Genomic DNA, 57,671 nt, shown 5'->3' with positions numbered 1-57,671 from the left:
GACAGAGTCGAGACGGTCGAAGCGCTCGCGGTTATCCGCCACAGCCAGCTTGACGGAGGAATCGTTCATGATGCGCTGTGCCTGGGAAGCGGAATCAGTGTCGTAAATCGGCACGCTCACGGCGCCGACTGCCGCCAGCGCGAAGTCCAAAATGCCCCATTCGAGGCGGGTGGAGGAGAAGATGGTGACCGCATCGCCCTTGCCGATGCCCAGAGCGATCAGGCCCTTGGCAGCGGAAATGACGCTTTTCTGGAATTCGCCGGTGGTCACGTTCTGCCAACGGCCCGGGCCGAGCTTCTTGGCTGCGATAACCGTATCTTCGCCAGTGCGCAGAATACGGTTGGTAAGCAGCGAGTAGATGGTCTGATCATCGCGTAATTCGATGGATGATCCTGGAGTGGTGTATTCGGTGAGCATAGGTGCCTGTCTATTCCTTCGTGCTGCTGGCCGCGATTGACGATTCCGGCCATTCTGTTAGCTGAGGTTACGCGTGCGTAGCATGATGCGCGTTGTGCAGGGCGAAAAAGTCGTGACAGTGCTTTTGTGGATTGCCTACAAGTGCTTGAAAATTGACGGTTTGACAACATTCTGACTGCAGATTGGCGGCTGTTCTGCGGCAGTTGGCAGCGGCTTGGCGGTGAATCGGCACTGCTGCTGCGCTGGTTTGATAACAGTTTGGCAACGTATCGATAACGGTTTTACAACGATTTGCTCCAGAGGGGCCTTTTCCGCATATTTCAAGGTAAACAAGCATTACCATTTTCCTTTGGTCGCAAGTGCTGTTAGCGCAAACAGTCATCGATTGCGGCCATAAGAGAGCGAAAGAAATAAGAAACAGAGGGTACTGCAGTGAGTCAAGCAGCATCAGCAACCGCGCCAATCCAGCCGGTTTCAGAAGACGACGAACATCAGCGTCGCGGATCAGGCCGCTACATCGTAGGCCTTGCATTGAGCGCCGGCCTTGCCGGTCTGCTCTATGGTTACGACACCGTGTCCATCTCCGGTGCCATCGATTTCCTGCAGAACAAGTATTCGTTGAGCCCGGCACTGCAGGGCCTCGTCATCAGCTCCATCATGATCGGTGGTGTGATTGGTGCAGGTTTCTCCGGCTTCCTGTCTGATAAATACGGCCGCCGCAAGATTCTCATGTTCGGCGGAGCGTTCTTCTTCGTGGCTGCTCTGTGGAGCGCCTTCACGTTCAGCCCGTTCACGCTGATTCTGGCCCGCATCATCGGTGGCGTGGGCATCGGCTTGGCTGCAGCACTCGCCGTGACCTACATCACCGAGTCCGCACCGACCAACATTCGTGGCGCCCTGACTTCCGCCTACCAGTTGCTGACCATCTCCGGCATCTTCCTGACCAACGTCATCAACTACTTCATCGCATCCTCTGGTGATCACAACTGGGGCATCAACATCGGCTGGCGCTGGATGCTTGGCATCGGCGCAATCCCTGCTGCCATCTTCGTCGTGGCACTCTGGTTCTCGCCGGAATCCCCGCGCTTCCTCGTGCAGGCCGGCCGCGTTGAGGAAGGCTATAAGGTTCTCGAACGCATCAACGGTTCGGACAAGGCCCGCCGCGATGTGGAAGAAATCCAAATGCAAATCAAGGCTGAGCAGGAAGCCAACGCTCAGTTCTCCGACCTGTTCAAGCCGGGCTTGCGCAAGGCTCTGCTCATCGGCATCTTCCTGGCCATCTTCAACCAGGCCATCGGCATGAACGCTATTTCCTACTATGGCCCGGTAATGTTCTCCCACATGGGCTTCGGCGGCAACACCGAGTTTCTGGCCTCCTCCCTGGTGGGTGGCATCGAGCTGGTGTTCACCGTGGTGGGTATGTACCTGATCGATTCCGCCGGCCGTAAGAAGCTGATGGCCGTGGGCTCCGGCCTGATGGTGCTGTTCGCGCTGGGCATTTCCTTCTCCTACGCCAACAACTATCAGCTGCTGATGCTCATCTTCGTGATGTGCTTCACCTCCTGCTTCGCCTTCTCCATGGGCCCGATTCCGTGGATTATGATTCCGGAACTCTTCCCGACCTACCTGCGTGGCCGCGCCACCGGTATCTGCACCGTGTTCCTGTGGGGCACCAACTGGGCTATCGGCCAGTTCACCCCGATGATGATTAGCTCTATTGGCGGCATGGGCACCTTCCTGGTGTTCGCATGCACCAACCTCATCTGCTTCCTCGGTGTGATCACCTTCGTGCCGGAAACCAAGGACAAGACGCTGGAAGAGATCGCCGAGCTGTGGAAGCCGAAGGGTGAGCAGTCCAATGCTCAACTTGAAGTGGTTCGCGCTACTGCTGATTTGAAGCAGGCCGAAGCCGACATTAAGGCTGCCGAGGCCGAGCTGGCCCGCGCTCGCCGTGCCAAGGAGCGTGCTATCGCTACCAAGGCCGCAGCCGAAGCACTAGTCAATGCACAAAAAGCTCGCTGATGTCTTTTTTTACGGCTCCCCTTGCCAGGGGAGCTGTCAGCGAAGCTGACTGAGGGGTAAGCAACTAGGCCAATTTATTGGCACCTCATAACTCGCTAATAACGCGCAGTAACCAATGCAAATAACGCTGCAATAAGACAGCGATTGCGGCAGAGCGCAGCCCATTCTAGGATGGACTGCGCTCTTGCATTAAAAGAGGATAAAGAAGAGGAACAAGAGGAATACTCAGATGAAGAACACTCGCACTTTCCGTGCCATTCGTACGGCGCTGACGGCCGCAACCGCCGCCGTGCTTGCGCTTTCCCTCGCCGCATGCTCCCAAACTGGCGGCTCAACCACGGCCGGTACCAGCGTTTCCGGCGATCAGACCACGTTCACATATGCCCGTTCTGCAGCCGTGACCTCGCTCAACCTGTGGACTGAAATCACCTCCAACAATGCGTTCGCCATCGATAAGATTTTCGAACCGCTCGTCAGCTTTGATAAGAACGGTAAGATCATCGACTGGCTGGCCAAGTCTCACCAGATTTCGGACGACGGCCTGACCTACACCTTCACCCTGCGTGACGGCCTGAAGTTCTCCAACGGCAAGAACGTCACCGCTGAAGACGCCGTCTTCTCCATCGAACAGCATCAGGCCGAGAAGGATGCCGCCCTGCCGCTCACCGCGGACATCGCATCCGTCACCGCTCCCGACGAGAAGACCGTGGAAATCAAGCTCAACAGCCCGTACACCCCGCTGCTCGCCGAGCTTGCCAACTTCTCCAACGGCATTGTGCCTAAGGACTTCGGCGGCAAGTCCGAAGACGACTTCTTCGCCAACCCGGTGGGCACCGGCCCGTTCGTGGTCTCTAAGTGGGATAAGTCCGGCGACCTGACCTTCACCAAGAACGAGAACTACTGGCAGAAGGGCAAGCCGGGCATCACCAAGCTCGTCTACAAGCTCGTGGAAGACGGCACTCAGGCCGTGAACCAGCTCAAGACCGGCCAGGTGGACGGCATCGAAGACCCGGCTCTCGAGAACCTTGACGAACTGGAGAACGGCAACGATACCAAGGTGGAAACCGCCGGCAGCTGGGTGACCCACACCTTCTTCTTCAACACCGCCGACGAGCACTTCTCCGACGTGCACGTTCGCCGCGCACTGGCCTACGCCCTGAACCGTTCCGATGTAACCAAGGCCGTCTCCTTCGGCCACGCCGACACCGCCAAGACCGTGCTACCGAAGGCCATCGAATACAGCACCCAGGATTCCATCAAGCCAGTGGACAACGATCTCGCCAAGGCCAAGGAAGAGCTCGCCCAGTCCAAGTACCCGAGCGGCTTCGACGCCAAGATCCTGCTCGCTTCCGGCAACAACGCTTACTCTCAGGCCGCTCAGCTGCTGCAGTCCGCTGCCGCCAAGATTGGCGTGAAGCTCGAGATCGAATCCGTGGATATCGCCACCTTCCGCTCCCGCTTCAAGGCATTCGACTACCAGATCATGATCAACTCCGCACAGGCCGACTACCCGGATGCCGACTCGATTATCGACTTCCAGGCCGACCCTGACGGCTTCAGCAAGTCCTACTGGACCAGCTACTCCAACCCTGAAGTCACTGAAGAGCTTAAGAAGGCCCAGGTGACCCCGGACGGTGACGAGCGCGCCGCCCTCTACGAGAAGATTCAGCAGACCCTGGCTGACGAAGTGCCGTACATTCCGCTGTACTCTCCGCAGATCGTCAAGGCCGTGCGTAAGAACGTGGCCGGTCTCGAGGTGCTGCCGAACAACTCTGTGCGCTTCCAGGACGTCAAGATCGGCTGATTGCTAGCCGTACAATAACCACTATGACCACATCACGACCTGCCGCCTTAGCCAAATGGCTGGGCGGCATTGTCGTTCATATGCTCCTTGTACTGGTTTTGGTCACTATCGGCGTATTCCTGATTGTGCGCCTCGTGCCTGGCGACCCCGCGCAAATGGTGCTTGGGCTCAAAGCCCGCCCTGAACAAATCGCGGATATGCATCATCGCCTCGGCCTCGACCAGTCCATTGGCAAGCAGTTCACATCATTCGTCGGCACACTGCTCACCACCGGCGACACCGGCCAATCCATCGCCTACAACGTGTCCTCGCGGGCGCTCGTACTCGACCGTCTTCCGGTCTCCTTATGGCTGATTTGCTGCTCCGCAGTACTGGTTGTGGCGATTTCACTGCCGCTCGCCATGACCGCGGCCCTTCACAAAGGCAGCTGGGTTGACCAACTGGTGCGCATTGTGCCTACCATCACCCTCGGTATGCCGGAATTCTGGGTGGGATTGGTGTTCGTGCTGCTCTTCGCGGTAACGCTGAAAATCTTCCCTGTCGGCGGCACACAACCCGGCATTGATGGCATGCTGTATTCAATGGCTTTGCCATCGTTGACCATCGCACTCGCGCAAACCCCGTTTATCGTGCGCTCATTGCGTACGCGGATTTTGGATGTGCTGCAATCTGATTTTGTGGTGACCCTGCGCGCGGCTCACCTACCTGAGCGCGTGATTCATCGGCATGTGCTCCGCAATGCGCTGCTGCCGGCACTGCAACTCTACGGTATGAAAATCTCGTTCCTTGTTGGCGGCACATTGGTGGTTGAACAAGTATTCGGTTTGAAAGGCGTGGGTTCGCTCTTGTTCAGCGCCATTACCGCCCGTGATTTTCCACTGATTCAAGCCATTGCTATTTACTGTGCGCTTGGTGTGGTGCTGATTTCCGTGATTGTCGAAATACTCGGCGGACTTATTGACTACCGTGTGCGCGGTGGGGCTGAGCAGACGATGGCTGGGGGAGTGACATGAAGCTATCGCATGACCGCTTGCCCCGCACGCTAGTTGCCGGCGTTGCGTTACTTATCGCCATCGTGCTGGCGGTGCTGATTATTCCGCTGGTTTCTCCATACGACCCCACTGCGGAAGATATCTCTTCCATGTTGCAGCCGCCGTCATTCACGCATCCGTTCGGTACCGATCAGCTTGGCCGTGATTTGTTGGTACGTGTGGCAGCTGCGGGCCGAGTCGACTTGGCATTGATGGTTGGTGTGGAACTGCTGCCATTCATTATCGGCACGGCTGCCGGCCTGATCGCTGGCTATTATGGCGGCTGGCCGAACCGCGTCATCACTTTGCTGTCCGATGCGCTGATTGCCTTCCCGTTCTACCTGCTGGTGGCAGTGGTGGCATTCGTCACCGGTACCGGCATTACCGGTATTTTCCTCACCTTCCTCATCATGGGCTGGATTATTTTCGCGCGCACGGTCAAAGGTGCCACAGCTTCACTGGCCGGCGCGGAATGGGTGGAAAGCGCTCGCGTGATGGGATTCTCCGATGCTTCGATTCTGGTCCATCAGATGTTGCCGAATGTACTTTCGCAAGCGGTGATTGTGCTGGTCAGCGACATGGTGGCACTGCTCGTGGCCATCGTAACGCTCGGCTATCTGGGCCTCGGCGTCACTCCGCCAACTCCGGATTGGGGCACGATGATTGCAGACGGCCAATCCTTCCTCTCCACCCGCTGGTGGGTGTCCACTCTGCCGGGTTGCGCGGTGGTGCTGGTCGGCATCGCGCTGGCCTTGATCGGCGACGGACTCAACGATGCAAGGCGGCAGGCATGAGCGCAGCCAACTCCAATATCGCCCCGATTATTCAGGTCAATAATCTCCATATTCATGCTTCGTCCGGTGGCCGTGCGCTCGTCAATGGCATCTCCTTTGACGTGAATCCCGGTGAAACCGTGGGACTGGTCGGCGAATCAGGATCCGGCAAAAGCCTCACTTTGCGCGCGATTATGGGACTGCTGCCCGAAGGCGTAGCCATTACGGATATGGAATCGATTACCGTAGCCGAGCAGAAGCGCCTCGCCATGATTTTCCAGGACCCGGTGTCCTCGCTCGACCCACTAACCGGAGTGGTCAAGCAAGTGGCCGAAGTGCTGCGATACAACCAGCACCTCAATCGACGAGAAGCAAAAACCCAAGCTGCCGATCTCTTAATCAGCCTTGGTCTACCGGAATCCTTGCGCACTGCCGACCGTTACCCAGGGCAGCTTTCCGGAGGCCAGTGCCAGCGCGTCGGCATCGCGCTCGCGCTCGCCACCAAACCAGACATCCTGCTCTGTGACGAGCCAACCACCGCATTGGATGTTACAGTCCAGTTGCAAATACTCGACCTACTTGCCAATTTGCGGCAGCGCCTCGGCCTTGCCATGCTGTTCGTCACCCATAATCTTGGCGTCGCCGCTCATCTATGCGACCGACTCGTCGTGATGCAGCATGGGCGCATTGTGGAAGCCGGGGCAACCGAGGATATCCTCAATAATCCGCAGCAGGAATACACGAAGCGCTTGGTCAGCGCGATTCTACCGATTCCGGGAGCGCAAGATCGATGACACAACATATATCACCAGCATTGTTCGAACTGCGCGATATCACGGTGGAATATGGCGATTTCACCGCAGTAGATCATGTATCGCTGAGCCTGCCGAGGGGTGAAGCCATTGGCATCGTGGGGGAGTCCGGCGCGGGCAAATCCACGCTCGCACGCGTGGCAGCCGGGTTGATCGCGCCGGCAACAGGTCAAGTGCTGCTTGATGGGGAGCCGCTGGCACCGATTCATCGCACACGCGAGCAACACCGTCGTATTCAAATGGTGTTCCAGAATCCCGATTCCTCACTGAATCCGAGTCACAGTATCTATCGCATTCTTTCCGAAGGCATGCTGCTGCATCGCACATTTGGAGCCAGTGGAGTGAGGCCTTCCCGCGCAGCTATTACCCAGCGATGCCTCAAGCTGCTGAACATGGTCGGGCTGTTAGATGCCGACATCCTTTCCCGCCGCCCACAAGCCTTCTCGGGCGGTCAACGCCAGCGTATCGCCATCGCCCGCGCACTCGCCGTGAATCCGGACGTGCTGATTGCCGACGAACCCACCAGTGCCTTGGACGTCTCCGTACAGCACGAGATTTTGGACCTGCTGGCAGCGTTGCGCCAAACCCAAGGCTTGAGTCTCATGCTCATCACCCATGATTTAGGCGTGGCCAACGCACTATGCGATGGCATTATGGTCATGCGCGGCGGCACAAGCGTAGTCCACAAATCAACAGAAGAGTTTTTCGCCGATCCAGGCCCTCAATACGCGCAAGATCTTCTTGCCGCAGCCCGCAGCGTCAGCATCACGCCCCAATCGGTGTGACCTATTTCGCTACGGGCAAGGCTGGCGTGTGCAGGGCTTTTCCATTACGGTGAAAAAGACTGGTGACGCACATTGAGGGGAAGCATGTTCGATAAGCGACTATTTCAACTGACGCCGGGGCTTGGAAAGCTCGTGGCCGGCAAAGTGGCTTTGATGTGGGTAGGATTACTCGCCAATATCGGCTTCGTACTCTCGTTGGTCATGCTGCTGAGCAATGCGCTGACGGCGGTCGATCCGCCGCTTTACCAATGTGATGACACATCACCTGACGCGTGGCCGTGCCCCACGCCGCTGCAAGAAGTAGCCGGTAGCAGCGTGCTTCCAATGGCCGGCGACATCATGTTTTACGTATTGCTCGCGCTCCTATGCGCCGCAGTGCGATACACCACTACCACGCACGCCACGCGACTCGGCACTGAAGCCGCCGAACGCGTGAAACTGGCCTTGCGCTCCAAACTGTACCGTAAGATGCTGGCGCTTGGACCCTCCTATGCCAGCCGGGTCAAAACCTCGGATGTGGTGCAGTCCGCTGGCGAGGGCGTGGAGCAGATTCAAAGTTTCTTCGAACTGTTCCTGCCGCAACTGTTTTATGCGATTCTCGCACCGCTTACCCTGTTCGTGGCGATTGCTCCGATTGATATGTCCTCCGCGTTGACGATGCTGCTCTGCGCGCCTCTGATCATCATCGTGACCGGCATGGTTTCGATGACCGCCGCCCGCGCCTTCAAGAAATACTGGGGTCGCTACACTGACATGGGTGCGGCTTTCCTCGACAATCTTCAAGGCCTTGAAACCCTGAAGAACTTCGACACGGACGACCGTGCCGCGGCTGAAATGGATAAGAAGGCCGAAAACTTCCGTGTAATGACCATGCGTGTGTTGCAAATCCAGTTGCGCTCCTTGACCGCTATGGACGTGGTGGCTTATGGCGGTGCAGCGGCCGGCATTGGCGTGGCGCTTTGGCGCTATGCACATGCCCGCGTATTTGATTCCGGCTTGTCGATGGCATTCCTTGCCAGCGAACTGCCCAATCCGTTGAAGTATGTTGCCTATGGTTTGCAGTACCTACTGCCCTTCGGCATCGGATTCCCTCTGACCTTGACCGGTCTGCTGTTCATTGTGCTGCTATCCGCCGAATTCTTTATCCCGATGCGCCAGCTCGGCTCGTTCTTCCATGTGGCCATGAATGGTATGACCTCCACCAAGCGCATTTTCGCACTGCTTGATGCTCCTGAACCGGCACATGGTACCGCTGTACTGCCGGCTGCATCAGCGGTTGACGGCATTACCGTGGCGTTCAATCATGTCAGTTATTCGTATGATTCAGCATCTGCGGCGCAGAATGCCGCAAAGCAGCACAGCGAACGCGCAATTCCGGCGCTTACTGACGTGTCCTTTATCGCATATCCCGGCAAGCTCACTGCCGTTGTGGGCGTCTCTGGTTCCGGCAAATCCACTGCCGCAGCATTGCTTGCCGGCACATTGACCAGATACCAAGGTTCGCTGACACTCAGTGGCTGCGAAGCCCGTGAACTCACCGGTGAAACGCTTGCGCGCAATGTTACGTTGATTGGCGCCAGTAGCCATCTGTTCGCAGGTACGTTACGCGACAATCTGATGATGGCACTGCCTGATAATGCAGAACGTTCCGATTTTGCGGTGAATAACCGACTGTGGCAAGCTCTCGGGCAGGCTCGCATTGCTGACTTTGTGCGCAGTCAGCCGAATGGTCTTGACATGGTGATTGAGCCGGATGCTGCCAACCTGTCTGGCGGCCAGCGCCAGCGTATCGCCATTGCTCGCGCGTTGCTGCATGATTCACCGGTGTTTGTATTCGATGAAGCCACCAGCAGTGTGGATGTGGAATCTGAGGAGTTGATTCTCGCCACTATTCGCGAATTGGCGGAATCTCGCGGCAAAACAGTCATTATGATTACGCATCGCATGGCTAATGCCGAGCATGCCGATCAGATTGTGGTGTTTGACCATGCTCATGCCGTGGAAACCGGCACCCATGCTTCGCTTATGGCTGCGAACGGTCGCTACGCTGAACTCTTCACCACCCAAGCCAACATTGAACACTTCGCCGACGCGCATACGACAGTCTCTGATGAGGGGGCTCCCGGTCACAGACCGGGTGGGGAAGAGACTTCCCACGATAAGGATGCACAACCCGCAGCGCACACCGTCTCGCTCACCACATTCCAAACAGTCAAGCGCTTGCTCAACGTGGCCGCACCGCTAACCCGCCTGATGGTTGCCGCCACCATCTCCGGCTCCATCGGCCACTTGGCCGCAACATTCCTCCCGGTATTCGGCATTGTGGCGGCATTCGCTATTGCCGGCCATCCGGTGTGGGGCATGGGAGCAGCTCCTGCCATCATCGGCATGATCATTTGCGCGCTTCTCAGAGGCATCACTCGATACGTCGAGCAATATCTCAACCATAATGTGGCTTTCCACTTGCTCGCGCTCTTCCGCTCCAAAGCGTTCGCAGCTCTTCGCCGCCTGGCTCCGGCCAAGCTCACCGGCAAAGGCAAGGGCAATCTCATCGCAATGCTCACCACTGATGTGGAACTGCTGGAAATCTTCTTCGCGCACACCATCAGCCCGGTAGCCATCGCCGTAACCACCACCATCGTGTATGCGATTATCGCCGCAACCTTGAACCCGTATATGGCACTTGTGCTGATTATCGCGCATCTGGTTATCGGTGTAATCATTCCAAAATTCTTCGCCACCGGTGTGCACAATCTTGGCCCGGCCATCCGTGGAGCCGCAGGCCAGCTCGATGATGTGATGCTCGACGATATGCGCGGCATCGATGAAATCATCCGCTTCGGCCGTGGTGAAGATCGAGCCCGCGCTATAGAAGATCGCACTCGTGCGCTCTGGCGTGAACATGCCAAACTCAGCCGAGTCAATGGTCGTTTTGCCGGCATTGGAGGCCTGCTGGTCTTCCTGCTCAATACTGCGGCCATTGCCATAGTGCTTAAGCTTGCCACGGCCGAACCCATCAGCATTCCAGCATTGGTCACTGCCTTTGTGCTGTTCACCAGCTCGTTCGGTCCCACTCTGGCATTGAGCGCGTTGCCGGCAAACCTCACCCAGACGTTCGCTGCAGCTCGCCGACTCTTCGGCATCATGGACGAATCCCCGGCCGTTACCGAAACCGGTACCGCCGCTCCTCAATACGAGGGCATGCAGCTCAACCGTGTCACCTTCACCTACCCCAATGCTGGTACCGAACAATCGGCCACGGCACTGCCAATTTTGAAGGACTTTAGCCTTGATATTCCACGCCACGGCATTCTCGGCGTGCAAGGACCGTCCGGCCGCGGCAAATCCACCATGCTGAAACTGCTGATGCGCTACTGGGATCCGCAATCCGGCCAGGTCCTGTTCTCCAGCACACCGCTGCCTGAAATCAACGCCCATTACCGTCGTCATGTGCAAACCATGATGAGTCAGGATACACATCTGTTCGACGGTACGATTCGCGATAATCTGCTGATCGCATTGCCGGAATCAGAAATCGATGCGGTTTCTGACGCTCATCTGCGAGACGCGCTCGCCAAAGCCTCGGTATTGGAACTGATTGATTCCTTGCCGAATGGTCTCGATACCGAAGTGGGCGAGCTTGGCGATCGCCTTTCGGAAGGCGAACGCCAGCGCATCGGATTGGCTCGCGTATTCCTTCGCAATGCTGATCTCATCCTCTTTGATGAGCCCACCAGCCGTCTTGACGCGTTGAACGAGGCGATAATTCTGCGATCGATTCAGGAAGCTGCTGTAAGCCGGAATACGGCCGTGGTACTTGTCTCTCATCGAGAATCCGCCATGCGTATTGCGGACGCGACTCTCAGTCTCTAAGCGCTGAATTAAGCCTTGATCAGCGCATCCAGTGAGTCAAGCGCCCGATTGATCGCCTTAGTTTCGCGTGCGTCTTCGGCTGCATCATAGGCCGGAGACGTGGGATCAGACAGAATCACGCCTTGTGCAAGCTCGTTGTCATGAGCTCTTTCCAATGCGGAAATCGAAACATTGCCGCTAGTAGCTGAGACTGAATCGCCTGCATTCACAACCTTCGGAGGCTCGGGCACTGTGCCCTGATCAGGCAGCGGCATAGGAACCGGCTGAGTCATCGTACTTGCGTTTGCTGCAGCATGTGCAGCGGCGAACGCAGTCGCATCATCAATATTGATTGATTCATCAACGATGGCATGATTCTCTGCGGCAATGGCATTGGCGTTGCCGGCAGCATAATCAACTGGATGATTGATGGTTGTGACCGCGGCCGAGACGATAGCGGAATGAGCGGCTGCAAACGTATTGCCATGCGCGCGAGTCACGTTCTGATCCAGCGTGTGACGCAATTGCTCAGCTCTTAGCTGTTCCGCCGCATCATGCTGCGCGGTTTCGCGGCGTACTGCCGCAGCGCGTTGCTGGGCTTCCAATGCGAACACTTTTTGCTGTGCGGTAACGCGCGCTCGTTCAGCAGAAGCCATAATGCCCAATGCCTGCAATCGCTCGTTTTCCACGCGTCGCAGTGTCGCCTCAGCATGGCGAATATTCGCATCAGCGGAACTTAGCGCATACTTTGCGGCCGCCATCTCGGTTTTTGGCTGCCACAAATGGTCGATTTCCTCCAACGTGCGGCCCATAGTCTCCGGTACGAGCGTGATAATGCCAAGCAGGCAAATGAGATTCAGAATGCTGAAAATCGCGAAGGAGATGCCGCCACCCCAGCCGTCAATCATCATCGGCGAGAACTGTGCGATCAGCCAATTGGCGGACAGCAGGCACATCACGCACAAGCCGGTTGCACGCCCGCGCAAATACGTGGGAAACAGTTCGGGAATTACAATCCACGGAATCGGTCCCATCGAGAAAGCGAAAGACACGGTGAACGCCATCACGAATATGAGCGTTAACAGCGGGCTGCCGATAGCATAGGAAATCGCGATACATAATGCGAACGCGCACATCATGCCGGCGCCGACCTCCATAAGACGCTTACGGCCGAACGTGTCAATCAAATACAATCCCACAACCGTGGAGACCAGTTCCACACCGCCAACGCAAGCGGCCGTCAGGAATTCCTTATCACCGCCGAAGCCCAAATCCGCGAACATTACCGGGCCGTAATAGGAAATAGCGTTCATGCCGACCAGCTGGTTGAACACGGCCAGGAAAATGCCGATGCCCAATGCCTTGCGCAAGCCCGGGCGGAAAAGATCATGGAATTCGTTGGACATCTCGTTTTCCAAGCGCACCGAAGCGTTGATGTCATCCACGCGCAGACGTGCCCGCTCGGTGCCGAGAATATGCTCGAGCACGGTGAAGCCTTCATCGGTTTTACCTACCTGAATCAGGAATCGTGGGCTTTCCGGGGCGCGCAGCATAGCGAGCAGAAAAGCGGCGGCTGGAATGGCGCCCAAGCCCAGCATCCAACGCCAGCCGGTAGTCACATCCCAAAAATCCGTGCCATACGAGGCGATGATGTAGTTGATTACATTGGTAAGGAATACGCCGCAGACAGCGAGCATTTGGTAAGAGAACGAGAGCAAGCCTCGAATATGAGTAGGTGCCGACTCCGTAATATACGTGACCGCTAGTGCCGCGGTAAGGCCAATGCCGTAGCCGCCGATGACGCGAGACGCAATCAGATCGATGGGGCCCACCGTGAGTGAGCTCCAAATGGCGGCAACGAAGAAGAACAGTCCGCCGATGATAAGAATGCGTCGTCTGCCGAATTTGTCGGAAAGGAAGCCTGACGCCGCAGCGCCCACTATGGCGCCAATCATGATTGAGGAGATAACGAATCCTTGCATGACGGTACTGAGTCCGTAACGGATGCGAAGGAATTCAATGGCGCCGGAAATAGACACAGTGTCATAGCCGTACAGAAGACCAGCGAGACCAGCGCTCAGAGCCAAGCCGAAGGTGTATTTACCGGAACCTTGCGTGCGAATGGCTGTTCCCAGAGGGTTGGTCTGTTTAGTGGCATCCTGAAATAGACCCGCCATGTGCTCTTCCTCTCAATACAACGTGGGGGGACTCAGATAATAGTAGCCGCAGCACGTAGTTTCGGCTTGGAAATATCATAAAAATTGATAATTATTTGAGCTTAGTCAAGTGCAGTGCGGTGGTTGATATGGCGCAGGATGAAACATGCCTCCATTGACTACGTAGTTCAGCTGATCGTGGATTGCCGGTGGTGGTGCTTCGCTCTTGTGATACGAGCCGGAAAAGCTGGAAGAACCGTTGAACTCTTCTCGGCAGGCGGGGAAGCCGTGTACAGTGGCGTGTAGTTAGCCGCAATCAAGGAGCATCGTCATGACCAATGGGCACATCAATCCCGCCAACGTACCAGACATCGCGTTGAAAGACGGACATTCGATTCCGCAGGTAGGCCTCGGCGTGCTGCGCATCGACGACGATGGCGTGACCCCGGTGGTCGAATCCGCGCTCGCCGCCGGCTACCGCCATATCGATGGAGCGGCAGGTTACAACAATGAAGCGGGTGTGGGCCGTGCGCTCGCCGCCACCGGCTACAACAAGGGTGCTGCTCGTGAGACTCTGTGGGTCACCACCAAGTTGCGCGACTCCCAGCAGGGCTATGATTCCGCGCTCAAGGCGTTCGATGATTCCCTGAACAAGCTGCAGCTCGACTATGTGGACATGTACATGATTCACTGGCCAACCCCGTTCGATTGGCGCAGCGCCGACACCTGGAAGGCGTTCGTGAAGCTGCGCGAGGAAGGCCGTGCCCGCACGCTGGGCGTGTGCAACTTCATGCCCGCCGATTTGAAGCGACTCTATGATGAAACCGGTTCCTGGCCTGCCGTGAACCAGATCGAGCTGCACCCCACTTGGCAGCAGCGCGAAGTGGTGGCCTACTGCAAGGAGCACGGCATTGCTGTGGAAGCCTACTCGCCGATGGCTCGCGGTGCTGATCTCAATGCTGGCAACGGTACGATTGAGCGTATTGCCGAAGTGCATCAGGTGAGCCCGGCTCAGGTGATTCTGCGCTGGCATATCGAAAACGGCACAATCATTATTCCGAAGTCCGTGCATGCTGAGCGTCAGAAGGAGAACCTGGATTTGTTCGGCTTTGCACTGACAGCCGAGGAGCATGCGGCCATCGACGCTCTGGACGGCCCGACCCGCGCCGGCCACGACCCCGCCACCTTCACCTACGCCTGATTTATGCCACGCCGCTCTCGTGCACGTTCCGCGCATTTCCGCCGCGGATTCAACGCATCGAACCCCTTGGAACGCATCCTGATTCTGCTCGTGATTGCCGCCATCGTCGGTGTTACGGCAGGATTACTGCTGCCGGAAGTGAGTCCCACTGCGGCCAAAATCACCGGCAACTACACTGCCACCGGTTCGGCTGCGGACACTCTGAACCAGCTCACCGTGGACGATAACCAAAGCTCATCCGGCTACGACCGCGACTCCTTCGGCTTCCGCGAAACCGACACCGACGGCAACGGATGCGACGCCCGCGAAGACGTGCTCGCCCGCGATCTGACCGACGTGCAATACAAATACGCCGGCTCCTGCCAAGTGGCATCCGGCACCTTGCAGGACCCATACACCGGCCAGACCATCCACTTCGTGCGTGGCCGAACCACCAGCGCCAAAGTACAGATCGACCACGTAGTGGCCCTCGAGAACGCGTGGCAATCCGGTGCACGCGACTGGTCCACCGCCGAACGCCACCAATTCGGCAATGACCCCTACAATCTACTCGCCGTGGATGGCCCCGCCAATCAGGAGAAAGGCTCAGCCTCCGCCGCCTACTGGCTGCCCACCAATGCCGATTACCGCTGTGATTACGTGGCTCGCCAAATCGGCGTCAAAGACAAATACAAGCTCACCGTGACCACGCAGGAAAAAGATGCGATGCTCGCCGTGCTCCACACCTGCCCTGGGCAGGCGGTCCCGGCTGATGAATAGTCATTGAATAATCATCGAGAATAATCATCGATTGTTCCGGCGTATTGACTCAGAAACATGGTGACGCTATAACAGGGGCCGGTACATGAGAGAGGCATGAACGAACACATGAGCGTCAACGATCAGCACACGCCACGAACCAACGATCCCACCATTGCCAACGGCAGCACACACGGCCGCGGCTATGGCCGCATGCATACCATTGATAAACGCCGCACCCTCCACCCTGAGCAGGAGCGACTCACCGCCAAACATCCCGAACTCAACATTGTGGATGCCGAAACCGCAGCCAGCATTGAACGCGGCGACACCGAAATCGACAAAGAGCGCGCAGCTGCCCGTGCACAAGAACGCGGTGGCAAGTCGGCGGCCCACCACGGACATGCGCTCGCCGGCATTCTGGGCCCGGCATTTGTGGCCGCGGTGGCTTACGTGGATCCAGGTAACGTGGCCGCCAACATCACGTCCGGCGCGCGCTACGGCTACCTGCTGGTCTGGGTGCTGGTGCTCGCCAACGCTATGAGCGTGCTGATTCAATACCAATCCGCCAAGCTGGGCATTGTGACCGGCAAATCTTTGCCGGAACTGCTGGGCGAACGCATGCATGATGCAGGCCGGTTCATGTTCTTCATGCAAGCTGAGGTCATCGCCATCGCCACCGATTTGGCTGAGCTTATCGGCGGTGCCATCGCATTGAACCTGCTGTTCGGTCTGCCGCTGTTCGTGGGCGGCGTGGTGATTGGCGCGGTTTCCACCGTGCTGCTGTTGTTTGAGGGTGGCAAAACCCATCGCCTGTTTGAGAAAATGGTCATCGCCCTACTGCTGGTGATTACGTTCGGCTTCATCGCCGGCCTGTTTATTGCGCCGCCGAACCCAGCCGATGTGGCGTCTGGTCTGATTCCGCACTTCACCACCACGGATTCCGTGTTGATGGCATCCTCCATGCTGGGTGCCACTGTGATGCCGCACGCGATTTACTTGCATTCCACGCTGGTGAACGATCATTACGCGGGCGGGCAGGAGAAACCGTCCATCAAGCGTTTGCTCGACGGCTCCAAGGTTGACGTGTTCTGGGCGTTGCTACTTGCCGGCACCGTGAATCTGAGCCTGCTGATTTTGGCCGCCAACTCTCTGTATGGCATGAAGGGCACCGATTCGATTGAAGGTGCCCAGCATGCGATTGTGGCCGTGCTCGGCCCGGTGATCGGCACGATTTTCTCCATCGGGTTGTTGGCTTCTTCGCTGAGCTCCACCTCGGTGGGCACGTATGCCGGCTCCGAGATTATGCATGGATTGCTGCGCATCAAGGCTCCAATGTGGGCTTGCCGTGTGGTGACTTTGGTACCGGGACTGATTGTGCTGTGGTTTGCGCCGAACCCCACCGAAGCGTTGGTGATTGGCCAGGTGATTCTTTCCGTGGGTATTCCGTTCGCCATTATTCCGCTGATGCGCTACACGCATGACAAGCAGCTCATGGGCAAATGGGTGGACGGCCCAATCAAGCACGCCATCTTCATTGCCGTGGCCGTGCTGATTATTGCGTTGAACGTGCTCCTCATAGTCCTCACCCTCCTCGGCAAGGCATGAGCACGTTCCTCGTCCCTCGCGGTTGAGGATTTCTCCTCGGTCAAACCGACTCATCTGGCCAACAATTAATTAGCCGACTCGGCTGATTTGTTTGGCCTGCCTGAGTTGCCCGACCCGGATAATCTGTATGACCCGGCTAGCCTGTCTGTCCCAGCTGGCCTGTATGACCCGGCTAGCTTGTCTGACCCGGCTAGCTTGTCTGACCCGGCTAGCTTGTCTGACCCGGCTAGCTTGTCTGCCCCAGCTAGCCTGTCTGCCCCAGCTAGCCTGTCTGACCTGGCTAACCTGTCTGCCCCAGCCAATTTGGCCGAATTGGCGGTACTGTCCGACTGAAAAACTATTTGACTGTAGGATTTCCAACACTGACTGTAGGTTTTTGAACATTGACTGTAGGACTCTGAACACTGACTGTAGGTTTCTGAACGAATTTCGTTGGAAATCCTACAGTCAGTGTCAAAAAACCTACAGTGATTGTTCAAAGTCCTACAGTCAACGTAGAAAAACCTACAGTCCAGTAGTGGTTTTAGCCAGTTGTAGGGTTATTAAGGCACTGGACGCTGGGTCACAAGGCCACTAAGGCCAATAAGACACTGATCTATTTAGATCTTTAGACCTTTAGGCCACTAGGCCACTAGGAAACAACCGTTTGGCCGCCTCGTCTAAAAGTTCCCGCCAAAGATTAACTACCACAATATTTATTGTGGATAACTCGAAATTATCCACAAGAGTTTTTACCCCGTCATAGTATCCACAATTGTCGGTTGAGCTTGCTGAATACTATTGCCGGTTCCTAGCGTTGATATATGGATACATATACAACAGTGATGAATAAATTAGATGCCGCAAAACGAGCTAAGCGGTGCATGCGAGCATCTGAAGACGCAGAGTACATGCTGCTGAGGCGGTTACGGGCAAAAGGGGAAATCATTTGCCCATACCCCAACATGTACATGGATCGCGGATATTGGAATAGCCTCAGTCCACCAGATCAGATGCTGCATATTATGCGCACGTTGTCGGTAGGACATCCGGATATGGTCTTTGCTGGCATTTCAGCGGCCTGTGCATGGGGATTAGACCATTCGTTTTATTTGCATGCTCAAGATAACCGAATCATGATAGCGGCCAGTAGTGGAACGCCGACTAATGAGTATTGCAGTCAGGTACGCAGATTTTATGTACCGCAGCATGAAATCGAACAAGCTCTATACGTTGGCGGAGTCAAGGTCACGACTATTCAACGTACGCTATTTGATTGCGGTCGTATCTATGAACCTCGAATCGCGCTGTCGTTTTATGACTCCGCCATACGGCAGCGGATCATTGCTCGTGAAGACTTAGTCGCATATTGCAATGAGAAGCATCGTTGCCGAAACCAGTATCAAGCTCGTGCGCTCGCAACTTTTGCCAATGGGCTTAGTGAGAATGGTGGCGAGTCATTTTGCTATGGAACTATGGCAGAAGACGGCGTGATGCTACCGGAGCAGCAGGTTGAGTTCGTTGATACGAATAATCCAAATACTGTGTATCGAGTTGATTATTTATGGAGATTGCCTGATGGGACAATGATTGCTGGCGAGTTCGATGGGCAAAGGAAGTATGTGGATCCGTCGATGACTAACGGCCAGAATGTCGGTGGCATAGTTAAACGCGAACGCAGCAGACAAAACGTGCTTACTGAGCTTGGCGTTAGTCGTACTGTGCGCTGGTTTTTCGAAGATGCGTATCATCGATTGCCAATGAAAAAGGCTTTGGCTGCAGCGGGAGTACCAATTGGTGAGCCTACTGCTCCGTGGATTCGGTGACTATGTATGTTCGGCGGCGAGATGCGGCCAGTTGCCACTTGCGACATCTGGGTTGGGAGTTTGTCGGCAACGATCTGACCGTCTGCTACTTGTGATGGGTTGATTGGTTGATATCTGCGAGAGTTTGTACGAGATAAGGGTGCCGAATCCTATACTCACCGTAGTTGACTACGGTCGGTTGTTTCCGACGGCAATTGACTGTAGGTTTTTGAACGCTGACTGTAGGATTTCCAACACTTTTTAATACCGTGTGTATGTTGACTGTAGGATTTTGGACATTGACTGTAGGATTTCCAACGAAATTTGTTCAAAAACCTACAGTCAACGTTAAAAACCCGACAGTCAGTGTTCGGAAACCTACAGTGCTTGTTTAAAAACCTACAGTCAGTCGGATAGTTGCTGGACTGGGGGATGGACAGGGCGGCAACTATCCGACGCTTAACGTCAGTTAGCGGCCCGACGCACGCTTCAAACGCTGGCACTCGGCGAATCGGGAAAGGACACCCTAGCTCAGGAAGTTCCTACTACGCGCGCTTCAACCGTTGGCGCAGCACGCGCAGGGACACGGCATCGCGCATGTGGCCGGCACCATCTCCGCGCACCCCGAATGCCACCATGAGCACCATCACAAAGCAGATGCCTGCGGAGATACGCAGCGCCCATTGAATGCCGAAAATGGAAGCGGCAACTGCGGAAGCCCCGTTACTGTGCTGCCATGCGGCAAACGTCTCCATCAGGATCACAAGCACCGGCGCACCCACGGCACCAGCAATCTGACGCGCGGTGTTGGTCACCGAGGAGCCGGCCGAAACCTCATCCGGCCCGTTCAGGCAGTTCAAGGACCATGTGGTGATGGGCATGAGCAGGAATCCCATACCGATCTGGCGCACGAACTGGCAGATGGACACCCACCAAATCCACGTATCCATAGACACCAAAGACATGCCGATGGTGCCCACGGTAAGCACGATGGAACCGAACAACGCCACAGGCCGCGCCCCGAAGCGGTCCATTGCACGCCCGCCAAAGAACTGGGAAACGCATTGACCGATGGCGCCTGGCAGCATGATCAGGCCGCTCATCGTGGCTGAAAAACCACGGTCGGTCTGAATATAAAGCGGCATGATCACCAGAATCGAGCTAAAGGCAAAGAACGCCAATGAAGCGGTGATGGTACCCACGGTGAAGGATCGGTTCTTCAGCACTCGCAAGTCGAGCAGCGCCGGCTGGGGGAGCGGCTCGACGCCCGAAGCCTTGGCCTCACTATAGCGTCGTCCGTGACGCAGGTTCCGCAGCACGAACCACACGATGCCCACCAGGCCAACAATCATTGGCCCCCATACCGCAGGAGCCGCAAACCCGTAGGTCTCCGAGTTGGTGAAGCCGAACATCAGCCCGCCAAAACCAATTACGGACAACGACACTGAGAAGAAGTCAGCGCGTGCGGATGGGTCGTGTGAGCCGAAGTTATGCAGCCAGAACATGGCGGCGAGCAATGAGAGCACGCCGATAATCGTCATGGTCAGGAAGATGGATCGCCAGCCGTTGGCGTCGGTCTGCCAGCCGCCCAGCGTCGGTCCGATGGCCGGAGCCACACTCATGGCCATGCCTACGGTACCCATTGCGAATCCGCGTCGAGACAGGGGGTAGATGGAGAACACGGTGATCTGCAGCACTGGCCACATCACGCCCGTGCCCGCCGCCTCCAGCACGCGGCCGAGCAACACCCATATGAAGTTCGGCCCGAGCCATGCCATTACTGAGCCAAGTGTGAACACCGCCATTGAGCAGATCACGATTTGTCGTGTGGAGAAGCGACGGGTCAGGAACGCGGTGAGCGGCACCATAACGCCCATCACCAACTGGAATACGGAGGTGAGCCATTGGCCGGTGGTTACGGAAATGCCGAATTCGGAAACGATGATCGGCAGTGCCGAGCTCAGCTGCAACTGGGTGAAATTACCAACGAATGTGATGAATGTAAGAATGGCGATGGAAACGAATGCGGCTCGGCTCAGTTTGCCGTCCACATAGGATTCCTCTTGGCTCAGTACTCGCTGCAGTTCGATTGTACGATTCTTGATTCTGCTCTCTCCAGCCACACAAACTCCACTTCTGCGCTCGGCCGGAAAAGCTGACTGGCTATATGCGATGGGATTGGAGACTTTGCCTGGTCCAACCCAAATAGCAAACAACTGTTGCAGAGCCTATCTGCTGACCGTTGCCGATACGCTGTGTGCCGCCATATGCTTCTGTGCTTGGCCGGGCAGCCCCTTGGAAAGCACGAATATACACTACGCCTCAGGGTGGTCTGTCTTGTTGAAGCTCACCACACTGCAAAGCCATCCCCTCGTGCACCGAATCAAAGGGCGTATCTTCCACCCCTGTATGCAAATGGGGTCACATGCTGATTAATGCAGGCCCAATAAAGGTTTGGTAAAGCGTTTATTCGCCTAAATCACCCCGAAAAGCAACATTAAACCCCCTATTTGTGCCCCGTTCTTTGTAGGATGCTGTAATAGGCCCGTTTTCTGGAACGTGACTCGAAATGCGAATGAGAACAGCCGGTTGAGGCGTGTATGAGTTTCGAGAAAGCAGGGGCCGCAGACAGAGAGCAAGTAGTGAAGAAGAGGATGTCCGTAATGGCGTCAGCAGAACGTATGTCGCATTCTTTGAGTGGACAAAACACGCAAGAGGCGCGGACTGCTCAATTGGCTGATCAACGTCAAGAGCAGCTGTCTCGCGTATTGTATTGGCGTTTCTTTGTGAACCTGGCGTTGATGCTTATTGATGCAGCGATGTTCGTTGTGGCTGGGGCTACTGTGCTGAATTTGCGCAATGAAGCTTCGCCGTTCTATTCCGCTAGTTTCAATTTCACTATGAATTCAACGGTGTACCTTATTGTTGCTGCGATATTTTGGATTTATTCGCTGCATGCTATGGGTGTTTATCACCGTCATGTTATGGGTGATGGGTACCAGCTGAATGCACTCTTGTTTAAGAGCGTCATTATGTGCTGGGTTATTCAGTGCGCTTTTGATTACTTCTTCAAGTTTGATTTGACGATAACCTCGCTGAGTCTCATGGTGCTTGGCGGCTGGGTGTTGACTACTGTTGAGCGAGTATTTACGCGTTTGTTTATTACGCGCAGTCGTCGTAAGGGCGAGTATGCCTATGGCACGGTACTGGTGGGGTCGCCGTCTGGTATTGGCCGCACGCTGAAGTTTTTGAGCAAGTGTGAGCAGCTTAATTATCGGCCTGTGGCAGTGTGCCCGATTCGTATTAATCATGAGACTGATACCATTGAGCCGGATTATGACATTGATCAAATGCAGCGGGATATTGCCTTGAACTGGGGGACTTCGCTGCCGGTGTTGGAATATGCCGACCGTGAGCTTGCGGAAAAGATTGTTGGCATGGATGCGCAAACCGTTATGGTGACGGATGAGCTGCATCGTTATTCCGATAATTACAACATTTTCTCTGTGCGTATGGAATCTCTCGGCCTTGAGATTGCCATGGTTGCTTCTGCAGCTGATACTTCCAACCATGAGCTGTCGGTGCGTTCGATTCAGGGCACTACGATTATTACGCAGCGTCTCGCTCAGTATTCGCCGAGCCGTCGCATGGTGAAGCGCATACTTGATTTGGGTATTTCCACGCTGGCTATTGTGCTGTCGCTGATTATCACTATTCCGGTTGCTATTGCGATTAAGCTGACCGATGGTGGTCCGGTGTTCTATAAGCAGATTCGTGTTGGCTTGCGTGGTAAAACATTTGAGATGTTTAAATTCCGCTCCATGGTGACTAATGCCGATGAGCTGAAAAAGAAGCTTGCTGAGGAAACTGGCCAGACTGATCGTTTCATTTTCAAGATGAAGGATGATCCGCGTATTACTAAGGTCGGTCGTTTTATTCGTCGCTTCTCTATCGACGAGCTGCCGCAGTTCTTGAATGTGTTTATGGGTGATATGTCTGTGGTGGGTCCGCGGCCGCCGCTGCCTGAGGAATATGCGCGATATAACAAGCTGTATGCCACTCGTATGCTGGTAAAGCCTGGTATTACTGGCCCGTGGCAGGTTTCCGGCCGTTCTGATCTTTCTGCGGAAGAGAGTGAAGCACTGGATGTGGCTTATGTGCAGAATTGGTCTGTGCTGGGAGACATTGTGCTGATGTTCCGCACGGTTGGCGCTGTGCTGAGTCACAAGGGCGCTTACTGATCACTGATAGTGTACTAATAAAGCGCATTCTTGTGCTGATTTTGACTGAACAGTGCGAGAATGCGCATGCAGATTTGTTCGACGCTGCAAGGAATGAGATATGGCAGAAATGCCGAGTGATGCTGAAAAACTCAATGAGCCGCCTGAACCTCCTAGGCCGCCTGAATTAGCGTATATGACGGCTAATGATGATTCTTCTGCTGAATCCGTGGGGTCTGAAGGAGCGGAGCAGGATCAGCCGGAGCATCATTCTCGTAGACGCAGGCGTATGAGTGCTCGGCATATTCGCAAGATTCGTAGGCGTCGCAGGATCCGTCGCGCGTTGATTGCGCTTGGAATTGTTGTGCTATTCCTAGCTGGCTTGGCTGCTTGGTTTGGCTGGTCGGCCATGAAGGTCAAGAGCGAGGTTCAGCAGGCTGTTGCTGTGGCTTCCAGCATGCAGGAGTCGTTGAGCGATGGCGATACTGATGCGTTGAATTCTTCAATGAACCAGTTCACCACTCATACCCATGCTGCCTATGATCAGACAAGTTCTGTGCTGTGGAAGGTTGCTTCTCGCGTTCCGTATTACGGTGACGATATTAGTGCTGTGCGCACTGCGGTCACTGCTATGGAGAATATTGCTTCACAGGCGTTGCCTTCATTGAAGCAGGCGTCGGCTGCGTTGAATATGAGCGGTATCTCGGTGAATAATGGCAAGGTTGATGTTTCTGGCCTTACTCAGTATGCGGAACCGATGCAGCATGCTGATACTGCTGTTGATGCGGCCAATAAGGAGTTGATTGGAGCTCCTGAACCGCATATTGCACAGATTGCTGATGCCATGGAAAAAGCAAAAAATTATATGCATGAGCTTTCCGGCATGGTGCATGATGCGAATGTGGCAGTGCAAGTGGCTCCGAAGATGCTGGCCAATGATGGCTCTTCTCGCACGTATCTGATTTTGGCGCAAACTAATTCGGAGATTCGCCCGGGTGGTGGTTTGCCTGGGTCTTGGGGCGTGATGACGATCAATGGCGGCAACGTGGAGCTGCAGCCATTCGTTTCTGGTGGGCATATTCCGCGTTTCGATGAGCCTGTAGTGGATCTTACTGCTGAAGAGCGCACACTGTTTACCGACAAGCTTGGCCGCGTGGCTGTGGATGTGAACTTTACTCCAGACTTCCCGCGCACTGGCGAAATCGCTAAAGCAATGTGGAAATCGTATGCCGGGCAGGATGTGGACGGAGTAATTGCCATTGACCCGGTGTTCCTGCAAAACATGTTGAAGGTGAGCGGGGGAGTCACTCTGGAAGATGGTGTGACGCTTGATGGCACTAATGCTGCCCAGTATTTGCTGAATCAGGTGTATATCGACAAGCCTGAAGACCAGCAGGATGCGTATTTTGCTGCTGCCGCTGGTGCTTCGTTCAGTCATATCATGGCCAATGCTTCCGATGGCAAGGCATTCTTGAAGGCGGTGACTACTTCGGTGGCTCAAGGCCATATGAAGGTGTGGAGCGCTCATGAGGATGAGCAGGATTTGTTGGTCAATACGCCGATTTCCGGAGCGTTGAAGACTGATGCCTCTACGCCTGAGGTTGGAGTGTTCTTCTCTGATCTTTCTCAGGCCAAGATGGACTGGTATCTCAAACGCAGCGTAGATGTGAAGTTCGATAAGGTTGCTCCTGATGGTGCAAACCAGTATACGGTGAAAATTAAACTCACCAATATGTTGACGCAGGATGAGGTTGGACAGCTGCCGCATTACATTGTGGGGCCATTCTTGAATGATTTGCAGGCAGGCCAGATCGATACTGCAATATTCGTATATGCGCCAGCTGGCGGTCGCTTGGTAGATTGGAAAGCCACGGATGGCAGCAGCTATGATGGTGCGACTTTGCATAATACTTTGACTGTAGGTGTCAAGAAGCTGGTTTTGAGCCCTGGCGAATCCTATGAGGCCACGATTCACGTGGAAGTAGCCCCCAGTGTGAAGACTCCGCTCGACATCTACCAAACCCCACAAGTAGAAGGCCGCACCGACGAATAGCCTCAGCTTTCTTTTAGAACCTTTTAGATTATTTTAGATTTCAACAGCTTGAGCTTGTGTATGGGGGTGCTTTGCTTTTCTTTTGATTATAAAATCAAAAGAAAAGCAAATGACAAGCAAAAGAGAAATCCTTGGAATTCCGCCGTTTTGCTGTCGGTTGCCTTCTAAAAGTGGCTAATGAGTCAAATGAAAAGCGCGGAAAGGGCACAAAACTCATCAAAAGAGGCTCTTCTTTCGCGGTGGATTCGGATTTTCGTCGTTGAGAAATTCGGATTATAGTAGTTGTAAAGTTCGGATTTTCGTCGTTGAGAAATTCGGATTTCCGTTGTTATGCTGGATAGAGCGACTGGATGGGGGAGGATCAAGTGTCTGATATTGCTAATGCCGTAAGCCCTGATTCATATCGTCCGCGCATCGTGGACACCCAAATTGATCGTTATTTGCGAATCTTTGGCGCGGTAGAAATTGCAGGCACCAAATGGTGTGGAAAAACTTGGTCAGCTCGTGCTCATGCTGCCAGCATCACCTATGTGGATAGAGGTAATAATCTCAATGCGGCGAAAGCGGATCCATCTTTGATGCTTATAGGCGATCGACCTCATGTAGTCGATGAGTGGCAGTTTGCTCCATCGATTTGGGATGAGGTGCGTCATGCTGTGGATGACGATCCTTCGCGTAAGGGTCAATGGATTTTGACGGGTTCTTCCACACCGTCTAAACAAGATGTGCCCAAACATAGTGGAGCTGGGAGGATTGGTCGAATTAGGATGAATCCCATGACTCTTTTCGAGTCGGGACTTTCTAGTGGTGCGGTGAGCCTTGCAGGCTTGTTTGAGCATCAATTTTCAAGTACCAAGTCCGCTATTGGCACGCAAACACTGCTGGATGCCGTGTGTCGTGGAGGATGGCCGGAAGCTGTGGATATGGCAGTTTCTGATGCACAAATCCTCATTCGAGAGTATATCCGGCTTACACTGACCAACAGTGTTCCATCACAGGGCAAAGATTCTGAAGTGGCGCGACGTTTGCTCGATTCCTTGGCTCGCAATATTAGCCAAGCCGTAACATTGAAAACGCTGCGAAAAGATATGTATGGCATGGAGGGGAATCTCGACGATTTCATTTCGGAGCGTACGGTGTCTGAGTATGTGGCGATGTTTGAGGGCATGTTTGTTATTGATCCGGTGAAAGGATGGGTGCCTCCAGCTAGAGATCCGAAACGGCTTCAAGTAAAAGCTCGCCGTTATTTTGCGGATCCATCTATTGCTGCTGTGGTACTTGGCTTGAATCCTGCAGCACTGATTAATGACTGGCAGACTTTTGGATTCTTGTTCGAGAATATGTGCATTCGTGATTTGCTGGTGTATTCGCGTGCACTGCCCGATATAGGGATGGAACCTGTACGCTACTATCACGATGATTCCGGACTGGAATGTAATGCCATTATTGAACTTGCTGATGGGCGATGGGGCGCCATTGAAATCAAGGCAAGTGAGGACAAGGCGCCAGATGCGGCGGTGAATCTTATGCGTCTAAGGAACAAGCTGATGAAGAATCCGAGTGTACGCGCTAAGGAGCCAGAATTCATGGCTGTTCTTGTGGGCATAGGTGAATACGCCTATCAGCGAGATGATGGTATCTATGTGATTCCAGTTGGAACGCTAGGCAAATAATTACGGGGGCGAGTAAAGATGATTTCTTTACGAGCCAATGGGTGACGTCTCGTAAGACGTACCGTGAGTAGATGCGACGTGGCCTGTTTTTTGTTCCGTCATCTCCTATCAGTCGAGAGAAAATGCGGAATCGAAACGGGCAAGATTGGTTGAATCGCATCAAGCGATTTGATTTGAATCTGTTGTTTGCATCGAGGCACTTATTGATTGATTTTTTAGCGAAACGAGAGCGTTATCATTGGATTACGGGGGCGGAAGTACTACATGAGTTTATTGTGTGGTTGCTTGATAAGCGTCTGCTGCAAGATGCTGGACGATACTGTCTCGGGTAAATACCTCGCCAAAACCTACCTTGAAAAATAAGCAGTGTCCTAATATATCACCAAAGAAATAAGAGGAAGGCTCATAAACATGACGGAACGCCTACGAGCAATTGTTCAGAGAAAAAGAACCATTGCCATCGTATATCTGCTTATCTCACTGGCATTTTATGGCATGCTTATTCGCCCAGACTACGCAACGGATACATATGCCGAAGTCTATATAACAGTAAAGAAAATAATAACACACTACCTTTCTAATGGACGTCCTATTTCTGCTGTATTTTTGGCTATTTGCAAATTGCTTGACGTTAATGTAAAAGTCGTTTGCTTCATCAGTTTTACAATTGCGATTCTTGCTTTAACAATTGCGTTAATTGCTCTTGATGATATTTTTCTTAACTACATCAGTTCAAAGTGTCTACGGGTAATTATTACTGTTGTAACTATTATCAACCCATTTATTATTGAGCTTTTCCTTTTTTTAGAGAAAGGATTTATGGTTGCAAGCGTCACGTTCGCCATTCTGGCGGCATGGTTCATGCAACGATGGATGCTTGTCGGAAAAGGAAAGAGATATATCGCCTTTGCAGCGATATCGTCGATACTGTCAGCCTGCTGCTATCAAGGAGGACTTGGAGCGTTCGCGGTAGTTTCAATTGTTGTCGTTTTATTTGCATATGTTCCAAATGGTCAAAAATCTATTGAATTTAAGAAAAATGTGTTCGCGTTTATTGTGTGTTTGTTTGTTTATGGTATTGGTGCATTAACTAGTTTAATGATTGCTAAAATATCAGTTTTTATATTTAAACCACATGATAATCGTGTTACTGGAGTAATCAATTTACGTGAATCACTTAATAAAATTTATTATGGTTTTCGTTCCATGGTTCAGATGTTTAATCTCGTTGATTGGCATGCTGTAGTAATCGTAATTATTGCCACTATTGCTATTTCGGTTGTCGGACTTATTTACAAGAGGAAATATAATTTAATAGCTTGGTATGTTATTTCTGTATCATCAATATTAATAATTTGTTCAGCAGTTGCTGTTTTACCCCAAATGTTAGTGAATAGCAGCTCGATATGGTTTGTTCCTCGATCCACGTACCCTTATGGAATGTTGTTTGGACTCATACTAGTTATGAGTGTAAATTATTTCGATAGAGATATGATACGAATCGTGAAATATGGCATCATTATTTTCGGAACTGTATGGATTGTCTATTTACTTATAATGAACGCGATTATTATAAGTGATCACTATACGACAATTTATAACGATAGAATCCGTTCCTACGAAATTAATGAAAAAATAGAAGAATTATATCCAGGAAATGATCACGTAAAAATTATGATTGCAAAAGACTCATCGCCATATGACAAGGTATATGAGAAAGTATTTACATCTGGGGATATCAATATCTCAGCTTTTAGTACAACTTGGTCATATGTCAGTTCAATCAATTATTACAACGGGAAGAATTACCAATTCATAAGTTCCACCGATAGCAGCTTGATTGATTATTGTGCAGCAAAAGACTGGAATCATTTCAGTGTGGATCAGATACGGAAACTGGATAACGAGACTGTAGGAATCTGCGCATATGGGAGATATGGGGGATAATTGTTGATTGATTCAAAAGATCCTGATTGTTTTTATTGAGGATGCGAGTACTCAGATTCACCAATTTGTTGCCGTGGCTCTTGGGCAAAAGGAATGGCGTACCTAAAGGCGATATCGATCTGGATTGGTCGCAATGTTCTGGACGATTCTGTGAGGAACTTGGTACCGAAGGAGACTGACTGTGAGACTAATCCGTATCCATGCACGCTTAACAGACAATGTCTGTAAACCTGCCTCGAGCCATCTGCCAATCGCTTCTCGAGAAACGACGTCAACCGCGCAAAAGATATGTGCCGACCTTTCGCCAAGATCGCACACCTGCTTTGCGACACAGTTTTTGGATTCTTTTAGATTCTTTTAGATTCTTTTAGAATTTTTTGGGGGGCATGTTGAGCACAAGAACGAACCCTTTTAAACCGAGTGCTGGTCATCTTCCTCCGGTTTTGATTGGACGTGATCTGGTCCTTGATGATTTTCAAGAGGGATTGGATAACGGATCCGGAGCCCCTGGACGTTTGATGAGGATTACAGGGGCCAGAGTCATTGGCAAAACTGTAATGCTGACAGAGTTCAGACGCATAGCTAAACAGCGTGGCTGGCAGGCCATTAGCGAAACCGCTTCTGCTGGTATGGCTCTGCGATTGCTGTGCCAGTTGCAGCCCCAGAAAGAACTCTTCAGTTTTTCGTTTGAGCCTTCGGTGAGCGTTTTTAACGTTGGCGGCAGTTTAGGTGGAATGCGCTATGAGAGAGATTCCATGCCTTTAACGTTGCGTGAAGCCATGAGCGCTCGTCTGGATACGCTTGAAAAGCGTAGTGCTGGATTGTTGGTGACGATTGACGAAGCTCAAGCGGCGGATAGGGCGGATATGGTTGCTGTAGCAACCGCAGTGCAGCATCTTATCAGTGAGGATCGCAACTTGGCGTTGGTCTTTGCCGGGCTTCCTTCGATGTCTTCTAAAAGTGGCTAGCGAGTCAAATGGCAGGCAAATGGCAAGCGGATAACAGCTACGGTTCGAGATTAGCGAGCGGTTCTTTTGCGGCGGATTCGGATTTTCGTCGTTGAAAAGTTCGGATTTTGGTAGTTGAAGAATTCTGATTTTGGCTGGAGATCCAGATATGCCTGAAAGTTTGTACACGTGGCTCGGGTTGGGCCTGTAGGGTGTCGTATATGTCTGTCACTGAATAAGATGAACTGCGATTGGGTGCGAGGGCGAAAAACAGTTGAGTAACTTATTCATCAGAATTGGTAGGTAACGTATTTTTGTGTGTTTATAGATGTGCGATAGGCCGAGGGATAGGAGTTTCTATTGTGCCTTTATCGCTAATCTTTTTTGCTGGAATACCAGCCCATGTTGTATTGGCATCATCAATGTTTTTGATGACTAATGCCTTGGCTCCTATACGAACATCATTAGCGATATGTATGTTACCTAAAACAGCATCTATCATCAGTTCAACATTATCCCCAATTGTGGGACACATGTTATGGGCCTGTGCAATTACAACGCCACTAGATATGCTGCAATGTTTTCCAACTCTAGCATTAGGATTAACAATTATCCTCTGTGGATGCCAAATCACCAATCCTTCATCAAATACATTAATAGCGAATTCAGAACAAAACCTATCTTCTAGTCTTTTGAGCTGTATCTTGCGGCAATAATAAGCAACTTTATGATAGAAAGAGTAATTTGAAGAAAGATTGAAATGATATTCACATAGTCGTATTAAAGTTTTTATTCTATAAATAGGGTCAAAATGACGGAGTATAATGTTCTGGTGAGGTGGCTGAGCTTCCCTATCTGCAGAGAGGTATCTTTTGAGATCTTCCTTTGTGTGAATCATTTTTCCTTCTCTCTTTTTGAATGTATCATATACGTATGCCGTTTCTATTTTTTGTTGCATAGAGCGCAGCAATGAGATGATATAAGTTCATATGAATTAAAAGCCATCGAATACGAGCAGGAAAAGATAGATTGCTCATTTTTTTCAAATCTTTACGTACGCCGCTATTGGACAACGCGCGATATATATTCGTGAAAGATATGCCTTGTACCATGCATCCTCCAATAAAACGAAAAACAGATGCGACAAAAGAATCATAAGCGTAATGCTGATGATTCTTTTGTATGTTCTTTACCTTAATAATACGTTTCATTGCCGTTAGAACAACATGAATATCGGCAAAATAAGAAAGTGACGCTTTTGCGCAAACCCCATTAGGATTATTAATGTAATAATAGACTTTCTCTGATGACATATATACAGTCGAGACATGCTCAAGATACTTGAGTGCAAATTCAATATCCTCGCCCATAGAAAGCATTGTGTTAAATGTTAGACCATAAGCATCGATAATCGATTTCTTATAAATCTTATTCCACGGAGGGTTAACACGTTGTTGCAATACCATGTCGATATAATCGTCAAGAGGTATGAACCCCTTTTGAATGCCAAATAAACCATCAATGAAACCACTCTGATGTGTACCCTCAAACCAGTTCATTTGAATTAAATCTGCATCAGTATGCTCGCAAAGATAACAAACCCGTGCTACATATTCTGTAGATATGTCATCATCACTATCTACGAATAGTATGTAGTCTCCAGAAGCATGCTGTAATCCGAGGTTTCTAGCCGCGCTAACACCCTGGTTCTCTTGATGCAGAACAGTAAGACAATTATGTTTACTAGATAATACTTGACATATGGCGTAGGTATCATCTTGAGATCCGTCATCAACAACGATTATTTCCATGCGGCCATAATCTTGTTTAATAAATTTATTGATTAAACCGGAAACGAAACTCCCAGCATTATAAGCGGGAATTATGACACTGAATAAAGGCTTAGAAGTCATTTATTGTCCTCGTAATCACTAACAGAATTATGCATTATGTCGCCCATGATGAAAGATACGTGAGGTCAACTTTTCAAAAAATTCATCATGAATTACTTTTAGATACACCATTGAACCAGAAAGATATAGGAATCCACCTACTAGAATCTGGATAATTAACGTAATGATGGTATTGCCCATATAGGCGCCAATCCAATATACAACAGCAAACATTATCATTCCGATTGGGAACAAGAAAAGAATTGGCTGTAAATATTGCAACATGGGAAATGATCGACGAACAAGCATTAACTGTACAAAAAATACTGTAAATTCAGCAATAATTGTTCCAATCATTGCACCGATACTAGCGAATTTTGGAATAAGTATGATGTTTACTGCAAGGTTGGCAAGTGCACCAATAACTGAGGAAATTACATAAGGCTTATCTAATTTATTGGGAATTAAATACTGAGTACGAATGACATTTGCCCAAGTGACGAATATAAGACTAAAACCAAGGCCTGCGATTATCGGCGCACTGCCAACGAATTCGGAACCAAAATAGACTGGAGCAAGTACATTACATATTCCAGCTAATCCAAATGCAGCTCCAACTACTAGTAAGGTAAAATACCTGACTGAGATTTTATTTAAATAGGAAATGCGATGTTCATCACCGGTTCCCAACAAGACGGTAATGCGAGGCATCATCACAGTTCCAAACGCCGTAATGAGACTAGATGGTATATTGATGATTTTTTCTGCATTATCAAACAAGCCAACTTGCGACATAGAAGACATTGCACCAAGCATGACTTTATCTAGTAGCTTATAAATACTATAAGCGATTGCAGGGATGAAAAGCATCAGTATAGGTGTAATATTGGACTTAACCTGAGGCCATGAAGGTTTACAGAAATCAGCGTACTTGCGAATACGGAGCCAAAGATATATTTGACTAAATAGCATGCCGCATGACATGATCAGAGCATATATCCAAAGGTCTTCTCGAGATCTAACAAAAATAAAGATTGCCACTACAGTAGCAATCTTTATAATTGCATTTCTGGTGACTGTTACTGCAAATTGTTCTAATCCAAAGAAAAACCAAGTTATATCTAAGACATAAGATAAAACAATTATGCTTTCAATGTATGCAATTGTTTTATCTCCTGAAAACCAAAAATAGACAAAAAGAAAATAAAGAAGCAAAGCAATAACTGTGGTGCATAACTGGATAATATAGGTATTGCTGAAGGCTTCTGATACCTTTTTCCTATTATCCCGTACGAGAGCAACACTACGATTGCCGTGGTTTGCTATTCCCAGCATACCAAATAAGCCAAAATATGTAACAATGGAAAAAATATAGGAATAAGTTCCTAGTCCATTTGCCCCAAGTACTCGTGATACGTATGGAGCAGTGATTAGCGGTAAAATAATAACAAGAATTTGATAAGCAACATTGTATGCTAAATTTTTCTTCAAAGATGACATGAGCTAAACTTCCTGTTGCTTCGTGACGAATTGAACAATCATATCAATGATTTTTTGATCAATATTTGAATCAAATTTCCTAGCAAATAACATCCCTGAAGAGATAAGTGCTCCATAGTCTTCTTGTCTGAAAGTGTATGGATTGCCTCGTTGCCAATCGATGCAATAACGAATCGAATCATAACTATCGCAATAATTTGGTGTATATATCCTGTTCTCAAAATACGAGTTAGCAACTATGGTTTGCAGCATAAATTCATCTCCGCAACGTGTACGTTTGAATATATGCTCTATTTCCTTACGCTGAGACACGACGTATCGTGCGAGTTCATCAGTAATGCTGAACCAATTGGCACCTTTTTGATACTTGATTCCATAGCGGCGTCCACGGTCAACCCCTATTTGGAGCGCTAATATAAGACGGTATAATGTTTTTTCAATAATATTTTTATGACGTCCGGAAAAGAATGCATATTTTGATACGCGTTCATAGGTTGAGCGATCCAAGATATGTTTATCGAAATGAATGAATTCAGTACCTTGATGCTCATCAAAATAGTCATGTATGGCCTGTTGAGAAGCAAGAGGTAAATCGGAGCCAGATAATAGATGATAATAAGAGTAAGTCGATTCAGATGTTGCTGCTTCAAGAAGACGCAACTCACATTCGATTTGCGAAAAATCTCCCCAGCGAACATCTACACGATTGCGAAGAACTACTAACTTGGCATTCCTGACTTGCGTGCTTAATTGATGCTTAATTCCATCAAAATCTTTATATTTCGCATCAATATGCAAGAAAATGTCATTGTTCTTGTAGTCCAAACACCGCATCAGCATCCTCAATTGCTCAGGATGCTGATGCGCCATAATCAAATATGCGTGTTGAGACATCAGTTCAATGAATCCACTACAGATTGAAGATACTCGAACGAATGATTTCGAAGTGGCTCTAATTTATCAGGCAGCTGCGTGTAGTCTACCGGTTCAAACAAATCAAGAGCAGAAAGCTCAGCGATAGTACGGTATCGTGACATGAGACCAAGCTGTGTTAAGAATGAGCTCGCGCGATCATCGAGCGAGGACTCGCTATGCTTGCTGCGGATATACCAGAAGTTCTTTCGGTAAATCGTGCCAAAAGCAGTTCCGTGGAACGAACTTGTGACAAAGAGTTTTGCATGCTTGACCACATTCAGATAAACGTCAGGTCCATAAGAGCGTATGAGTCTAATGCCGTTACGCCAGCACATTTTTAGAGTCCACTCTTTTGCTTCCATGAAATACACAGGCATTCCTGTCTTCTTAGAAATGGACTTCAGGAAATGTTGGACTTCTTCGGTGATGCTGAAACAGTAGTAGAAGATATAATCTCCACTAATAACAGGTGTATCACCAACGTCGACAAGTTGTTCCCATTCGTTCTCATCAAGAAGCATGGTGGGATCTAGGCAGATAGGTACTTCGACGCCAGTTGCTTCCTTGATCCATTTCTGTGCATTCTTTTCTCGAACAGAAATTTTGTCAAAACGTTCAAGATAGTTCTCATAACGTTTTGTATCGCCTTCAAGAATAAAAGGATTGTTAGCGCCGAAACTCACAGCATAGGCGAATTTGGGCCGGTCCTTAACGAACGAGAGGTAGTATGCATCATCCGCATCAATGCACTTGATATTCCAAACTTGATCACTTCCGGTTATGAAGGCTTTATACTTATCGGCGATCGGCTTAAGTTCTTCAATTGAAGAATACGTATCAGAGGACATATGGAAGTATCGTTTTTCGAATGCTTCATAAGAATCGTACTGGCGCTTCATTTGATTCATATTGGTGGACCAAATCAGGCTTTTAATTGCTTGTTTCCAGTTTTTAGGCTTTGGAACCGGCGCGTACATATTACGCTGACCTTGGTTGGAAAAATCAATTAACTCAGTCTTTTGGTGGAAATGGTTTTCTAAAATGTGTTGAAGCGCCAAAGCCTGAAGCATAGAGCCATTATTGTGGGACGCATGGAAAGTCATCATACCGATGGTGTCTGCGTTCGTTGTCATATTGTCTCCTTAATTGATTTTGAAAAAATATTCGAATATTGATTATTGAAATATCCGCTAATAGCCACGAGAAGAATGAGAAGATAAACATAATTTTGCATGACTCCGGCCCAGAATAAAGTTGTTTCAAATAGGGCTGAGTATAGGCACATAATTGTTAATGAAATTGTATGCTTTCGCATTGCACGCAATTGAACATATCTTAATCCAATAAATAGGACTAATATCATTAGAATGTATAGAATAATTCCAATAAAACCGGTAGTAACAAGTACATAAACATAGCTGTTGTCAAGCCAATATGTTGGGTATGGGGTTAGATTCATACCATAAATTTCATTGGAAGCTAATCCGAGCCCTATCATCGTACGTGTGCTTGAGAAGAACGTTGGTAATGCTACCTCAAACAATGTTTCTCTGTTGGATTGATTCAACAAATCTGTTAATGGAATATTGGAAGCTCCAGCCACGAAGAAAACAAACAAGAAAAGTAATAGAAGACACTCAAGAAGTAATTTAAAATAACGTCTGTTGGGTGTTTCTTTCAGCGACATGAACCCATAGCAGATTGCGTACACGATCAAACTTGAAATCGCATTACGAGAGGCGCTTCCTAACAGCATGAGAACACTTACAAGAAGTACGATTATATTTAGGATTTTATGCTTAAAGGGAATGAGATGTCGAGCTTTGAGAATCATCCAAATGATAATATGGCATGCGCAAAATGCTCCTAGAGCATTGTAATGGCTAAAACCATAATCTGCTCTTACTCGACTAGAATCACTGAATACTGTCAAAGGATTAAGTAAACCGAGATCAGTTATATGAGTAGCAAACTGGAAAAATAAAATAAAAGAAAATGTATAAAATGCTGTAAGTAACATTTTATCGAATAGTCGATATGCTACTGTTACAGAGACCGTTGAAAACACGATCATAAGAAAGAGTGTTTGTCTGAGTAAGATACCGTTCGTGTATTGCGCTAACGGTGGATTAACAAATATAGCACCGAATAATATTATATAAATAATCAACAAGGCAGATAATGCTGTTGACCAATGCATAGTGCCGATTTTTTTAGTATTTATTTTTTTACTGACATAAAGACCTACCATAGATAAAGAATAAAAAATCTGTACCGCAGTAGTATTAAGAGGGATGTAATTGAATTCAGTGGTAATGGAGGCTCGGCTAAGTAATATAAATGCAAATAATATCATGCATAGCTTTTCTTGCGTGATATGGAATCTAGATATCGTTAACATGGTCACCTCCTATTTAAAGCATCAAGTTTTTTTATTCCTATTTAAAAGATTAGATTTTATGGCGTATTTTATAGGTCATAAATATGGCTTTATATAATGTTGCATTTATCAAAAATAAATGGAATTGAATACGTTTTGCTTTTGATATGTAGTTTGCCTGTGCAATGTACTGTTTTTGGTTTTGAATGATGGAAATACATTGCTTACGAAATGCTTCCGGACAAGGTACTTGATTCTTCAAGTATGAGTCATAAACGGTCAGCGCTGCAGATGCATATGCAGTATGTCCAATTACAGATAAGGACGGATAGTTTCGATCTATATAACGCATTTGCTCATAGGCGGCTTCAAGGAAATCATGATTGATTTTCTTGCTCTTAGTAATGCTGTTTGTCCGCTGGTAGTAGTTGTAGCAAGCGTCTGACACGAAGGCTACCTTTTGAGCGCGATCAAAGATTTTGAACATGATAAAGAAATCTTCGCTAAGTTTGCCAACGGGGAAGCGTATGCCATCGAAGAGCTCAGATTTGTAGAGCTTGCTCCATGCACCCATATCGAACAGTCGATAAGTGTTCATCTCTGTGATTGCATGGGGAAAGTCAAATACTTGATCAGGCTCGATATTTGCCTTTGGAATGACTGTACCGTTATCGAATACATAATTAATACCGCATACAGCAAGAGCGCAGTTATTCTTTTGGACTGCATTAAGCAATTTCTCATACATGAATGGCTCAATGAAGTCATCGCTATCCACGAAGCCTAGGTATTCACCATGCGCTGCATCAATACCGGTGTTGCGCGCTGCTGCAAGACCGCCATTCCTCTGATGAATTACCGTGATTCGTGGGTCTTTATTGGAGTAATCATCACAGATACGTTCAGATCCATCGGTTGACCCATCATCGACAACGATTATTTCGATGTTGGTGTATGTCTGCCGAATAATGCTATCCAAACATTTGGCAACGTAAGGCTTTACGTTATAGACAGGCACAATAACACTGATAAGGGGTAGTGCTGTACTGCTCATTGGTTTTCTCTTTTGTAGGTGTTGAGTGTCTGTCGGGTGATGGCGTCCCAGTCGTAGCGGCCGGTGACGTATGCGGCGGCGTCCTTTCCGAACGCGGCGACCGTGTCGGGGTGGTCGAGGAGCTCCCGGAGCCTTGCCGCGAGGTCGTCCACGTCGCCCCGGCGGAACGTCACGCCGTGCATGACGCCGTCCTCGCCCCTGAGCACGTCGGCGCATTCGGGGATGTCGCTGGTCAGGCAGCAGTTCCCGTAGCTCAGCGCCTCGAGCAGGCTCATCGGCATGCCCTCCAGGTCGCTGGGCAGCACGTACGCGTACGCGTTGGAATACAGTTCCGCCAGTTCCGCGCCCTGCGTGAACCCGGCCAGCACGATGCGGGGGTCCGATCCCGCGGCCTTCCTGACCGACTCGTAGTACTCCGCGGAATCCGAGGCGCCTCCCGCGATCACGAGCCGCTTGCCCGTGTCCAGGCGTTTGAACGCGTCGATGAGGTAATGCACGCCCTTCTCCGGCACGATGCGCCCCAGGAACAGCACGTAGGAGCCCTTCACCAGCCCCCACTTCTTCGCGATCAGGTCCGCGGCCACCGGCTCCACCGGCTCGATGCCGTTCGGGATCAGACGCGTGGACCGGCCGTACGTCCGCTGGAAGTACTCCTGAACGCCGCGGCTCAGCACGATCACCTCGTCCGCGCACCTGGCGGCCGTCCGCTCGCCCAGCTTCAGGTACATGGAAGCGAACCTGCCCCACTTGGCGCGCTGCCAGTCAAGCCCGTGGATCGTCGCGACCGTGCGGATGCCGGCCCAATGCGCCAGACGCAACGGCACGCACGGGCCCTCCGCGTGGTAGTGGATCACGTCGGGACGGGCCATGATGGCCTTCAACGTGGCGAAGAACGAGGACGACAACGCGGCCAGCCCCTTGGCCTCGATGGTCGGGACGGGCACGACCCGCACGCCCTCGTACCAATAGGGAGCGTCCGACGCGCTCGACTCGTTGTCGAACTCCGAGCCCGCGACGTTGTGCCCCCTGCGGCTGTACGCCACGACCTGCTCGCCCAACGCGGCCATGCGCGTGGCCAGCTCGCCCACCACGATCTCCACCCCGCCCTCACGAGACGGAATCCTCTTATGCCCGATAAACGCGATCCTCATGCCAACACCCCGGAGAAAATCACGCCACCCAAAAACTGACATAACGGGCGTTATCGGCTCAGGCATTGTGTGAAGGGTGCTCGTAGACGCAAATTGAATTTCAAATGTTCAAAGGTGCGGCTTTCGCATATGAAGTATGTCGAGTTGATACCACATCGCGTTGTTGATGATTAATTCCGACATAGCTGGCCAATAGACGGCACTGCTATTGCCTATATCTCAGTCATCAACTCAGTCACTCACTATCTCAGTCATGACTGAGATGCATATGATGGTTCCTCTATAAGGACAGGGATAGGCATCGAAAAAGACCTAAAAAGAAAGCGTTACTGCGCATTTTCAGTGCTTTTCTATATTGCGAAGAGCTTGTGCGCATCTCTTATCTCAGTCATATGACTGAGATAATGACTGAGATAATGACTGAGATAATGACTGAGATAATGACTGAGATGGGTGATCAGCGTTGATAAGCTCCGATGATGAAACTCTGGATATCGCAAGCGCAATACGTCGATTACGCCAAGAAGGCACCGATGACGCATTCTATGAAGCAAAGGCATGCGATATGCGGCTAAGCGCTGACGTATGGGAGTCGGTGAGTGCGTTCGCTAACACGTCTGGCGGCGTTCTGCTGCTTGGTTTGGATGAACGCAGTGGTTTCCAACCTGCTGGACATTTTGATATCGATAAGGTACGCGATCAGTTCATTGAAGGTATCGGAGATGGCGGAGTCAGCGGTGCTCGATTAGGAAATCCTCCTCGATATGTGATGAACAGAGCCTATGTCGATGGCAAGCAGATCCTAGCAATCGTTATCAAAGAAAACGAAATCGGGGAAAAGCCCTGTTATATCAAGGCTAAGGGCATTGAATCTGGCAGTTATAAGCGCATTGACGACAAAGACGTGCGCCTGTCCACCATGGAAATATATGAGTATCGCAATGCTCTAGTTCCCAGCAAAGCGGATAACACGATTGTTCCGGAAACCGATATTGACGACCTTGATCCGCAACTGGTAAATGCACTTATAGAACGCAGAGGTCAGTCTAAAGCATTATTGGGTGCCTCTACGAGGGAAGAACAGCTTGAGCGCCTCAATGTGATTGATAAGCAAGGAGCTGTAAAGCTTGCCGGTTTACTGGTGGTGGGCAAGTATCCTCAGCAGTTTGAGCCCAAATTACTCATTGATGTTGCTGCACATCCAGGAACGGAGAAATCCGAACCGGGCATGCCTCGTTTCTTGGATCGTGTTCTTTGCGACGGGTCCCTTCCGGGTGCTATCGACGACGCATTACATGCCGTAGTCAAGAACCTCAGGACTATTTCACATGTTCGAGGAGTGGGTCGCGTAGATGAGTGCGAAATTCCGGAGGCTGCAATCAGGGAAGCGATAGCTAACGCAGTGATTCACCGGGAATATCATCCATATTTCACGGGGCAATCGGTTTCGGTAGATATCTTCCGTGATCGTGTGGTGGTAACCAATCCAGGCGGTTTGTGGGGCGGCAAGACGCTTGAAAACATTGCCGATGGTTCATCGAGATGTAGGAACGTTATTCTGATGCAACTCATGGAAGAAGTTCCTGTGTCTAGCAGCATTGGCTCGACGGTGGAAGGTCAAGGTTCTGGAATCGCCATGATGGTTCGGCTGATGCACGACCGAGGGCTTCCGGAGCCGGAGTTCAAGGCGACTGCCGACCAATTCACTGTGGTGTTCCGCCGTCCTGATGTTGCCGATATTGTTGCTCGTCCAGTCGGCGAAAAAGATGCCGACGGCAAGCAAAAACGTGTAGAGCCGACCAAGCGAATGGCGGAATTCCTTACACTGCTTGGTGACGATAGCGAGAAGAGCGCACGTGAGCTTGCCGAAGAGGCCAATGTTTCTATTGAAACTGCGCGAAGAGCTCTGAATGATCTTCTGCGCGCCGGAAAGATAAAGGCTACAGCACCATTGAACAGCCGCAATCGCAGATATCGCGCGGTGTGAGTCAAGACTAAGTTCCTGATGGGGTGTCTAAGAAACGGAGTACTGAGCAAATATATCTGCAGATATATTTGCTCAGTACTATGCGTTCTGCATATGGTTGGGGGTTATATCTCGGCCAGTAAAATATCGAGAATGTGTGGCTCGAATGGCATCAAACGAATCAGATCCAATCACGGCCAGTTCCCAATCTCCAAGGTGCTTACTCATGTCTTTGCGGAACTCAGGATCAGAGACAGCGTCCCGATACCCGTTCGGACCTGGGTATTCGTGCACAATTCTGTCGCCGGTCTTTCGGTTGTACCGAATTACTAAACCGACCATATGCGTCTCCTTAATAATCATCCATCAATGCACATTTTGCATTATTCGTTTTGCCTCGTCAAGCAACAGGGGATCCGGATTCCTTATGTAATCGGCTAGTTTCCTCATACACTCGGACAACGGCTCCGCATATGAAATCAATGTGTCAGGAGATTTAGCCTCAATAGAATGATATTGCGAAGAAAGGTCAAGAAAGAGTCCGACAACATTATTCGGGTCGGCTATATCTGGCTTCCCTCCATATCTGATTGATCGTCCATATTTATCCGCGAGAGCTTCGAACGCATTAGCCCAAGCATCCTGTAACAGTGTCCTCACCTGAATTTCTGCGAATATGCCTCGTGGAAGTCCTGTAATGATGTGCACGGCACGGTAGCCAGAGTGAGGATGATCACGCATGTCGGATATTCGGCATTTGGGGAATACCGCTGCAATCTCTTGCACTATTTCGTCTTGCTGATGTAGCGTCATATTGGCGGTTACGCGGGCTCCCATAAGATCATGAATTCGATAGATTGGTGTGCTGTCTTGGCGAATCAGCTTCTCACGAAGAGTGTCGATAGTTTTGACACGTACCGAGATATTAGGCTGGGTGCCAATAATTGGTGTGTAATCGATATTATTAAGTCGATTTTCCACCTCGGTCAACTGTTCTGCATACCACCCGTATATATCAGCATAGCTAAGTCCATTCACTATGCTGCCGCCCTGAACTATTTCTGTGCGTAACGCTTTTATACTGGCGGAAGTCCACGGTTTTGTTGGAATAGAAAAGTCATTTGCCATTGTTATCAGAATAATTCAGAGTGCAGCATTTGGATGATGAACTATATGATGGAAACAAATCATATCAAATAACCGGGATGGACAATCAGAGTCAATGACAAGGCTCTGAATCGTCTGATGATTCAACCAGTGAGTGAAAAGTGTCGAATGATTTTCTGTGCGACGGAAAGATAGAAGTTGCAGCGCTGCTGAACAGTCGCAATCGTAAGTATCGTGTGGCGCGAGTTGTTCTATAACGACATCGTCTTGCTGGCTCATCATTGTTATTGGCTAATGATGAGCCAGCGCAAGGATTCGGTTGGATTGTTCACTGCATAAAGAGAAACCGATTGCTGCCGAGCTCAATCAGTTTTACTTACTCTTATGCTGTGGATATGCCCGCTTATGTTTACCGGATACGGCACTTTGAATGCTCAAGAGCCCATACGAAATTGCGAACGACAGGACCAGAATCAATCCGGCTTCCATGAACCTCATAGGAAGATTTGTCAATTCAAAATGGACAAAAGCTTGATCCAAATACATGCGAATCAGGTAATGACTCATGTAGAGGTACATAGAAAGCTGCCCGCCGAGCCAGACTATCCAGCGTCGTGATAGGAAGCGGGTAAGACCGTTACGCGCAATCGTAAGCGTATAGAGCATAAATCCGCATACAAAGAAATCAATGCCATATACTCCGATTGAAAGCAGTGGACTCAATGTATTGCGGCTCAAGAACCATACGCAAGCGAGAATGATTGACAACCAGCACAACCGATTCGCATGACGTACCTTTATATTGTCGCGAGTATGTAGGTAAAGCATTGCAATAAGTATGCCAAAAACAACATAGAAGATACGTTTCCATGGACTGCTGTAATTCAAATCATCGAATCGCATCCTCATCTCGATAGCCGTGAACAAGCCAGAGATGAAGATGACAGCAATCGTATTAACGATTAATCCAACGGTGATTCGTTTCATTGTATTGAAATGTCGATGAATGAACCGCATCAGCAACGGGCTGAAAAGATAGATGACAAACAGCGAAGAAAGAAACCAAGCTGGGCCATTAAATGCATGGCTGAACTGCTGCACTCCAGTCGCAGACTGAATCATCAGCATAGAAAGCAGCAGTTCGAAAGCGGACACCATCACAGCATGCCCGAAGCCATGGAATTGCAATGTGCTGGCAATTTGATAGGGAATGCCAACCAACAGAAACAGGAAATATATGGGATATATACGTTGAACATGACGCAATGCGAACTGTAGAGATAGACGTGGAGATAGTTTTCCCTCATCCGCAGTATGACGTTTCACATAACCCAGCATCATGCCAAAACCGGAGAGCATGAAAAAATAGTCAACAGCTGGTTGAGCATTATGCAAATAATGAGTGTATATCCCTCCTGCGAGACCTTTCTCAAAGAATTCCAGATGACTCAGGATAATTATCAGAATAGCGATGAACCTCATCCCGTCAAGAGGCAGGATTTTGCCAGTCTTATTGCTGCTGTCCATAAGTGAGCACTTCCTCTTGCAATGGATTCTGCTTAGTGATTGCTGTGCTTGCCATGTATGGGCAAGAATTTATGCAAAACAAGCATGGCTGTTGGTTCCCGCACGATAAGAAGTCCGATCGCCCAAACTAATCCGAACGCTGCGGTGCCACCTAAGAGCGTCAGAAAAGCTGACATTGCTGGAATGAATTGCAGGTAGGCCAAGGAAACTGCAACAGCAACAAGGCAGGGGAGAATACTTTTTGCAAGAACTTTAATGGAGACAATGGTGCGCAGTTCTTTGCGGCATGCCCATATCTGAACCAAAAGGGAGACTAATTCCGTACACGCTAATGCGATGGATGCACCGATGGCGCCATATCGTCCATCAAGAAGAACGTTGAGAATCAGGCTGGCGGGCATAGCCGTCAAGCAAGCAACAGAGAAGATTTTCTCTTGGTTGTTCGGGATGAGGATGAGGGGACCGAGGATGTTGGCTACGGAAACGATGAATATGATTACTCCGGCAATCCGTACAGAGGGAACAGCGTCGAGGAATCGTTCCGAGGAGATGAATACGACCATAGGCTCGGCGAAGACAATCATATACGCCCCGATTGCAAGGCTAAATGTGAGCAGGAATGAGAAGCTCAGTTTGAGCAAAGAGGTGTATTTGCCGTTTATTCCATCTTTAGTGAGATAAGAGAGTCTTGGAGTGATGACGTTGGTAATAGCTGTTATTGCGGTAAGTATGAGCGTTTTAAGCTTGGCAGCGAGCTGATACAAACCTGTCTGATAATTACCCGGGGCAAGCATGCTCAGCAAGATGGTGTCGAAAGACAAATACATGCTTGTGGATATGTTCATGATGGTGAAATAGGAAAGCGCTTTAAGATGACGGACTGGATGCAGATCACGTATGCCAAATCCTTCAGGCAAACGAATTAGCCTAGCAAGACGCACAATATTGAAAAGATTATTTGCAGAGGTTCCCAGAGCGAGAAGAAGACCATACAGGATGTAATCTTCAGGTGTCTTGACAAGCAACACGATAAGAGCAACAGCGAGAACTTTGATGACTATCGATCTGATAACGATGTAGTCGTAGTCCTCTGTTGCTTGGTAAAACCATTCGACCCCGAACGCCGTTAGAAACGCATTGGCAAGGAATATCCACATGAGCACACCGTTTGCGCGGAATGCAGGGATAAAACAGTTCGCAGCAGCGAACGCGGATAATGAGACAGCGGAGCAAACTCCGATGACAGCCAGTAGCTCCAAGGTCAAAACGGACAGTTTCTTCCTGTCGTCACGTACGCGGGCGCATTCACGAACCGCGTACGAGGAAACGCCAATCGTGCAGAACACCTGAAACCAATTCGCCGTACTCTGGGCAAATGAAACGGAGCCGTTACCGGCGACGGTCAGTACACGAGAAACATACGGAACCGTGATCATCGTGGCCAGCGCATTTGACGCCACCAACGACACGTTCATAATCGCATTATGGCCAACGGAACGAGCCATCAACAACCAACCTCTCTCGTATTTTTTACTTCAGAAAACGCCATCGAGAACAAAGCAACTGATACTGGCCATAATCATGCTTAATAAGTGCCGACGCCAACATTCGTCGTTTACCTTGAAGCAGGTATATATCGTCATTATCGAAATAATGGTGTATCCAGCCGCAGCTAACAGCGAATACTGCCTGACGTATAGCCTTATTAAGAAGCTCAGTTCGTTTGTAATTGAGTGCAATCTGATCAATCATCGTTGTCAAACGTTCGCCAATGGATATATCGGAATAATGGTCCACGTAATATCGGAACAAGGAATCGGTAATCCATACTGTGTCCAAAGACCTCGTAAGATTTTTGCTGGTATGTGTGATTCCGGCAGGATTAAGTCGGTACCGGTATACTGTGTTAGCTACCGTATACGCACGGCTAATTCGTGGATGCACGCAATAGGCAAGTATGGAATCTTCATACAGGCAGCCCTCCGGATACTGGATATTGCGGAACAACTCACCACGGTACACTTTCGCCCAAGGCTGTCCCCTGAGAGACTTAGTTGTCTCGTCTGCGTTCTCGCTTTGTTTACGTACTTGAATATCAACGACATTCTCACCTTCGAAGAATTCGACACTGCCTTCAACAGCATCTGCATCCCATTGAAATGCTTTGTCAAGCATTGTTTGGAATGCGTAAGGTGCCACTATGTCATCAGAATCTACGAACATAATGTATTTTCCCGTAATGTTTCGCAAAGCTGCATTACGGGCGCTGGAAATACCGCCATTATTCTTGGAAATCATTGTGATATGTTCGTTATTCACGTAGTGCTTTAAGATATCCGCGCTGTTATCAGTCGACCCATCATTGACCATAACAATATGGAACGTATAACTAGTTTGCTGAGACAGCAGCGAATCGACACATTCCTTAAGATATGGAGCAACATTATATACAGGCACAATAATCATAAGATCGTATTGTGTGGTGACTTCATGATGTGCAGTCACCACACAATGAGGTCTAGGAGATGTACTATCGAGTAAGTCGAGAGCGGTATCGGTTTCGATAGGTATCACACAATGTGCCACAGGCATTTCGATATAGGTTGCCAACCGTGCCATAGGGAAAAGAGCCTGTTTGAGAAGTTGCTTAATTCGCATCAGTGCTTTTCTCCTTGTTTACTGCGAATTATTTTCTTGGCTTGTTGGCGAATCGGATATAACACCTTGTAAAACTGGAAAGCGCCAGCTGCGAGAAGACATTGCAGTTTATTGATGTGTCTATATGTTTTGAAGTAATAGAGCGCGGAATCGTAATTGAATTGCGCCGACCTCAATGCGGATACGGCATTACCGATAGTGCCTCCCATTTGATGGTGAATGACGGTGTCAGCTTTGAAATACATACGATATCCGTGGCTGGATAAACGCTCGCTGAGAATCTTCTCTTCCCAGTACAAGAAAGTGCGGGAATCGAACATGCCTACTTGTGTAAACTTCCTAGCATCTATATACATGAAGCATCCAGTGACCCAATACACATAACGGCTTTCATTGGTGTTCACCACATCACCCATACGCAAAGCGGTATTTGGAGCAAGAACGTACAACACGTATCTGAGCACCCAGACTGGGTATGTCAGCATCGAACGGGGGCTTTGCTGAATCTGTCCGTCTGCGCTTCTCACCATTGGACCTACTACAGCTACGTCTGGGCGCTCTTGAAGAATCTGCTCGAATGATGAAAGATGAATCGTTTCCGGAAAATAAATATCATTGTTGGTAATGATGATACGTGGATCATTCCAAATATCATTGCTAAAGAGGGCTCCGAGATTATTCCCTTTTGCATAACCAAGGTTGCTGTGAGAATCGATGACATATACATCAGTCTGCTCGATTGCTATCACATAAACATCTTCTTTATATGAAAAAGGTTGCATCTTCATGGATTGCTGCTTGCAATGCCGGCGGATGCAACCTTCACCGCTATTGTCTACAACAACATAGTGCAAATTATCATCGGTCTTTACCGACTGAGTAAAACGCTCAACATATTTGAATGTTTCTTCAGGTGTTTTGTAGTCAACAATTACAATAGATACCATGGTTAAACTCCATATAAATCATAAATATCTGATATAAAAATGTTTGATTTATTAAGATTGTTTTTTTGTATGCGCATATATTGATTCAATCAACGCGCAAACAATAGGAAAGCAGATAACTGTACTGAAATCGCTATAACAATATGGATACAAAGTAGAAATACCGAGTAGACTGTTAATAAGAAAACATGAAAAGCTTAATTGATATGTATTAAATGTGTCTCGAAGTAGTTGACAGTGAAGAACAATGAGCCAAAGTATAAAAATAAAGCCATAAACGTAAAATAGGCCATATATGCCATTGTCGTTTATATAAAAACCTTCAGTGCGTCCAGTAATCTGTGAAACACCGGGTATAGTTATATTAGGAAAACCATTTCCAAACAGAAAATGTTTTATAGAATCAGTTGCATGTGACAAATAAAATTCTCGCCCAGCTTGACGGATAGAGGCAGTGTCGCCTTGTGTGCTTGCCTTTCCCATAATCATATCAAGGACGTCACTTCCCACTTGAGAAGATAGCGACAAGAGAATGAGTGTTACAAAACCCACTCCTCCAGTAATTTTTTTCAGTGCATTACGCTGCAGTAGAATTGCAATAAGAGTTGCGATGCTCAGAGTTACAATAAGCATGCGCGTTTTAACTACAAAAATAATCAAGAAAAGCATTAACAAGCCAACGGTTATATTAAAGTACTTTGATCCTTTATTTTTTAAAAATCTTGTTAATACAATGAAATAGGCCAATGTGGGAAGACTCATATCCATCCACAGTCGGACGGATCCATAACGTTCACCTTGGGAAACATGCAGGATTGTCGCTCCGCTTCCGACTATGAATTGCAAACATCCCAATGCAGCATAGACAATCGCAAATCCGATAAGCATTTTGACTAGCTGATCAATGTGTATGCGACCAATTTTTAAAAGTTTGGAAACAGGGAAATAGAGCAGCATTATGCAATACCAATTGCGCAATGCCCTAAAGCCCATGCTAAATGGTTGGTTGTAATTGTATACCGCGGTATACGAAGCGATGAGGGCTAAAACTATAGAAAAAAGAATGACCCATTGATATCGGTAGGTTGTTTTTCCCGGATATCGCAGGTATACCGATGCGAAAAGAATGGCAACCACGCCCAATGAGGCATCCGAAACCGGCAGGACATCACCGTCAACTAAATACAGGCAATTGAACTGTAGGAATACGATGATTCCAATTAGTGCCATGTAATAATCCGGTAGCCGCACTTTGCTTAATAATGTTACGTAATATGGTTCAACACGGTTCATAGAAATCCTCACCGATTGTCCCTGCCTATGACTGCACGGTAGATTGACTTAAAACCGGCATTCATCGCGTTGATGCTGTAAGTATTAAGAGCATGGTTATAAGCTGCCGCTACCATTTCGCGGGTATCGCTGTTAAGAACTTCATGCAGTATCGAAGCGAGTTGTTCGCTGTCGCCGACAGTAAATAACCGACCATACTGGTTATTTCCAATAATTTCTTTTGGTCCGTCTACCGCTGACGCAATAACTGGAACTTGCGCCATCATCGCTTCAATAATCGCAATGCCGAACCCCTCATATCGGGAAGGTAGTACGAAGACATCAGACTGCGCCAGCAATTGGGGAATATCGTTCCGATTACCAAGGAACTCGATATGCTCCAATCCATACCCCGCAGCGCGATCAATCAATTGTTGACGGTACTCAGGGTGGTCTGCAGGTTCCGCTCCAACGAGCAGACACCGGTAATACTCGCCACGTTTAGCAAGAACGGCAAGAGCATCAATCAGAATGTCTTGGCCTTTCTTCTCCGGAAGTAGTCGCGCGACGCATGTGATGGTCGGCAGCATATTCCCATTCTGTTTAATGTTTTTGGATTTGATGAACTTGTCCGGATTGACGCCGTTATATACCACAGTGGTACGGGCTGCTGGAAACCCAGCACCAACGATATTCTGGTATACAGATTTTGAAATGGCCGTAATATGGGAAACCATAAGTTTATGTAGAGCAACATCAACAGTAGACAGACGGTTATAAATGTTGGTGTCGTGAACCGTATAGACATACTTCCACTGAGGGTGCAACAGCTTGAGTGGCAACGTAAATAGAAGCACATTGTTGCTGTGACAATGCACTATATCCGGCTGGAAACCGGAAAGAGCCACATTCAACTTCTTGAGATATTGAAGCTTTCCCTGTCCCTCCGGACGATTTAGGCATACGACGGTCACATTTGCGCGCTTATGGATTGCATCAATCATCGTCTTATCGAAAGCATCATTGACGATGCATAGCATTAACTCGTCCTCGTCGGACCAGTTGTTCAGCAAATCTACAAGGAGATGCTCGATACCGTAAGGATTAAATGAAAAAACAACATGGGCAATACGCATTGCTATTCCCAATCAAACAATGAAGCCATTGGTGCTGTGAGACAGCTTATGCTTCATTTCCTGTTTTTTCTCTTCAGTTATATTTCCTTTGTTGGTATACGAAATATCAAATGTGAATCCATTATTGCGACGGTTATCGTTTTTTTCGATAAAGGATTCGATATCACCAATGACTTTTGCAGGAGCACCCGCAACTACCACGTCTGAGGGTATAACTCCATGCACTATACTTCCAGCTCCTATTACAACGTTATCTCCGATTGTTGTATTAGGTAGAATGACGCTTTTTGCGCCTACAAATACATTATTACCGATAGTCACTCGGCCAACTTTGGAATAGCCAATGGCTTTCTTAGTGCTACCGTCATGGCAAAGCACCAATGAATCTGGAGCCAATGTGACATTGTTCCCAATGGTAATCAGCCACGGGAAAGACGAATCCAAGAAAGCATTTCTTTCCAGCTGAAAATCAGCTCCAATAACAGCTCCTTGTTTAATCCAGTGTTGGATACGCATATTTTTAATTTTTTTGTCGATAAACATTATGTATCCTTATGCTAATTATCAAGTAATATTATTTGCTTCAATGCGTTTACAAAGAACTCAGGAAAATACAAACTCACATCCCCATGATTTTCATATTCTTTAACATCTTCAATGAGTTGATAGTTCTGCTTTTGTAATACTTTAAGAAGATCTTGAATATGGTCTTTATATGTATGTTCTTTTGCGGAATAGTGCATATATATATATATGCTGACTAGAAGCAAATTTATTGTTCTCGATTCGCTTCTTCAGAAAAGTGTCTAGTGTATTTGAAACATTTTCGAGTTGGTTATTCCCAGCAATGCTTCGCAGCGTCACCAATCCGCCCGGAGTCTGCAGATACGTACCTAACCAAAACTGCGGTGCACCAGTGATAATCTCTGCTCCAAGTCCGCGACCAGCATATTGGACGCCAAAATTGAGGGCGGCCCAACCGCCCTTGGAGGAACCACCGAAGCAGATTTTCTTAATCTCAGGACGAGCAAGGAATGAGTCGATAAGAGCCTTGGTTGCCTTCTCCATCTCAAAATCAGGATAGGCTCCAAGGTAATACCCACCTCGGTGATCTTCGCCAAAATCATCGAGGATGAACAATTTGTTGACAGGTACGTCTTTTAACGTACGCATATAGTTGTAACGAGCAGGAATACCTGGACGCGTGCATGCGCTGAATACCACCAGAAGGCGATTTGATTCCTTGCATGGCTGATACATGTACTTTAGAGTCGTATTCCCATAACGGAATTTGCGCTGCTGAACGGTTTGCCGTAGCAAGGTAGTGGCGAATTCAATGTATTTGCTCAATTTCTTCATCGAGACTCCTTCGCCGTCTGAACGTAGAGATTCGTCAGCACTTGGAAGTACTCAGCGTCATTGAATTCACGTTCTGCAAGTTCGCGCGATGCCTGTGAAAATGCCTCATATCGATTACGATCGTTGATATTCGCTAACGCATCCGCCAGCGCACTCACATCGCCTGGCTCGATGAGATATCCATTCTGCCCATCGTGCACGGCAGCAGACATGTCACCCACGTTTGTAGCGACTACGGGCATGCCATAGCTAATGGCTTCCAGCACAGCCACAGGGAGTCCCTCATTGTATGAAGGCAACACAAGCGCCTGGCTGTGCTCGAACAACTCACGCTTCTTATCGCCAGCGGTCCAACCGGCGAATTCTACGGCATTATCCGCCAATCCAAGTTCCTGTGCCTTGGCTTTGAGCTCTTCTTCCTGGGCGCCGGTGCCGGCAATTACTACGCGCATATCGCCTAGTCGATCTGTGGCACGCAGCTTGGCTACTGCGTCAAGCAAGTCGCTTACACCCTTGCGCTGAATCAGCACACCCATGAAGAGCACTTGGAAACGTCCGCCTTGGGTGGGCCATTGCACCGTAACTTCCGGAATGTGCACGGTGTTGCTCACCACCACCGTATGTGCAGCCGGTTCAATAGCCTTAATGAGTTCATTCCACTTATCGCCGAGCACGATTACAGCCGAAGCTTCACGCAACATAGCGTGAATGCGATTCTGCTGTTGCGGTTTGCAGCTGTCATACCATTTCTTGAACTCGGAGCCATGCATATGAATAATGTCTGGCACGCCATATTTACGGCATAACTGATGTATCTGATACTTGCGGACAAAGCTGCCCCTGTATGACATATGAATGTGCACTACATCGGGGCGAGTTGCAGGGGTGGCCACAATATTGCGGATACGGTGCAACGCTTTTTCAAAGAAGAGAATCTTCTTCACCGGATTCGAGTCGATATATGTGGGGATGAACTTCATGTTGACGCCATCCGCAGCCCAGTCATGCGCCAGCAACTGGCTAATGACGCTGGTAATGCCACCCTTCACGGATGGGTCATTACCTACCATAAGCACGCGAAGATGATTGTTCTTTCCACTCTTTTCATCAGAGATAGCAGAAGGAACATCAGTATGTTCACCTATTACTTCGGAATGAATAAAACCATTAATTGAATTGATGATGGTTTCCGTATTGGAATGGAATGGCTGATATTCAGTATGCCGTACTTCTTCCAAGGCATGACCAAGCTGAGAGCAGTCATCACAGACGCAGATGATATCCATCTGTTTGAATTCTTTGAGCAACTGCAGCTGATGATCATCTACATGCTCGCCATACTTAGCAAGGCGTGGTACGGCAATAACTTTCTTGCCTTTCTTCACTGCGCCGATGATTGCGCCGGTGCCTCCATGCGTAATAACGAGGTCCGCTTCTCCCATGCGCTCCGCAAACTCGTCTCGGTCAAGGAACTGCTTGAACTCGTAATGCTTTGGCTGGTAGTCGCTGTATCCGCTTTGTGCAAACACCGGTTCAGTAATGGTGCCGTCTGCTACCAGTTCATCCACGGCTTTGAGCAGCCGATTGAACTGGAATTTCTGCGATCCCAAGGTAATGAAAATCATGTAATTCGACTTTCTGCCCGTCGGACTAATAGATGCTACCGAGATAAGTGGCGTTGGGATAAATGCTCTTCATGCTTTCCCATTGCACATAGAAGCGGTCGGCGAAACGGTACAGCAGCTTGCCTGATTCCGTTGCGGAAGTCACCTTTGCGAAGGATTCGATATAAATGAGCTTCCTACCGAACAGCTTCATAAGGAGACACATTGGCAGCATGGCGAGTACTCCTGTACAGATGATTACATCTGGACGCTCTTTGATGAAGATGCCGAGGCATCGGAAGGCATTGACGACCAGCTTCAGTAGAACGGTCTTTTCTTTGCGATTAATTTGCCCTACGTAGTAGGTCTTTTCGTTCTTTGCCTTCGCCTTGTACTGTGTTTGTTCAGTCAGAACAAAGCTGTCGTACTGCTGCATCAATGGTTTGAGCATCATCAGCTGCTCATAATGGCCTCCGGATGACGCCGCAAAACAGAGTTTGGGAGACTTTCTGCTCATTGCCGTGCTGACCTCCGTATAATTTCAGTCCCTACGGAACAGGTCGCGGGTGTAGACCTTGTCTTCAACGTCATCGAGGCAGGAGTTGTAGCGGTTAGCAAGAATTGCATCGCTGCGCTTCTTGAACTCGTCCAAATCGTTAACCACTTCGGAGCCGAAGAACGTGGTGCCGTTTCCCAGCGTCGGCTCGTAAACGATTACGGTTGCACCCTTTGCCTTGATGCGCTTCATGACGCCCTGGATGGCGGACTGGCGGAAGTTATCCGAATTGGACTTCATGGTGAGGCGGTACACGCCCACAGTCACTGGCTTCTCATCAGAAGCATCGAATTCGTTGTTGCCGCTGTATCCGTAATAGCCGGCCTTCTTCAGTACGCTATCCGCGATGAAGTCTTTGCGAGTCACGTTGGATTCAACGATGGCGTGAATGAGGTTCTCCGGCACATCCTGGTAGTTGGCAAGCAGCTGCTTGGTGTCCTTCGGCAGGCAGTAGCCGCCGTAGCCGAAGCTCGGGTTGTTGTAATGCGTGCCGATACGCGGGTCGAGGCATACGCCGTCAATGATTTCGCGGGTGTTCAGTCCCTTGGACTCAGCGTAGGTATCGAGCTCATTGAAGTAGGAGACGCGCAATGCGAGATAAGTGTTGGCGAACAGCTTGACTGCCTCAGCCTCGGTGAAGCCCATGAACAGCGTGTGGATGTTCTCTTCGATGGCACCCTGCTGAAGCAGCTGCGCGAAGGTGTGGGCAGCCTCGACGAGGTGCTCGTCCTCCGGATCGGTGCCGACCACGATGCGGCTCGGGTACAGGTTGTCATACAGAGCCTTAGATTCGCGCAGGAACTCAGGGCTGAAGATGATGTTCTTGGAACCGGTCTTCTCGCGAATGGACTTGGTGTAGCCGACCGGGATGGTGGACTTGATGACCATGATTGCGTCCGGGTTGACCTTCATTACCAGGTCGATGACGGATTCCACGGCGGAGGTGTCGAAGAAGTTCTTCGTGCTGTCGTAGTTGGTCGGTGCGGCGATGATGACGAAATCGGCGTCCGAGTAGGCCTTTTCGCCGTCGAGCGTGGCGGTGAGGTTCAGATCCTTCTCCGCAAAGTACTTCTCGATGTAATCGTCTTGGATCGGGGACTTGCGTGCGTTGATCATGTCGACCTTCGCGGGAACAATATCCACCGCGGTAACCTGATGATGCTGCGCCAAAAGCGTGGCCAAGCTCAAACCCACGTAACCGGTACCAGCAACGGCAATCTTCAACGAATCAAAATCCTTCATCACAATGCCCTCTCTGAATGGCGTGAATTCGGAAGAGTCTGCATTGTTGGACGGGATTCTGCCCAATACAGGATGCCGGAGCAGAAACCGACGTAACGGGCGTTATCGGCTGAATCTTGCTATCTGCATGCTTTTCCGGACAAAATAATTGAGATTGGTTCCGCCTGGATAAGAAAAACTGGCCTGATGAAAACGGCTTATTTTCAGCAGAATCAGGTTTTAAAAGGTGCGTATGCTCGGCTCGGAGAGTTTGTTACGCTCAACCGATATCTCGATCATGCTACGGAGACAAATAATGTGGCCGAGACGGCTACCGTTTGTCTGATTAGCATAGGTATCCCCATCACTCCACCCGTTGAAAACCCGATGCAAGCGCTTACCCACATGCTCAGGAATACGGATAGATGGATTAAGTGTTAAGAAACTGTGTGCGAATGTGCACGTTAACACCGCAAGAACCGCTTTATTCTGCGATTTTTCTTCACAAAAAGACATTCCCCCGTGTCCAATTTTCAAGGGTGTGAGACACCCCCGTGGGTTATACTGCTCTCTAGTTTTGTCGTGAGGCACAGCTGTGCCGCAGGCAGGGAGGAAGAGCCGTGGAGAAGAGACTATTAGCCGATAACGCCCGTTATGTCAGTTTTGTGGGGGTTGTGGCATGAGCGGAGTGTCGGGTGTTCAGCATGTGTTCGTTGTGGGGTCGAAGGGGATTCCTGGTAGTTACGGCGGTTACGAGACGTTCGTGGACCGTCTCACGGAGTACCACGAGGCCGAGCCGGGGTTGAAGTACCACGTGGCGTGCAAGTCCCTGACGGAGTCGGGCGAGTTCTCGTACCACAACGCGCGTTGTTTCCGGGTGCGGGTGCCGCAGATCGGCCCGGCGCAGGCGATCTGGTATGACGTGGCGGCGCTGGCGGATTGCGTGGCGTACATCCGGCGCAACCGGATTCCGCATCCGATCGTGTATGTGCTGGCGTGCCGCATCGGCCCGTTCGCGGCGCATTTCGCGCGTGTGATCCACCGTCTGGGCGGCAGACTGTACGTGAACCCGGACGGGCACGAGTGGATGCGCGCGAAGTGGAGCGCGCCGGTGCGCAGGTACTGGAAGCTCTCCGAGCGGATGATGACGAAGCACGCTGACCTGATGGTGTGCGATTCGGTGAACATGGAGAAGTACATCCGCGAGGAGTACGCGGCGTACCGTCCGCAGACCACGTTCATCGCGTACGGGGCGGAGGCGCGCAGGAGCCGTCTGGCGGACGACGATCCGAAGCTGCTGGACTGGTTCCGCGCGAAGGGCCTGGAGCCGAAGTCGTACTACCTGGTGGTGGGCCGTTTCGTGCCGGAGAACAACTACGAGACGATGATCCGCGAGTTCATGGCTAGCAATTCGAAGCGGGACTTCGCGCTCGTGACGAACGTGTCGGACAAATTCCTCGAGGAGCTGAAGGAGAAGACCGGTTTCGACCGGGACCCGCGCATCAAGTTCGTGGGCACCGTGTACGACAAGGAACTCCTGATGAAGATCCGCGAGGACGCGTACGCGTACTTCCACGGCCACGAGGTGGGCGGCACGAACCCGAGTTTGCTGGAGGCGTTGGCGTCCACGGATTTGAACCTGCTGCTGGGCGTGGGCTTCAACCGCGAGGTCGCCCAGGACGCCGCCCTGTACTGGTCCAAGGAGCCTGGCGACCTGGCAGCCCTGATCGACCATGCCGACGCCATGAGCCCCGAAGAGATCCACGCGTTGGGAGCCAAGGCCAAGCAACGCATCGCCGACGCGTACAGCTGGCAGCACATCGCCGACCAATACAAAAACCTCTTCCTCGGCAGCGAGCAGCAGGAAGGGTGAGACGATGAAAATCCTCGCCATTCACAATTTCCATCGTTCGGGTTCCGCAAGCGGCGATGACCAAGTATTCAAGAGCGAAACCAGTATGCTCGAGGAACATGGTCATGAAGTAATCCGTTATACGGTGTCGAATGATGAGTTCGACAAGGCGGGCGCAGCGGGTAAGTTGGCCGCCACGTTCGGAATGCTGTGGTCGTTTAAGAACTACCGAGCGGTGGTCTCTCTGATTCGCGAGCATCATCCTGACCTCGTACATGTGCATACATTTTTCCCGCTGTTGTCCCCGTCAATTCTGTATGCGGCAAAACGTATGGGTGTGCCGGTAGTGGCTACATTGCATGACACACGTTTTGTATGCCCTGTGGCAACCTCGCTGCGCGATGGAAAGATTTGCAATGAATGCGGTGATGGCCATTATCTGCGCATGGCTCGTCATGCTTGTTTCAAGGGATCTCGTCTTCAGAGTCTTCTAGTGGCGGGCATCTTCAAATACCATCGCGCTCGTCGAAGCTTCTATAAACAAATCGATAGATATATTTGTCTCAATGAGAATCAGATCGACTTGTTGAAGGGTATCGGATTCGATTCATCGAAGATAGTAAAAAAATATAATTTTGTTCCTGATGCTCAGGCGAATATGGCCGCTGAACGTGTATCAGGGTTACCTGAGCGGTATGCAGTTTTTTATGGTCGCATTGGTGCCGAGAAAGGCATTCGTGTACTTCAACGCATATGGAATGAGATTGACGACATTCCGCTCGTGGTGATGGGCGGAGGCCCGTTGGAAGACGATTTCAAGGCTTGGGCGGATAAGAAGCCGAATGTCTATTTCCTCGGGTACACGCCGCATGAGCAGTGCATGGCTATTGCGAAAGCCGGAGAGTTCGTGGTGTTTCCCTCGATTTGGTATGAGGGCTGTTCGATGGTCGAGATTGAATCCGAAAGTCTCGGACTGCCGCTTATCGCGACCGACCTTGGCTTTTCCGCGGAAGCAGTCAACGACGGTGTCAACGGTGTCAAAGTTCCGTTGGGTGATATGCATGGTTGGGTTACAGCCATTCGCGGCCTATGGGAAGAGCCAGAGCTATGCAAAAAGATGGGTATGAATGCTCGCCAGGATTATGAGGACAAATACACGCCTGAAAACAACTATCAGCAACTTTTAAATGTGTATAGAGGAATAGTTTCCAGCACGGCAAGGCGTTAAAATGGATGAGTTTGTGAAAGCGGATAAGCATCGATGGTCTGATCATCGTTTTCCATATGTAATACCACAGTATCGTTTTTTGCGTATCAAACGAAAATGCGAATATTGGAGAAATAGATTCCTACCCTTTTTTATTGTATATAGGTTTCTTTTCGAACACTATAAAATTAAATATGGAACCGATATACCAGCAAAGGTACAAATAGGAAAAGGGCTACGTATTGAGCATTTAGGTGGAATTGTAGTTAACCCTAAGGCTAAAATCGGTAGCAATGTAACCTTATTAAATGGTGTATTAATTGGGGCTCAAAATAGAGGGAAGCATAAAGGATTTCCGGTAATCGGTGATTATGTTTGGATTGGAACGAACTCGATAATCGTAGGATCCGTACATATTGGGAACAATGTGCTCATAGCTCCAGGTTCCTATATCAATTTTGACGTACCGGATAACAGCATTGTACTAGGAAATCCTGGAAAAATAATCCATAGGGACAATGCGACCGAAGGTTATATAACCTAT

Annotated in this window: 43 protein-coding genes and 1 pseudogene (2 of these 44 cut by a window edge); 20 read left to right on the top strand and 24 right to left on the bottom strand. The window is 49.7% G+C overall.

Translation table 11 applies throughout. The features are described 5' to 3' along the window. Together AC1AY0_RS10050 and AC1AY0_RS10045 are read right to left on the bottom strand one after the other, a co-directional pair. Window positions 1-417: the start of an AMP-dependent synthetase/ligase gene (locus AC1AY0_RS10050; protein WP_101626062.1), read on the bottom strand. It extends 1,407 nt beyond the left edge of the window; 417 of the gene's 1,824 nt are visible here — the first part of the coding sequence; it begins with the start codon at window positions 415-417; its stop codon lies beyond the left edge, outside the window. Between the two features lie 67 nt (window positions 418-484). Next, window positions 485-760 carry a hypothetical protein gene (locus AC1AY0_RS10045; protein ID WP_476526358.1) on the bottom strand — a complete coding sequence of 92 codons (276 nt, stop codon included), beginning with the start codon at window positions 758-760 and terminating at the stop codon, window positions 485-487. 89 nt (window positions 761-849) lie between these two features. Between AC1AY0_RS10045 and AC1AY0_RS10040 the strand changes: the two genes are divergently transcribed. The 7 genes from AC1AY0_RS10040 to AC1AY0_RS10010 all read left to right on the top strand — a co-directional run bounded on the left by AC1AY0_RS10040 (window position 850) and on the right by AC1AY0_RS10010 (window position 11,517). Beyond that, complete coding sequence (locus AC1AY0_RS10040; protein ID WP_242689676.1) at window positions 850-2,439, top strand: sugar porter family MFS transporter; 1,590 nt, start codon at window positions 850-852, stop codon at window positions 2,437-2,439. Between the two features lie 229 nt (window positions 2,440-2,668). After that, a complete protein-coding gene (locus AC1AY0_RS10035; protein ID WP_476523956.1) occupies window positions 2,669-4,243 on the top strand; it encodes an ABC transporter substrate-binding protein in 1,575 nt (524 codons plus the stop codon). Window positions 4,244-4,266: 23 nt separating this feature from the next. Next, window positions 4,267-5,256 (top strand): ABC transporter permease, encoded by a 990-nt coding sequence (locus AC1AY0_RS10030; RefSeq protein ID WP_476523954.1) that lies wholly within the window; start codon window positions 4,267-4,269, stop codon window positions 5,254-5,256. Next, window positions 5,253-6,068, top strand: coding sequence for an ABC transporter permease (locus tag AC1AY0_RS10025; protein WP_476523953.1), 816 nt, complete (start codon window positions 5,253-5,255; stop codon window positions 6,066-6,068). The genes AC1AY0_RS10030 and AC1AY0_RS10025 overlap by 4 nt, the downstream gene beginning before the upstream one ends. Continuing rightward, window positions 6,065-6,841: an ABC transporter ATP-binding protein gene (locus tag AC1AY0_RS10020; protein ID WP_476523951.1), complete on the top strand. Its 777-nt coding sequence runs from the start codon at window positions 6,065-6,067 to the stop codon at window positions 6,839-6,841. Before AC1AY0_RS10025 ends, AC1AY0_RS10020 begins: the two co-directional genes overlap by 4 nt. After that, complete coding sequence (locus AC1AY0_RS10015) at window positions 6,838-7,644, top strand: ABC transporter ATP-binding protein (protein ID WP_476523950.1); 807 nt, start codon at window positions 6,838-6,840, stop codon at window positions 7,642-7,644. Before AC1AY0_RS10020 ends, AC1AY0_RS10015 begins: the two co-directional genes overlap by 4 nt. An 84-nt stretch (window positions 7,645-7,728) precedes the next feature. Then, on the top strand, window positions 7,729-11,517 hold the full coding sequence (locus AC1AY0_RS10010) for a thiol reductant ABC exporter subunit CydD/CydC (RefSeq protein ID WP_476523949.1): 3,789 nt from the start codon (window positions 7,729-7,731) through the stop codon (window positions 11,515-11,517). Window positions 11,518-11,525: 8 nt separating this feature from the next. Here the strand turns inward: AC1AY0_RS10010 and AC1AY0_RS10005 are convergent, their stop codons facing one another. Next, window positions 11,526-13,673, bottom strand: coding sequence for a sugar porter family MFS transporter (locus AC1AY0_RS10005; RefSeq protein WP_476523948.1), 2,148 nt, complete (start codon window positions 13,671-13,673; stop codon window positions 11,526-11,528). 310 nt (window positions 13,674-13,983) lie between these two features. Between AC1AY0_RS10005 and AC1AY0_RS10000 the strand changes: the two genes are divergently transcribed. The 4 genes from AC1AY0_RS10000 (at window position 13,984) to AC1AY0_RS09985 (ending at window position 19,004) form a co-directional block, all read left to right on the top strand. Next, window positions 13,984-14,853, top strand: coding sequence for an aldo/keto reductase (locus AC1AY0_RS10000; RefSeq protein WP_476523947.1), 870 nt, complete (start codon window positions 13,984-13,986; stop codon window positions 14,851-14,853). Window positions 14,854-14,856: 3 nt separating this feature from the next. Continuing rightward, window positions 14,857-15,612, top strand: a complete 756-nt coding sequence (locus tag AC1AY0_RS09995; protein ID WP_476523946.1) for an HNH endonuclease family protein — start codon at window positions 14,857-14,859, stop codon at window positions 15,610-15,612. A gap of 96 nt (window positions 15,613-15,708) precedes the next feature. Next, a complete protein-coding gene (locus AC1AY0_RS09990; protein ID WP_476523944.1) occupies window positions 15,709-17,199 on the top strand; it encodes an Nramp family divalent metal transporter in 1,491 nt (496 codons plus the stop codon). An 803-nt stretch (window positions 17,200-18,002) separates the two neighbouring features. After that, window positions 18,003-19,004: a hypothetical protein gene (locus tag AC1AY0_RS09985; protein ID WP_476523943.1), complete on the top strand. Its 1,002-nt coding sequence runs from the start codon at window positions 18,003-18,005 to the stop codon at window positions 19,002-19,004. A 524-nt stretch (window positions 19,005-19,528) separates the two neighbouring features. Here the strand turns inward: AC1AY0_RS09985 and AC1AY0_RS09980 are convergent. After that, window positions 19,529-21,106: an MDR family MFS transporter gene (locus AC1AY0_RS09980; RefSeq protein ID WP_476523941.1), complete on the bottom strand. Its 1,578-nt coding sequence runs from the start codon at window positions 21,104-21,106 to the stop codon at window positions 19,529-19,531. 558 nt (window positions 21,107-21,664) lie between these two features. Here AC1AY0_RS09980 and AC1AY0_RS09975 point away from each other — a divergent pair. From AC1AY0_RS09975 to AC1AY0_RS09955, 5 genes and pseudogenes are all read left to right on the top strand, one after another. Then, window positions 21,665-23,224: a sugar transferase gene (locus tag AC1AY0_RS09975; RefSeq protein ID WP_476526386.1), complete on the top strand. Its 1,560-nt coding sequence runs from the start codon at window positions 21,665-21,667 to the stop codon at window positions 23,222-23,224. Between the two features lie 100 nt (window positions 23,225-23,324). After that, window positions 23,325-25,256: a DUF4012 domain-containing protein gene (locus AC1AY0_RS09970; RefSeq protein ID WP_476526356.1), complete on the top strand. Its 1,932-nt coding sequence runs from the start codon at window positions 23,325-23,327 to the stop codon at window positions 25,254-25,256. Window positions 25,257-25,621: 365 nt separating this feature from the next. Further along, window positions 25,622-26,929, top strand: coding sequence for an ATP-binding protein (locus AC1AY0_RS09965; protein WP_476526354.1), 1,308 nt, complete (start codon window positions 25,622-25,624; stop codon window positions 26,927-26,929). A 411-nt stretch (window positions 26,930-27,340) separates the two neighbouring features. Beyond that, a complete protein-coding gene (locus AC1AY0_RS09960; protein WP_476526353.1) occupies window positions 27,341-28,876 on the top strand; it encodes a hypothetical protein in 1,536 nt (511 codons plus the stop codon). A gap of 386 nt (window positions 28,877-29,262) precedes the next feature. Then, a pseudogene (locus AC1AY0_RS09955) lies at window positions 29,263-29,832 on the top strand (ATP-binding protein); the annotation flags it as partial. Window positions 29,833-30,145: 313 nt separating this feature from the next. Here AC1AY0_RS09955 and AC1AY0_RS09950 read toward each other — a convergent pair. Genes AC1AY0_RS09950 through AC1AY0_RS09915 form a run of 8 tightly spaced genes read right to left on the bottom strand, consistent with a single transcriptional unit; the run spans window position 30,146 to window position 38,715 of the window. Next, entirely contained in the window at window positions 30,146-30,721 is a 576-nt protein-coding gene (locus AC1AY0_RS09950) for an LbetaH domain-containing protein (protein ID WP_476526351.1), read from the bottom strand. A 25-nt stretch (window positions 30,722-30,746) separates the two neighbouring features. Further along, window positions 30,747-31,736, bottom strand: coding sequence for a glycosyltransferase family 2 protein (locus AC1AY0_RS09945; RefSeq protein WP_476526349.1), 990 nt, complete (start codon window positions 31,734-31,736; stop codon window positions 30,747-30,749). 27 nt (window positions 31,737-31,763) lie between these two features. Beyond that, complete coding sequence (locus AC1AY0_RS09940; protein WP_476526347.1) at window positions 31,764-33,215, bottom strand: flippase; 1,452 nt, start codon at window positions 33,213-33,215, stop codon at window positions 31,764-31,766. 3 nt (window positions 33,216-33,218) lie between these two features. Beyond that, window positions 33,219-34,109, bottom strand: a complete 891-nt coding sequence (locus AC1AY0_RS09935; protein WP_476526346.1) for a beta-1,6-N-acetylglucosaminyltransferase — start codon at window positions 34,107-34,109, stop codon at window positions 33,219-33,221. Further along, the gene (locus AC1AY0_RS09930; protein ID WP_476526344.1) at window positions 34,109-35,263 is read right to left on the bottom strand and encodes a polysaccharide pyruvyl transferase family protein; all 1,155 of its coding nucleotides are present in this window, start codon (window positions 35,261-35,263) and stop codon (window positions 34,109-34,111) included. Before AC1AY0_RS09930 ends, AC1AY0_RS09935 begins: the two co-directional genes overlap by 1 nt. Further along, window positions 35,260-36,531 (bottom strand): O-antigen ligase family protein, encoded by a 1,272-nt coding sequence (locus AC1AY0_RS09925; protein ID WP_476526343.1) that lies wholly within the window; start codon window positions 36,529-36,531, stop codon window positions 35,260-35,262. The genes AC1AY0_RS09930 and AC1AY0_RS09925 overlap by 4 nt, the downstream gene beginning before the upstream one ends. Before the next feature lie 49 nt (window positions 36,532-36,580). Continuing rightward, on the bottom strand, window positions 36,581-37,564 hold the full coding sequence (locus AC1AY0_RS09920; protein ID WP_476526341.1) for a glycosyltransferase family 2 protein: 984 nt from the start codon (window positions 37,562-37,564) through the stop codon (window positions 36,581-36,583). Further along, window positions 37,561-38,715, bottom strand: coding sequence for a glycosyltransferase family 4 protein (locus AC1AY0_RS09915; RefSeq protein ID WP_476526339.1), 1,155 nt, complete (start codon window positions 38,713-38,715; stop codon window positions 37,561-37,563). The genes AC1AY0_RS09920 and AC1AY0_RS09915 overlap by 4 nt, the downstream gene beginning before the upstream one ends. Window positions 38,716-39,280: 565 nt before the next feature. On the opposite strand from AC1AY0_RS09915, the gene AC1AY0_RS09910 reads away from it, so the two are divergent. Next, on the top strand, window positions 39,281-40,702 hold the full coding sequence (locus AC1AY0_RS09910) for an ATP-binding protein (protein ID WP_476526337.1): 1,422 nt from the start codon (window positions 39,281-39,283) through the stop codon (window positions 40,700-40,702). A gap of 345 nt (window positions 40,703-41,047) precedes the next feature. Here the strand turns inward: AC1AY0_RS09910 and AC1AY0_RS09905 are convergent, their stop codons facing one another. The 12 genes from AC1AY0_RS09905 to AC1AY0_RS09850 all read right to left on the bottom strand — a co-directional run bounded on the left by AC1AY0_RS09905 (window position 41,048) and on the right by AC1AY0_RS09850 (window position 54,071). Next, window positions 41,048-41,809, bottom strand: coding sequence for a hypothetical protein (locus tag AC1AY0_RS09905; protein ID WP_476526336.1), 762 nt, complete (start codon window positions 41,807-41,809; stop codon window positions 41,048-41,050). Between the two features lie 351 nt (window positions 41,810-42,160). Further along, complete coding sequence (locus AC1AY0_RS09900; protein ID WP_476526334.1) at window positions 42,161-43,315, bottom strand: acyltransferase family protein; 1,155 nt, start codon at window positions 43,313-43,315, stop codon at window positions 42,161-42,163. A gap of 32 nt (window positions 43,316-43,347) precedes the next feature. Continuing rightward, window positions 43,348-44,820, bottom strand: coding sequence for an oligosaccharide flippase family protein (locus tag AC1AY0_RS09895; protein WP_476523920.1), 1,473 nt, complete (start codon window positions 44,818-44,820; stop codon window positions 43,348-43,350). A gap of 25 nt (window positions 44,821-44,845) precedes the next feature. Then, window positions 44,846-45,973 (bottom strand): glycosyltransferase family 2 protein, encoded by a 1,128-nt coding sequence (locus tag AC1AY0_RS09890; RefSeq protein WP_476526332.1) that lies wholly within the window; start codon window positions 45,971-45,973, stop codon window positions 44,846-44,848. Beyond that, the gene (locus AC1AY0_RS09885; protein WP_476526331.1) at window positions 45,973-46,920 is read right to left on the bottom strand and encodes a glycosyltransferase family protein; all 948 of its coding nucleotides are present in this window, start codon (window positions 46,918-46,920) and stop codon (window positions 45,973-45,975) included. The genes AC1AY0_RS09890 and AC1AY0_RS09885 overlap by 1 nt, the downstream gene beginning before the upstream one ends. 51 nt (window positions 46,921-46,971) lie before the next feature. Then, window positions 46,972-48,213 carry a hypothetical protein gene (locus tag AC1AY0_RS09880; protein ID WP_476526329.1) on the bottom strand — a complete coding sequence of 414 codons (1,242 nt, stop codon included), beginning with the start codon at window positions 48,211-48,213 and terminating at the stop codon, window positions 46,972-46,974. An 8-nt stretch (window positions 48,214-48,221) separates the two neighbouring features. After that, window positions 48,222-49,328: a glycosyltransferase family 4 protein gene (locus AC1AY0_RS09875; protein WP_476523915.1), complete on the bottom strand. Its 1,107-nt coding sequence runs from the start codon at window positions 49,326-49,328 to the stop codon at window positions 48,222-48,224. 12 nt (window positions 49,329-49,340) lie between these two features. After that, the gene (locus tag AC1AY0_RS09870) at window positions 49,341-49,871 is read right to left on the bottom strand and encodes an acyltransferase (protein WP_476523914.1); all 531 of its coding nucleotides are present in this window, start codon (window positions 49,869-49,871) and stop codon (window positions 49,341-49,343) included. 168 nt (window positions 49,872-50,039) lie between these two features. Further along, window positions 50,040-50,687 (bottom strand): hypothetical protein, encoded by a 648-nt coding sequence (locus AC1AY0_RS09865; protein WP_476526327.1) that lies wholly within the window; start codon window positions 50,685-50,687, stop codon window positions 50,040-50,042. Next, entirely contained in the window at window positions 50,684-52,312 is a 1,629-nt protein-coding gene (gene pssE / locus AC1AY0_RS09860) for a PssE/Cps14G family polysaccharide biosynthesis glycosyltransferase (RefSeq protein ID WP_476523911.1), read from the bottom strand. The genes AC1AY0_RS09865 and pssE overlap by 4 nt, the downstream gene beginning before the upstream one ends. A gap of 25 nt (window positions 52,313-52,337) precedes the next feature. Further along, complete coding sequence (pssD, locus tag AC1AY0_RS09855; protein WP_476523910.1) at window positions 52,338-52,808, bottom strand: PssD/Cps14F family polysaccharide biosynthesis glycosyltransferase; 471 nt, start codon at window positions 52,806-52,808, stop codon at window positions 52,338-52,340. Between the two features lie 24 nt (window positions 52,809-52,832). Beyond that, entirely contained in the window at window positions 52,833-54,071 is a 1,239-nt protein-coding gene (locus tag AC1AY0_RS09850; protein WP_476524035.1) for a nucleotide sugar dehydrogenase, read from the bottom strand. A 676-nt stretch (window positions 54,072-54,747) separates the two neighbouring features. Here AC1AY0_RS09850 and cps2T point away from each other — a divergent pair. The 3 genes in view from cps2T to AC1AY0_RS09835 are tightly spaced (at most 4 nt apart) and all read left to right on the top strand, a layout consistent with a single transcriptional unit that may run on beyond the window. Then, entirely contained in the window at window positions 54,748-55,941 is a 1,194-nt protein-coding gene (gene cps2T, locus AC1AY0_RS09845) for a beta 1-4 rhamnosyltransferase Cps2T (protein ID WP_476523909.1), read from the top strand. A 4-nt stretch (window positions 55,942-55,945) separates the two neighbouring features. Next, window positions 55,946-57,148 (top strand): glycosyltransferase family 4 protein, encoded by a 1,203-nt coding sequence (locus AC1AY0_RS09840; protein WP_476523907.1) that lies wholly within the window; start codon window positions 55,946-55,948, stop codon window positions 57,146-57,148. Between the two features lies 1 nt (window position 57,149). Next, window positions 57,150-57,671, top strand: the 5' portion of a protein-coding gene (locus AC1AY0_RS09835; protein ID WP_476523905.1) for a serine O-acetyltransferase. The gene runs 18 nt beyond the window's last position; the window shows 522 of its 540 coding nt (coding positions 1-522); it begins with the start codon at window positions 57,150-57,152; its stop codon lies beyond the right edge, outside the window.

It is taken from the genome of Bifidobacterium sp. LH_416 (assembly GCF_056357055.1).
Note: the sequence above shows the minus strand (reverse complement) of the source record. Positions and strands in the feature narration are given on the sequence as shown.

Excerpts from the sequence above, each read along its gene's own strand:
- AC1AY0_RS09990 (WP_476523944.1), top strand. The coding sequence starts at position 15,709 with ATGAACGAACACATGAGCGTCAACGATCAGCACACGCCACGAACCAAC.
- AC1AY0_RS09960 (WP_476526353.1), top strand. The coding sequence starts at position 27,341 with ATGACGGAACGCCTACGAGCAATTGTTCAGAGAAAAAGAACCATTGCC.
- AC1AY0_RS10000 (WP_476523947.1), top strand. The coding sequence starts at position 13,984 with ATGACCAATGGGCACATCAATCCCGCCAACGTACCAGACATCGCGTTG.
- AC1AY0_RS09905 (WP_476526336.1), bottom strand. The coding sequence starts at position 41,809 with ATGGCAAATGACTTTTCTATTCCAACAAAACCGTGGACTTCCGCCAGT.
- AC1AY0_RS09925 (WP_476526343.1), bottom strand. The coding sequence starts at position 36,531 with ATGTTAACGATATCTAGATTCCATATCACGCAAGAAAAGCTATGCATG.
- AC1AY0_RS10030 (WP_476523954.1), top strand. The coding sequence starts at position 4,267 with ATGACCACATCACGACCTGCCGCCTTAGCCAAATGGCTGGGCGGCATT.
- AC1AY0_RS09870 (WP_476523914.1), bottom strand. The coding sequence starts at position 49,871 with ATGTTTATCGACAAAAAAATTAAAAATATGCGTATCCAACACTGGATT.
- AC1AY0_RS09940 (WP_476526347.1), bottom strand. The coding sequence starts at position 33,215 with ATGTCATCTTTGAAGAAAAATTTAGCATACAATGTTGCTTATCAAATT.
- AC1AY0_RS10020 (WP_476523951.1), top strand. The coding sequence starts at position 6,065 with ATGAGCGCAGCCAACTCCAATATCGCCCCGATTATTCAGGTCAATAAT.
- AC1AY0_RS09920 (WP_476526341.1), bottom strand. The coding sequence starts at position 37,564 with ATGAGCAGTACAGCACTACCCCTTATCAGTGTTATTGTGCCTGTCTAT.
- AC1AY0_RS09840 (WP_476523907.1), top strand. The coding sequence starts at position 55,946 with ATGAAAATCCTCGCCATTCACAATTTCCATCGTTCGGGTTCCGCAAGC.
- AC1AY0_RS10035 (WP_476523956.1), top strand. The coding sequence starts at position 2,669 with ATGAAGAACACTCGCACTTTCCGTGCCATTCGTACGGCGCTGACGGCC.
- AC1AY0_RS09945 (WP_476526349.1), bottom strand. The coding sequence starts at position 31,736 with ATGACTTCTAAGCCTTTATTCAGTGTCATAATTCCCGCTTATAATGCT.
- AC1AY0_RS09885 (WP_476526331.1), bottom strand. The coding sequence starts at position 46,920 with ATGGTATCTATTGTAATTGTTGACTACAAAACACCTGAAGAAACATTC.
- AC1AY0_RS09970 (WP_476526356.1), top strand. The coding sequence starts at position 23,325 with ATGGCAGAAATGCCGAGTGATGCTGAAAAACTCAATGAGCCGCCTGAA.
- AC1AY0_RS09915 (WP_476526339.1), bottom strand. The coding sequence starts at position 38,715 with ATGAGGATCGCGTTTATCGGGCATAAGAGGATTCCGTCTCGTGAGGGC.
- AC1AY0_RS09930 (WP_476526344.1), bottom strand. The coding sequence starts at position 35,263 with ATGACAACGAACGCAGACACCATCGGTATGATGACTTTCCATGCGTCC.
- AC1AY0_RS09935 (WP_476526346.1), bottom strand. The coding sequence starts at position 34,109 with ATGTCTCAACACGCATATTTGATTATGGCGCATCAGCATCCTGAGCAA.
- cps2T (WP_476523909.1), top strand. The coding sequence starts at position 54,748 with ATGAGCGGAGTGTCGGGTGTTCAGCATGTGTTCGTTGTGGGGTCGAAG.
- AC1AY0_RS10005 (WP_476523948.1), bottom strand. The coding sequence starts at position 13,673 with ATGGCGGGTCTATTTCAGGATGCCACTAAACAGACCAACCCTCTGGGA.
- AC1AY0_RS09900 (WP_476526334.1), bottom strand. The coding sequence starts at position 43,315 with ATGGACAGCAGCAATAAGACTGGCAAAATCCTGCCTCTTGACGGGATG.
- pssE (WP_476523911.1), bottom strand. The coding sequence starts at position 52,312 with ATGATTTTCATTACCTTGGGATCGCAGAAATTCCAGTTCAATCGGCTG.
- AC1AY0_RS10015 (WP_476523950.1), top strand. The coding sequence starts at position 6,838 with ATGACACAACATATATCACCAGCATTGTTCGAACTGCGCGATATCACG.
- AC1AY0_RS09890 (WP_476526332.1), bottom strand. The coding sequence starts at position 45,973 with ATGCGAATTAAGCAACTTCTCAAACAGGCTCTTTTCCCTATGGCACGG.
- AC1AY0_RS09895 (WP_476523920.1), bottom strand. The coding sequence starts at position 44,820 with ATGGCTCGTTCCGTTGGCCATAATGCGATTATGAACGTGTCGTTGGTG.
- AC1AY0_RS09950 (WP_476526351.1), bottom strand. The coding sequence starts at position 30,721 with ATGATTCACACAAAGGAAGATCTCAAAAGATACCTCTCTGCAGATAGG.
- AC1AY0_RS10025 (WP_476523953.1), top strand. The coding sequence starts at position 5,253 with ATGAAGCTATCGCATGACCGCTTGCCCCGCACGCTAGTTGCCGGCGTT.
- AC1AY0_RS09910 (WP_476526337.1), top strand. The coding sequence starts at position 39,281 with ATGCGGCTAAGCGCTGACGTATGGGAGTCGGTGAGTGCGTTCGCTAAC.
- AC1AY0_RS09995 (WP_476523946.1), top strand. The coding sequence starts at position 14,857 with ATGCCACGCCGCTCTCGTGCACGTTCCGCGCATTTCCGCCGCGGATTC.
- AC1AY0_RS10010 (WP_476523949.1), top strand. The coding sequence starts at position 7,729 with ATGTTCGATAAGCGACTATTTCAACTGACGCCGGGGCTTGGAAAGCTC.
- pssD (WP_476523910.1), bottom strand. The coding sequence starts at position 52,808 with ATGAGCAGAAAGTCTCCCAAACTCTGTTTTGCGGCGTCATCCGGAGGC.
- AC1AY0_RS09975 (WP_476526386.1), top strand. The coding sequence starts at position 21,665 with ATGTCGCATTCTTTGAGTGGACAAAACACGCAAGAGGCGCGGACTGCT.
- AC1AY0_RS09880 (WP_476526329.1), bottom strand. The coding sequence starts at position 48,213 with ATGAACCGTGTTGAACCATATTACGTAACATTATTAAGCAAAGTGCGG.
- AC1AY0_RS10045 (WP_476526358.1), bottom strand. The coding sequence starts at position 760 with ATGGTAATGCTTGTTTACCTTGAAATATGCGGAAAAGGCCCCTCTGGA.
- AC1AY0_RS09865 (WP_476526327.1), bottom strand. The coding sequence starts at position 50,687 with ATGAAGAAATTGAGCAAATACATTGAATTCGCCACTACCTTGCTACGG.
- AC1AY0_RS09875 (WP_476523915.1), bottom strand. The coding sequence starts at position 49,328 with ATGCGTATTGCCCATGTTGTTTTTTCATTTAATCCTTACGGTATCGAG.
- AC1AY0_RS09985 (WP_476523943.1), top strand. The coding sequence starts at position 18,003 with ATGGATACATATACAACAGTGATGAATAAATTAGATGCCGCAAAACGA.